This window comes from Streptomyces kronopolitis (genome assembly GCF_050953795.1).
Taxonomy (GTDB): domain Bacteria; phylum Actinomycetota; class Actinomycetes; order Streptomycetales; family Streptomycetaceae; genus Streptomyces; species Streptomyces kronopolitis_A.
On sequence record NZ_CP191850.1, the window covers coordinates 7,124,152 to 7,180,179 of the forward strand.

Consider the following 56,028-nt stretch of genomic DNA (forward strand, 5'->3'; position numbering starts at 1 on the left):
TGTTCCTGCCGGCGCCCTGCCGCCTGCCCGCAGTAGTGACGTCTTGCGCGGTGTGCACGGGAGGGGCAGTCGAAAGCTGGCGGGAGCATCGGACGCCACCCGAGCACTGCCATACAGCACGCTCATGCCACCAATAGCTCAGCAAATCGCCTCATGAGATGTCACCTGCGTACTTCCAGTGCCCACCTTGGGTGTCAATGGGCGGATTATTGGCGATTTGCCGAGATGTGACTATGCATGAATTTGAAACGCGAATGGGGCGATTCAAAGAGTGATGCGAGTCACTTGACACGTTTGCCGAACAGGTCTTCACTTTCCACGGCGGTAGAAATGGGTGCATGCGGGAATTCGTCCCGGACGCGACATCCCCTGCCGCCGAATAGGCATCTCGCAGGTATCACGTTCGCCGTACAGATGGGGGTACTCATGAAACTCGTTCGCTTCGTCAAGAGATTCCGCCCGGAAAAGAGCCTCAAGGCATACGCCTGGTACGGCTGGATTTAACCAGGTAGTTTCCCTGCCGGGTTCGCGCCGGCCAGGAAGCCTGGTCGGCGCGAACCTTCTATCCCACGGAGTTCACCCATGCCTGTGCACCGCGTCGGCGGGAGCGGACGGGTCATCGAGTTCGTGCCGAGAATCGACGAGCTGTTGAGTCGTTATCGCGGTGCGTCGCTGTTCCGGCTGGAGCCCGACACCATCGGAATCGCCGGAGCCGATCTGATGGACAGCTTGCTCCGCAGCAGGCCGGCCAATGCGGAGGAGAGGCCCACCTTCAAACCCGTCCAGGGGCGGCTCGTCAGCCGTTCCGACGCGTCCACCTTTATGCAGGCAGTGGGCTCGGACGTACGAAACGCGCTGCAACGCCCCCTTGGTGGCGCGGTCGATCTGACCGGCCGGTGGCCGCATGTGGCGCATGTGTATCTACGGAATCTCGTCTTCGGAAACGAACGTCTGCGATTCCGGGTTCTGGTCGACCGCCGGCTGGAACTGACACCGAAACTGACCTGGTCGGCCGTCGCCTCCGGTGCCGCCTTGTTGGGCAGGCCACGGCAGGGCGTGCCGCTGTCAAAACTCGCCGCTCTCGTTCTCGATGCCCAGACCTATGGTGACCGGCGCTACGCCATGTACCTGTACCGGCGGGTGGCGGCACCGGTGTGCTTCACCGTCTCCGCGCTGGTCACCAACGCCCTATGGCTCGGGGCGCCGTTCAGTGATGAGGTATCGAACCGGAACATCCTCCTCGAGGCACTCCGACTGCTTCCCCCTTCATGGAACATCTTGCGCATGGCCTCGCCGGAGTTCTCGGACGTGGACCCACGGATCGGCCCGACGGACGACGTCCTGCTGCTTCCCCTGTTGAGCCACCGCGACCCCCAGCTCTGGGACGAGCCCGACGCGTTTCACCCCGACCGCTGGGACGAGTTGGACGGAGACACCCACCCCGGATATCTCCCCTTCGGCCACGCCGGCGAGCGATGCTGGGGCCGGCACATGGTCCTGCCCCTGGCCGAACGGCTCCTGGACATCGTGCGCCGGGACGGCCTGGTGGTCAGTCCGGACCAGACCCGGGGAAAGGTCGAACTCGACGGTCTGCTGGAAGTGTCCGAAGTACAGATGACTCGACCCTGACGGCGGTCCGGGACCTGGCGGCACCGGAAGCGGCCGCGCACGGCATGCCGCAGTCAGGCCGCGCTGCCCGCCTGCCACTCGGACCAGGACATGTTCCAGCCGTTGAGGCCGTTGTCCGGCTTGATGGTCTTGTCGTTCGCGTTCTTCACGACCACGACATCGCCGACCAGGGACTCGCCGAAGAACCACTTGCCGGGGGTGTCGCCCCCGCCGCCCTTCTGGTCGCGCAGGGCGATGCAGCCGTGGCTGGTGCCGGCCTGGCCGAAGACGGACGAGGAGCTCCAGTAATTACCGTGGATGAAGGTGCCGGAGGTCGAGAGCCGCATGGCGTGCGGCACGTCAGGGATCTTGTACGTCTCCGCCTCGCTCGTGAAGCCGACCGTGGAGCCGTCCATCTTGGTCTGCTCGAACTTCTCCGAGATGACCATCTGGCCGTTGTAGGTCTGATGGTCGGGGCTGCCGCCGGAGATCGGGATGGTCTTGTAGGTCTTGCCGTCGCGCTTGACGGTCATCTGCTGGGTGTTCATGTCGACGGTGGAGACCTGGGAGCGGCCGATGGTGAAGGAGACCGTCTTGGACTGGACGCCGGAGATGCCCTGGCCGCCCTTGACCCCGTCCAGGTCGATCTTCATGGTGACCTTGGAGCCGGCCTTCCAGTAGTCCTCGGGCCGGAAGTCCAGGCGCTGGGAGCCGAACCAGTGGCCGACGACCTTCTGGCCGCTGCTGGAGGTCACCGTGATGTGGGACTGGACGTCCTTCTTGTTGGTGATCGCCTTGTCGAAGTTGAACGACACCGGCATGCCCACGCCGACGGTCTTGCCGTCGTCGGGCGTGTAGGAGCCGATGAAGCTGTTGGCGTTGGAGACCGTCGTGAACGAGGAGTTCTCGGTGGCCGTGCGCCCCTTGGAGTCCTTGGCCTTCGCCGCGATCCGGTACTTGGTGCCACGCTCCAGCTGCACCCCCGGCTTCCAGGAGGAGCCGTCGGACGATATGGCACCGGCGACCTCCTTTCCGGAGTTCGCTTCGGTGAGCTTCACGCCGGTCAGCTTGCCGCCGCTGACCGTCACGCCGGTGCCCGAGATGCTGGCATTGGTGGCACCGTCCTTCGCCGACACCTTGATCTTGGCGACCGAGGCCTTCGCGACGGCCGCCTTGGCCCCCGCGTCGGCGTCACCGTCGTCGCCACAGGCGGAAAGCGCCACGAGCGCCAGCGCGACCAGTGCCGTCACTGCCGGCACGCGGCGCACTCCCGGCCCGCGGCGGCACTTCGGCGTACCGCTATCCACCTGCGGGGCTTGAAGGAGCAGGTGAGGTGACTCCTGGGACCGAGCGGGCGCGGGCTTGTCCAACGTCGTCACGGGCTGCTCCATACGGGGTGTCGTGGTCCGTGCCCGCACGGGGCACGAGCAGGCGGCATGCGGTCAGGGCAGGGAGTCGGCCCCGCGCACCCGAAAGCCCCGCCGCCACCGGGCATCGGTCTCGCCTCAAGTCCACCGGGACGTTCTAAGAGCAGGATTTATGAAACGTGCCGGGTGGGGCTTCGGCCTCGGGGGACCGCGCCGGTCGCACTCGACTCCGCCGCCCCGGTCCCCGCCACCGGCATCAGAGTGCGAAGAGCAAGCCGTGAGAGCAGGTCCAGCTCCGGTTAGGGCGTGTGCGCGATCATGTCTGAGCGCCCGATCATCGTCCGCTCTCGAAACCCGACGGGAAGTGCTCTCGCCTGCAACCTACGCAGCCGCCGGCCTTCGCTCCGGTGGCAGAGCCCCGATACGGCAGCAGGGCCCGGACCGCGCGTTGCGGTCCGGGCCCTGCCCACTGCCATGCCGCCCAGCGGCGGCGGTGCGTCAGCTCTGCGCGGTGTCGTCGCCCGTCTGTCCGGCGGCCTCGGCTGCTTCTGCCTTCTCGCGCATCTTGCGCACCAGCTCCGCCTTCTGGTCGGCGGCACCCTTGCGGTCGAGGTTGCGGTGCGGACCGTTGTTCTGCCGTTCGGCGCGGGACAGCCTCTTGCGCTGGCCGCCACCCATGCCCACGGGATTGTTGATGTTCTTGCTCACGGGTTCTCCCGGAATGATGTGAAGTGATCTACGGATTCATCGGTGGGGGACGGGCGCGGCGACGTCGGAGGACGTCAGCAGGGGCCCATCACGCTCTCACTCGTAAATCGGCGTCTGGAAGAACATGACAACGACATTACCCGGTTCCGTCGGCCCCGCGCACCACGTTTTTCGCCGCCCCGGCGCGCCATGAGGCTGACCGGCGTCAGGACACTGCTGGCCCTCATCGGTGACTGCCACCTGAGCGGCCCCGCCTTCGAGCCGGTCATCGGTCCGTCGGTGGCCGCGCTCATCGAGCCCGCACCCCAGCCCGGCGTCGAAGACATCGAGGAAGCCCCGACCGGGTCGAAGGCACCGGGAAAACCCCGGCGACAGCGCCGGGGAAGCCCTGGAAGTACGAGGATCCGCCAACTCCCGTGCGCACCTGTGCACTTCACCCATCCGCCAGTAGCATCCGACCGGCCAGAGCTCGCCGCCCAAGCAGTCACCCTCGAAAGGGTCTCCTGCATGCGCCTGATCTCCCGCGTCGCCCCCACCGTCCTCGCCGTGGCCGCCCTCCTGCTCGGCGTCCTCCCCGCGCAGGCCCAGGCCCACCCCGACCGCACCCCCGACCGGGTCACGGTCGGTGGCCGCACCTACATCGCCGACGGCCAAGGCCGCGCGCTCCAGTGGCGCGGCTTCAACCTCGCCGACAAGAGCAGCCGAGGCGCCGACGCATTCGCCGACATCCACGAGAGTGACCTCAAGGACATGGCTGCCCGGGGCTTCAACCTGGCGCGCCTCGCATTCTTCTGGGACGACCTCGAACCCACCCGCGGGCACTACGACCGCGGCTACCTCACCAAGATGCGCCGCATTCTCGACTGGGCCAACCGCTACCACATCAAGGTCATCCTCGACGCCCACCAGGACGTATACGGCCCCCACTTCGGCTCCCGCGGCATCCCCGACTGGGCCACCCGCGACGAGGGCTTGCCGTTCTGGCCGATACCCGACGACTGGTTCTCCGAGTACTTCGAGCCCTCCGTACAGACCGCCTTCGACCACCTGTACAAGGACGCCGACCTCCGCGCCGCGCACGCCCGCATGTGGATGACGGTGGCCTCCGCCCTGGGCAGTCACCCGGCGCTGCTCGGCTACGACCTCATGAACGAGCCGTTCGCGAAGTTCCTCGAAGGCGAAGACCTCCCCGCTGCCGCGGCCCGCTTCGAGGCCACCGAACTCACCGAGCTGTGGAACCGCCTTGCCCGGGCGATCCGACTGGTCGACCACACGTCATGGGTATTCGTCGAACCCACCGTCATCGTCGGTGTCGGTGTCCCCACCCGGATGGGCCACATCGACGACCCGCACGCCGGCTACGCACCGCACTTCTACGAGACCGCGATGGAAACCGGCGCCGACTATGACCCCAACGGCACCTTCATCCCCGCCTACGAGGCCGCGATCAGCGACTACCCGACCCGTCACCGCATGCCGGTGATCGTGGGGGAGTGGGGCGGCAACCCCTACGTTCCGCACGCCCGCCAGTTCGTCACCGACATGACGGCCTCCTTGGACCGTTTCTCCAGTGGTTGGACATGGTGGCAGTGGTGCCGGGGCGGGGGCTACTGCTTCCTCGATCAGACGGGCGCCGCGAAGCCCAACGCCCAGCTGCTCGTCCAGCCGTACGCGCAGGCCGTCGCGGGCGACCCGCTCGCGTTCGGATACGACCCGGCCACCCGCACCTACACCCTCACCTTCCGCACCCGTGCCGACGCAGCGGGACCCACCCGGATCACCGTGCCCGGAGACACCTACCCGGGCGGCTTCCGTGTCGATGTCCAAGGCAGCAAGGCCAGTTGGGACGACTTCGGGCAGATCGTCACCGTGAGCACGCACGGCAGGGCCGGAGCCGCCTACAGGGTCACGATCAGCCCGAGGTAGCCCAGGCGGCGGTAGCCCCTTCCGGTGTAAGCGAGGGGCCACGGCGCTGGTGCGCAGGTCGTCTCCTGTGGTCGGGAGTGTCCGAGCGTCCCAGGACCCCCGGTACCGTTCCCTCGGTGCCTGAGGTGGGCAGGGCACCGGTAGTGGCTCAAATGTGAAGACGGACCCTAGTTCACCAGCGACCGCTCAGTGGGAAACCCCAAGGACCGGGCGAGAGCCGCGGCCTCCCCGCGGGAGTCGACCTCCAGCTTTTTCAGGATCTTGGCCACATGGAATTTGACGGTGTGTTCGCTGATCTGGAGCCGCGCTGCGATGGCTCGGTTACGGTGTCCATGCACCAATTGCTCGACGACGTCCAGCTCACGCGGGTTGAGCGTGCTCAACGGATCGTTGCGTGGACGGTCGGGTGCCGTCAACGGGAGTCTGGCGGTGACGATCGTGCCCCAGTCGGGCACCGCATCGACGTGCAGGGCTCCGTTGAGCGCGGCGACCCGGTCGGTGAGCCGGTGCAGGGCCAGCGCCTCCGCGGCGAGTGTCCCCGGGCCGTCGTCCCGGATGGTCATGCGCAGTTCGCTGTCCTCGACGTGCCAGCTGACCCGGATCCGGGTGACGCCTCCCTGCTCCAGCATGGTCAGCACCGTGCCCCGCGCCGTGGTCAGCGCTGCCCGCACAATGTCCGCGGGGATCAGCCGCTGGGTGTCGGGCGGGGAGAACTCAAGCGTCACGACGCTGTAGTGCGAGAGCAGTCCGAGCATGTCGCACAGCCTGCTGAAGGCGTCCTTGGCCGTCTCCTCCGGCGGCAGCTGGTCGTCCTCACCGTTGGCCCGCAGCTCGACCAGCGCGGACACCGCGAGGTCGGTGGCGGTCCGGCGGGCGGCGGCGTCGTCGAGGCTACGGGTGCGCAGCACCCCGAGGAGGGTCGTCAGTGTGGTGGCGTGCGCATCGGTCAGATCGGCGACCACCCGCGCCCGTTCGCTGTTGGCGATCCAGGGGCCTGCCATATTCACCGGCATGGCTGCGGGCATCAATTCGACGATGCGAATGGTCGCCAGGTCCCACAACTGCTGAATCAACGCGATGGCCCGGGGCTCGGGTCTGGTGTCCTCGTCCAGCAGTACGGCCAGCAGCGCGCCGGCAGAGCCGGGCGGTGCGGAGGCGACGGCCAGCACCCGCCGCGTCGCACCCCCCAGGCGTGCCTCGCCCCACCACGGCTGGCCGACGTCGGTATGCGTGGCGATGAGCGCGAGCTCCGTGGCGGTGATGTCCTGGGTCAGCTCGTGGTCACCGTGGTTCCACGTCGCTGATTTGGGGCAGTCGCCGGTGAGCATCACCAGGCCTTTGTGCCGTACGAGGGCGGTCATGTTCCCCGAAACCGTGGAAAGAATCTCTTTGAGGGGCGCCCGCATTAAGTCCTTCGCCACGGCGAGCGTGCGCTGCGGCTCCCCCAGGTCCACATTTCCCATGCATGCATAGTAGTGAATTGCTTGCCTTCGCCCCCTAGTCTTCCGGCCAGGTCGCACTGGCCGGAAGACTAGTGTCCTGGGCTGACGATCCGTAGCAGCGGTCCGCACCCGACGGCATTGCTCCACGCATACCCGCTGGTCCCCGTAGGGGCACGGGAAAGCCCGTAGGCGCCACCCGCAACAGCGAACCGGGCGACGAGCCGCCGCACCACGGGAGGCCGGACCGGCCCCACCGCTCAGACTGTCAGCACGACCTTGCCCGTGGTGGAACCCGACTCGATCAGCCTGTGTGCCTTCCCCGCCTCTGCGAGCGGCAGCGCATGCTGGATGTGGACCCGCAGTCGCCCGGAGTCGACAAGATCCGCCAGCGCCGTCAGTCCAGTCTGGTCCGGCTCCGCGGTGACACCGGCGAATCCGAGGCCGCGCTGGGCCGCACGGGTGGCGAGTTCGGCATTCGTCATCTCGACGATCGTCACCAGGACGCCCCCCGGCCGCAGCACGTCCAGCGAGCGTGTCGCGGTGTCGCCGCCTATGCCGTCAAGCACGACGTCCACGTCCTCGATCACCTCCGCGAAGTCCACCGCGCGGTAGTCGACTACCTCGTCGGCGCCCAGTTCACGTACGAAGGCGTGCTTGGCTGCGCTGGCCGTTGCCACCACCTCGGCACCACGCGCCTTGGCTATCTGGGCGGCCAAATGGCCGACGCCCCCGCCACCGCCGTGGATCAGCACTCGCTGGCCGCTGCCGACCTTTGCCACGTCCACGAGCGCCTGCCAGGCCGTCAGCCCGGCCATCGGCAGACCGGCCGCCTGACGGTGATCGAGGGTGGCCGGCTTACGGGCCAACTGGCGCGACGGCGCGGCGATGTACTCCGCGTAGGCGCCGAGGGCACGGGGGATGAGAGGCATGCCGTACACCTGGTCACCGACGGCGAACCGGTTGACCCCCGGGGACACCTCCGCGACGACACCGCAGACGTCCCAGCCGAGAACGAAAGGTGGCTGCCCCAGCAGCGGGAGGGAGCCGGAACGGACGAGGGAGTCGAGCGGGTTCACACCGGCCGCCTGCACCCGTACGAGCACCTCGTTGAGCAAGGGCCGCGGACGGGCCACTTCGGCTGTCTCCAGTACCTCCGGTCCGCCGAAGGTCCGTTGCGTGACCGCAAGCATCCTGGCAGTCATCGGTGGTCTGACATCATCTCGTCGGCCGTGCTGTCCTCGGGTACGGGCTGACCCACGTCCCACTTCTCGGCCAGCAGACCGTCCTGCACTCGCCAGATGTCCACGACGACGGCCCCGGTGGCCTCCGGATCAACCTTGGCCAGGCTGTGGGTCCAGACGTAGGCGCCCTCGGCAACCATCCGTCGGACCGTCAGTGAGAACTGGGGGAAGGGTGTGGCGGCCTGCTCCCGGAACGTGGTGATCGTTCGGTCGCGGCCCTTGCCGACGCCGGGGTGGTGGTTGGCGAAATCCTCCGTGAGTAGCGACTTCGCGCGCTCGAAGTCCTTCTCGTTGTAGAACGCCTGGATGAACTGGGAGACCAGCTCTTTGTGCGCCTTGAGGGGATCGTCTCCGGCCACGGGTGAAGCGTCGTGCATCGTTGTACTCCTCTTTCTTGACTGCTCACCAGGCCTTGTAGGCGGCCTGTGCAAGATCGACTCGTGGGTCCTGTGCACCTCACCGGGGAGATGCGGTCCGTCGTTCGGTGGAATCCGGACGACGGACCTGTACGGCTTCAGGGCCGTCCGGTCACTCCTTGATGCCTACCACGATCGAGTCGGGACCGGTCAGATGCTCGGTCCGGATGCCACTGAATCCGGCCTCCTTCATCCAGCTCATGCACTCGGCCGCCGTGTAGCCGGACCCGCCGTCGGTGACGGCCCTCATGCTCAGGCTCATCAGCAGGGCGAATGCGTTCTCCGAGCGGTCGTCGTCGATGAGTGAGTCATAGACGATCACCGCACCGCCCTGGGGCAGCGCCCGCCATGCCTTCTTGAGGAGCAGCTTCTTCTTCTCCAGATTCCAGTTGTGCAGGATGTGACCAAAAGTGAAGGCGTCGGCCTTGGGAAAGTCCTGGGTGAAGAAGTCGCCCCCGACGAAACGTAGCCGCTCCTCCAGGCCGTTCTCCGCCACGTACTCCTCGAAGACCGGCGCGCTCGACGGCAGGTCGAAGCCGATGCCCGTCAGGTGTGGATTCGCCAGCAGGATCTGCGTCACCAGGTCGCCCTGCGCGCTGCCCATGTCGGCCACCGACTTGTAGTTCTGCCAGGGCACCTGCTCGGCGATCTTGCAGTTGGCGGCGTGGCTGATGCCCGTCATCGACGCGAGGAACTGCTTGAGCCGTTGCGGGTCGGAGTAGAGGGCGTCGTACGTCCCCAGGTCGCTGGAGGAGGATTCGTCCTGCGACTGTCCGGTGCGCAGCACGTCGGTCAGGTTGTTCCATATGCCGAACAGCCGAGAGTTCGCCATCTCCAGCAGGGCTCCGGCGTGGCCGTAAGCCGGCTTGGCCCGGTCCAGGAACGCGTCCGTCTCGTCGGTGTTGTGGTACACGCCGTCGACCCGCCGGAGGAACCCCAGCGCCACCAGGGTGTCGAAGAAGTCCTGTGCTGCGCGCTCGTGCAGGCCGAGTGCCTCCCGCAGTGTCGCGGCGTCCGCCGGGCTCTTGGCCAGCTCGGTGAACACACCGGTCTCGACTGCGCTCAGCAGCGTCTTCGACGCCTCGAAGCCCAGTCCGGTCTGCAGAATGCGGTCCGGAGACGGTTGAGAATGGCTCACTCTGTGCTCCTTTGGATTTCCGGTTGTCTCGTGGTTGTCAGGGCCGGCCCGGCGCCGAACAGTGTCCTTGCGTAGTTCCGCGCGGTCGGCTCGAACTGCAGGGCCTGGTGCGTGGCCATGGAATTGATGTCGCGCCAGTGCTGCTGGAGGGAGCCGCCTGCCCCCTGGCCGCCGGTTCCCGCGGTACGGAACATGCGATTCATCGTGGTCACCAGCACGTCGATGGCGAAGGCGCTGTCGCGTGCGTTGCGGGCGATGTCCACCGGAGTGATCTCGCCATCGCTGTCGGCCAGATCGGCGATGCGCTCCAGCAGCAACTGAACGGAGTCGATCTCGGCGGACGAGCGCGCCAGCACGCTCTCGTAGGTCGCCAGGTTTCCCGCCGCGCCCGGCACCCCGGGCAGCGACGGAGCGTCGCGGACCTTCTTCCCCAGGTACGCGGACAGCAGCGCCAGGGCGCCGCGCGCCGCGCCGAGCGCAGGGGCCACGAACGTCAGCCCGTTGATGGCGGACAGCGGTGCCAGGCCGGCGACCGGCGGTTCGGAGAACGCATCGCCGGGGCGGCCGGCGAACACCGCGGTGCGCTCGCCGATCCTGTGCGCGGGGACCAGGACGTCCTCGATGACGACGGTATTACTGCCGGTCGCCTGCATGCCGACACTGAACCAGGTGTCCTCGACGCGAAACTGCGAGCGCGGGATGGCCGCCAGCTTCAACTCGTACTCGCCGTTACGGAACACCTTGGGGCAGACGATGACCCAGTCGGCGAACTCGATGCCGCTCATGTACGGCCACCGCCCGGAGACCACCAGGCCGTCCCCTTCGGCGACGGCCTCGCCGAAGGGGATGACGGAGGGCACGACGACGGCGTCCGGCCCTTCGGCCCAGATCTCCCGCTGCGCGGCCGGGGGGAAGAACGAGACGAACCGGGGAGAGCTCGCGAACAGCGAGGTACACCACGCCGATGCCGCGCACTCCTCGCCGATCACCGTGATCGCGCTCAGCAGCTCGCCGAAGGTGCCTGCATGTCCACCGAATGCGGTGGGGACGAAGTGGCGCATGAACCCGGCCTCGGCCACGGCCTTGACCACGTCAGGGCTGAGCCGGCGTTCGTGTTCCATATCGACACGCAGTTTGGAGGCAACCTCGGCGACACGCCGGGCGGCCATGGAGAGGGGTTCGATGACCTCTTGCATTCTGGTCCTCCTCGATTTGCTTGGGGGCCGGCATGGTTCGCGCTGCGGGGGGAGCGGTGCCCGCTTCAGCGGATCTCGTACTCGGTGGGGTCCATGGTTCTGGTGCGCTGCCAGTACTCCCCGGCTGTGTACGGCCAGTTGGTCGCCGATCGGCCGCCCTCGTTGTACCAACCGCCGACCCGCGTCCACCCCCAGGCCCGTTCGCGGTTTCCGCGGTCCACCCAGGCGTTGTAATCGGCGTGCACGCTCTCGCGGATCTCCAGCGCACGCTGTCCGCCGGCCAGTAAGAACCGCATCGCGTCCAGGATGTAGGTAACCGCGCACTCGGAGAAGTTGACGATGCTGCCCCCGTGGCCGACGAGGTTGGTGTTGGGGCCGTACAGGCAGAACAGGTTGGGGAAGTGCGGCACCGTGATTCCGAGGTAGGCCTGGGGGGCGCCGTTCCACGCCTGGTGCAGATCGACCCCGTCGCGGCCGGTCACCCTCATCGGGGCCAGGTAGCGGGAGGCGTGGAAACCGGTGGCGTAGATGATGACGTCGGCGTCGAACTCCTCGCCGCCTGCGGTCAGCCCGGTCGGGGTCATCCGCTCAATGGGGGCGGTGACCAGGCGCACGTCGTCCCGTTTCAGCGTGGCGATCCAGAGGCCGTTGTCCCGCAGTACGCGCTTCGCGCCGACCGGATAGGCCGGAACGATGCGTTCGCGCAGTTCCGGTGCGTCCGTCAGCTGGGCTTCCATCGCTGTGAGCAGCGAGGTGCGCAGCTGGTCGTTGAGCGCGGACACGGCGCGCTCGGTGGGCGGATGGTCCCGGTCGACGATCCACCCCTCCAGGGTGCCCCGCAGACCGGGGGCGAACAGCCAGAAGCGGTACCACTGGGCGTAGTAGGGAACGTGCTCGAAGAGCCACTGCGTGCTTTCCGGCACCGGTTCGTGGTAGTGCGGGGTGGGCCGTAGCCACGGCGGGTTGCGCTGGAAGACGACAACCTCGGACGCGGTCCCGGCGATCTCGGGGATGAACTGGTACGCGCTGGCACCGGTGCCGATCACTGCGACGCGTCTGCCGGTCAGGTCGGTCGAGTGGTCCCAGGCGGCCGAGTGGAAGGAGGCGCCTGTGAAGTCGTCCCGGCCGGGGATGTCCGGCAGCCGAGGCCGGCTCAGCTGTCCCACCGCGCTGATGACGGCGTGGTGGACGACCGTGCGCTCGCCCTCGGGCCCGCTGACCGACATCCGCCAGTGCAGCTGCTCCTCGTCCCAGCGCATCGCGGTGACCTCGGTCCCGAAGTGGATCCGGTCGGCGACGCCGGAGTCCTTGGCGAAGCTGCGCAGGTACGCGAGGACGACGTCGTGGCTGCAGAAGTGGTGGGGCCAGTCGTATTTCGGCGCGAAGGAGTAGTTGTACAGGTGGCTCGCCACGTCGGTTCGGCAACCCGGGTAGGTGTTCTCGAACCAGGTGCCGCCGACGTCGGGGTTCTTCTCGTAGAGCACAAAAGGGATGCCGGCCTGGGTGAGCCGGTAGCCGGCCAGCAGCCCGCTGAAGCCCGCGCCGATGATGGCGACTCGGAAGTCGACGTCGGGGCTCAGCTCCGCCCTGGACCAGGTGGGGGCTTTCGGATCGTCGCCGGGCAGCGCGATCTCCTCGGCGAGGAGCGGTAGGAGCTCCTCGGCATCCGAGCCCAGGGTCCAGTTGGCGATCGATCGCAGCAGTTCGCTGCTGGGGGGAGCCGGGGGAGTGTCGGCATCCCCGTCGCGCATCCGGGCGAGGACGCCGAGGGCGGTCTCACGGGCCGCGGCCTGTTGCTCAACGGTCAGGCCGCCCTGCGGGGCGAACAGCCAGCCCGGTGCCCGAAGATCCTCGCGCAGGATCGACGTGTCGCCGGTGAGATGGGCGAGCGTCATCAGCAATGCGGGAGTGTCGGCGCCGGCCAAGTGGCCTCGCAGAGTGTCGTCGTCAACCGCTATCGGGCGTATCGGCCTGCCGACCGCCATGGATCTTCACCTCCGGAATTCACTGGGCCGAGCTGAGCGCGGCAAACTGCCGTTGGAAGTAGACGGCGGGTGAGCCGGCGTCCGAGAGGAACTGGTCCACGACCTGACCCACGAGGATGATGTGGTCACCCGCGTCGTGCACCTGATCCACCCGGCATTCGATCGCGGCCAGCGGGTTGTCGACGACGACGCCGCCGCGCGCGGTCCGGACGAACTCGCCCCCGCCGAACTTCCTCGCTCCGCTGTTCGCGCACCGCAGGGCCAGCTCCGCATGGTTCTCCCGTAGAATGCTGACGGCGAACTCCTCGGTCTGCGCGAACACCGGGTAGGACGTGGCCGACTTGGCCACGCAGACCAGTACCAGCGGCGGATCCAGGGACACCGGGCAGAACGAGCTGACCGTCAGACCGTGTGGGCTTCCGCCCTCGTCACAGGTTGTTGCGATGGTCACCCCGGTCGGGAACCGGGCCATCACATCCTTGAAGTCGCACATTTGCGGCATCAACTTGCCTGTGTGGCAGTGTCGTTGACCATGTCCAACACATCGCGCGGGGTGCGCAGATCGGCGATCGCCTCGTCGGGAATCTGCACCCCGAAGTCGGCGGTGATGCGTGCGAAGGTCTCCAGCAGGGCCAGCGAGTCGTAGCCGAGCTGCTCGAATTCCCGGTCGAGGATGTTGCCGGAAAGGCTGTCGTTGTCCGCCTCGCCTGCGCAGTCGATCAGTATGCGCCGCAGGTCGTCGATGTTCATCTCTGTCATGGTCGGCTCCACGTTGATGGCGGGTTCGGTGTGGGTGAGGACATGGTCATGCGGACGGGACGGACTCGGCGGGCACCGCGCGCACCACGACCGCGGCGTTGAATCCCCACCGGCCCCGGGCGAGGACCAGTGCGGTGGACACGGGGCCCGGTCGCGGCGCTCCCTGCACCAGGTCGATCCGGTACTCCTCGGGTACCTCGCTGGTGCCGCCCGAGGGCGGGATCACCCCGTCTCGGATGGACAGCAGCGCGGTGGCGACATCCACCGGCCCGCCACCGGAGTACAGTCGGCCGGTGAGTGCCTTGGGTGCTGTAACGGGCACCGCGTGCGGCCCGAACAGCCCGCAGATCGCGGCCGCTTCGGTGCGGTCGAGCTCGGGCACACCGGAGGCATCGGCGAACACCACGTCGATCTCCTCGGGCTCCAGGCCGGCGTCGGTCAGGGCCAGTTCCGCCGCCCGGCGCAGGCCAGGTGGCCGCGTCGAGCCCGGCGGCGGGTCGAAGGTGGTCGCATAACCGGCGATCTCGCCGTAGAGCTGTGTGGCGGCACGGGATGTGGCCGCCGCGGCGGACTCCAGGACCAGCATCGCCCCGCCCTCGCCCGGAACGTATCCGCCGGCGTGGATGTCGAAAGGCCGATAGGCGAGGTGCGGGTTGGTCGCCGTGCTCAGCCGCCCGCCGGAAACCTGCGACAGCCAGCCCCAAGGGTCGAGGGCCGAGTCCACGCCGCCGGTGACCACCATCGGGGTGTCGCGCAGGATGGTCCGGCGTGCGTGACCGATGGCGTCGAGGCCGCCGGCCTGCTCGGCGACCAGAGCGCTGCTGGCCCCGCGAAGCTGGTTGCGAAGGGAGATCTGGCCCGTGTTGACCGCGTAGAACCAGGCGAAGGACTCGTAGACGCTGACCGAGGCCGGGCCCTGCGACCAGAGCTTGCGGAATTCACGGTGGGTGAAATCGAAGCCGCCGCAAGCGTTGGAGGTCACCACGCCCATCTCGTAGTCGCTGTAGGCGCCCGGCTCGATCTTGGCGTCGGCCAGCGCCCAGTCCGCGGCCACCAGTGCGAAGCGGGTGGAGACGTCGGTCTGCGGGAGAAGCCTGCTCGGTAGGTGCTCGGCCGCCTCGAAACCATCGATCTGGCCGGCCAGTCGGGCGGGATATCGCGAAACGTCAAAGCGGGACAGGGGGCTGATGCCGGTGCGGCCCTTGAGGGTCGCTTCCCAGTATCGTTCGAGACCGAAGCCGTTCGGAGTCAGCAGGCCTATTCCGGTGACGTATACCTTTGTCTTCATCCTGCCACACCCGAGACATTGCGCAGAACCATGGCACTTTGGAACCCGCCGAACCCGCTGCCCACCGTGAGTACATGGTTCAGCCGCTTTTCACGTGCGGTCAGCGGAACGTAATCCAGATCGCATTCAGGGTCGGCCTGGTGCAAATTTGCCGTCGGCGGGATCACACCGTTCTCGATCGCCAGCGCGCTCGCGGCGATCTCGATCGACCCGATCGCACCGAGCGAATGCCCGACCATCGACTTGATGGAGCTGATCGGCGTGCGGTAGGCGTGATCGCCCAGACTGCGCTTGTACGCGGCCGTTTCATGACGGTCGTTCTGCTTGGTACCCGAACCGTGGGCATTGATGTAGTCGATGTCGGTGGCATCTGCCCTGGCCTCATCCAGGGCAACCCGGATGGCTTCCGCCATTTCCCGGCCGTCACTCTTCAGGCCAGTCATATGGTAAGCATTACAGCGCGTGGCGTATCCCGTGATCTCCGCGTAGATGTGTGCGTTCCTTCTCTTTGCGTGCTCATACTCCTCCAGCACGAACATCGCGGCCCCTTCGGCGAGGGCAAAGCCGTTGCGTGACTTGTCGAACGGCCGGGAGGCGTGTTCCGGATCGTCGTTGCGCGACGTGGTCGCCTTGATGGCATCGAAGCAGGCGACGACGATCGGCGTGATCGGAGTGTCGGACGCACCCGCCAGCATCACGTCCGCGGAAGCCTCACGGATCAACTGGACGGCGTGGCCCACCGAGTCGATCCCCGAGGTGCAGCCGTTGGACACCATGGTCACAGGGCCCTCGGCGGCCACGGTCCACGCCACCTCGGCCGGCATCACGCTCGGAATCAGATAGTCGAACATGTGCGGGGACAAGCTGCCCTGGTCCATCAGCCAGTTGCGGCCGCTGTCGGACAACACCAGATATTCCTGTTCGAGGCTGGTGGCCGCAGCTACCGCACTGCCCAGGCTGACCCCGACGCGGCCGGGGTCGAACTCCTCGAACTCCAGCCCGCTGTCGGAAACAGCATCGCCTGCGCAAGCCACGGCGAATTGCGAAGCGCGGTCCATGCGCCGGATCTCCAGGGGAGACAATCCTTCGAGCACCGGGTCGAAATCTGCCTCGCCGGCCACCTGGGAACGGTAGGGGGAAGGATCGAAAAAACTGATGCGGCGGGTGGCGGTCCGGCCCGAAGTCAGCAGTTCCCAGAATTCCTTGATCCCGTTTCCTCCCGGGGTGCGCACACCGATTCCGGTGATTACCACTCGACGGGTCATCGCATGCCACCCGTCACTCTCGCAGCTGCTGAGTCGATCACCTTGTGACCCCTTTCGTCAGATGCGCATAACAAAAGCGCCCAACCGAAGCACGCAACCCGGTGCCGCGCGCCGCGACGAAGATGATGGACAGCGTCCGGACGGTGACTCGAACGCCGCTCGAAGGGCACTCGTAGGCTGCGCAACCGCCGACCACCGCACGGACCGGCGGGAAATCCGGCCGACCGCTGTCCAAGCGGCGATCGAGCGATCTTCGAGCAAGGAGGGCGAGCTTCCGGGGTGTCGGCCGGCCTTTCCGGCGGTGACCGGGTTTCCAAGGGCCGGTCCGCAGATGCTGATTTCTCAGAGTCGAGGAGCGAATCAGGATGGACCTGACGTCAACCACGCTGCTTTCGGCGGCACGAGAGGTCGCGTCGCTCGCGGCCCGGGCCGCGCCCACCGCGGAGGCCGGCCGTCGCCTCGACCCCGACGTGGTCAAGGCCTTCGTCGCCGCCGGCTTCCCCCGGCACTTCGTTCCAGCCGGTTGCGGCGGGAGCGAGGGGACGTTCCTCGAACTGAACCGGGCGGTGAGCGCGGTGGGCGAGGGCTGCACCGCGACCGCTTGGTGTGCGTCGCTGGCCGCTCATGTCTCCCGCATGGCCGCGCACCTGCCCGCCGAGGGCTGCCGAGAGATCTGGGCCGACGGCCCGGATGCCCTCCTGGTGGCCTCACTGACCCCGTTGGGCAAGGCCGAGCGGGTCCCCGGCGGCTACCGGCTCTCGGGCACTTACCCGTTCGTCAGCGCCATCGACCACGCGGACTGGGCCCTCCTCGCCGGCATGGTGGCAACGGATGGCGAGCCGGAGCCGAGGATCTTCGCCGTGCCGCAGACCGCCTGGCGGACCGCCGACACCTGGCGGAACGTAGGCATGGCTGCCACCGGCAGCAACACTGTGACCGTCGAGGACGTCACGGTACCGGCCGCTCGAACCGTCAGCCGGGACGCCTTGTTCACCGGTCGCGCGGTCGACTCGAAAGCGTTGTGCCACACGGTGCCGATGCAGGCCACGACCATGATGTTCGCGACCCCCGCACTGGGCGCCGCCAAAGGGGCCCTGGCCTCTTGGCTCGGGTACGTCACCCCCAAGATCCGGGCCGCTGTCGGCCAGGCCAAGCCCGCGCTGGCGGGAATGCCGACGTTCAACCGCACGTCCTACGACGTGGCGCTGGCCCGCAGCGCCACTGAGATCGACGCCGCCGAGTTGCTGCTCGAACGGTGCGCGACGACGGCGGACCGTGGGCCCGGGATCACCACCGAGCAGACCATGCGCATCTGGCGTGACTGCGCGATGGCCACCGACATTCTGGTAGGAGTCGTCAACCGGCTCTTCCGGAATATTGGCACCACCGGCCAGTCCTCGGACAACCCTGTGCAGCGGTTCTGGCGCGACGCAAACTCCGTGGCCGGTCACCAGGGCCTGCAGGTGGAATCCGCCGCCACCGCCTACTCCCACCAGGTCATCCAGCTCTGAGGCTGCAGGCCGGCCTTCCCACGGCGCCCTGGCAATTGCCTCGCCGCCCCCATATGCCACGTCCGCTCCCGGGCCGACGTGTTCACAGACCAGTCCGAGAGCTCTGGTAACCCACCACACTCGCCGGACAAGAAGGGACTTCGACAAGTGAGCATGAGTCGCCGTAGTGCACTGCTGGCCACGGTCGCCTGGTGCGCGACCGCCTCCACTCCCGCCATGGCCTCCACCGTGGCGCGGAGCAGGCCGGCGGCGGGCCGGCTCCGCACGGACATCTGGGAGGATGACTTCTCCAGCGGCTTCAGCACCGACGGACCGGGCGCCAAGTGGGCTTTCCTCCCGTTCGGCGCCGGCGTGGGCCAGGACGGCGTGGCCACGACCTCGTCGGATGGCCTGCGGATCGTCTCCAGTGGGACCCACTCCGGAACCGGCAAGCCGGCCTTCAAACTGACCGTCGGCCAGAACGACCCCGGCGGGCTGCCCGGTTCCCTCGATCACGTCAAATATCTGGTCTACGCCAACGTCAAGGGGGGCAGCGGACAACTTGGCTTCGACGTCGATCCGGGGGAGGAACTGATCTGTGAGTCCTGGATGTCGGGCGTCACTTACGGCACCGAGGGCCACCCGTTCGGCTCCGCCGTGCTCGACGCTGCTGCCGACCCCCGGCTGGCCTCGTCCTGTTTGGCGATGGAGGACCTCGACACCGCCGTCGCGTTCGAGTTCTCTCTCACGAACGAGTTCGTGTACGTCTACTACGAGCGCCTGCCCAACAACCGCGAGAAGTTGGGTAATTACGCCTCGTTCCTCTACAGCATCCCGGTCGCGCGGCGGGCGCCCGACGATCAGCACCACGTCAAGATCTCCTACGACCGCTCCCGAGGCCTGGTGCGGTGGTTCCTGGAGGGCAAGGAGGTCTTCCGGGTCGACAAAATTGGCCACCTCCTTCCCTCGCGTCGCTACCTGGTGTCCGATCACGGTGGTACGGAGGAGAAGGTGGAGCCGCGACAACTCGCCTGTGGAATGGGAATGTTCAACATCCTGGACGCCGCGCAGCCCGGCCGAGCCGGCTCTGGGCTGGTCCGGCTCAACACGGATTCCGACTTCTACTACGACCCGGTCGTCGGCCCGCCCCGGGCCGAGACATTCGTCGACGAGGTGAGCCTGGTGGGCAACCGCCTGTTCGGCCAGGGCGCCTCCCTGCACATGCGCAAGATCTCGGTGACGACCAAGCGCGCCGGTCTCGTCTGACCGCCCTCGTACCGGAGTCCCGCACGCGAACCCCGCCACCGCGGAGTAGCGCCCGCTCGTTGGACTGTGCGGTGCGCTACCGGGCCTCGCGAGCCCGCGAGCATCTGCCGAACAGGTGTCCTGGACGGACCCCGAACAGCGGCGCCCCGTCCGCCGGCACCCCCGAACCCTCCCAGGAAGAAGCCGACATGTTCGTAATCTGCCCTGCCGGAATCGGCACCGATGGTCCCGACGCCGAGTGGGTCTTCCTTCTGTCCCGGCCGCTGGTCGGCCACGGCCGCGTGGCCACCACGTCCGCACAAGCTGCCGGTCCGCGGCGGTCCGGAGGAGGAGGCGGAGCGTCGCCGACTCGTGTGCGGCATGGGAATGTCCCACGTCCCGATGGGAGGTGACGGTCATGGCGAACGACAGCATCTCCCCCGGGGAACTGGTCGGATCGTGGCGGCTGGAGTCCTATGTGGACGTCCACGAGGACGGCAGCACCAGCGAGGGCCCGCTGGGTCCGGCTCCCGCAGGACTGCTGATCTACAGTGCCGACGGTCACGTGTCGGTGAGCATGATGCGGACCACCGATGGGCCATCCCGAGGCCGCGCTCCGGCCATCTCCTTCATGGGGTACGCCGGCACCTGGCACCTGTCGGGCACACAGGTCGTCCACGAGGTGTCCGTCAGCTCGCACAGTTACCTGATCGGCAGCAAGCAGCTGCGCGACCTCACCATCGGCGGTGACCTGCTGACGCTGACCGGCACGGCGGGAGCGGCCGGCGGCCCGCCGCAGCGACGCGCCCTGAACTGGCGGCGAACGGAGAAGGGGCAGCCGTGAGGTATGACTTCGACCCGGAACTGGAGCCCTTCGTAGCACGGTTGCGGCCGCCGGACTACGCACAGCCACAGGCAGCGCGAGCCGCGCTACGGGCGATCATGGCCGCCCAGCCGGCCTACGAGCCGGAGTCGCGGGTCCTGGTGGAGGACCGGTCGATTCCGGTGCCCGGCGGCCCCGGGACGACCGTACGCCTGTACCGGCCGGTGGATCGGATCGGTCCACGGCCGGCGCTGGTGTTCCCGCACTGGGGTGGCTTCGTCACCGGTGACCTGGAAACTCCGCACACCGTGGCCACCCGGATCGCCGATCTGGTCGGCGCGGTGGTGGTGTCGCCGGATTACCGTTTGGCGCCGGAAGACCCTTTCCCGGCCGGCCTGGAGGACTGCTACGCGACCCTGGAGTGGACCGCCGACCACGCCACGGAATTGGGGATCGACACCGACCGGATCGGCGTCGGCGGTTTCAGTTGCGCAGGCGCACTGGCCACGGGGCTCGCCCTGCTCTCCCGCGACCGGCAGGGCCCTGCGGTGTGCTACGTCTACCTCCTGTTCCCGCAGCTGGACGACCGGCTCGAGACCGTCTCCGCCCAGATGTTCGTGGACACGCCGATGCTCGACCGCCCCAACCTGGTGGTGAGCTGGAAGCACTACCTGGGAGGCGCGAAGGCGTCGGCATACGCCGCTCCCGCGCGTGCCGAAAACCTGTCCAGCCTGCCGCCGACCTTCGTCGGGGTGTGCGAATACGACCCGTTGCGGGACGAGGGGATCACCTTCGCCCACCGGCTGATTCTGGCCGGGGTGAAGACCGAAGTGGCCCACTACCCGGGCACCTTCCATGCCTCCATAGGCATCGCCCACGCCGCCGTGTCGCGGCGGATGGTCACTGACCAGATCAGCGCGCTGCGCCGGGGCCTGCGGGCCTTGTGAACAACGGATGACGAGGGAACCCCGAGCGCATCAGGCGCCGGGGTTCCCTCGTCGTGACACGTCACCGCCCCTGCGTCACTCGGCCTGCCGGGCGCGCCGCAGCAACTGCGCGTGCTCGGCGACTCGCTGCCCGAGGTGGGCGGCGGTGAGCAGATCGGACTTGTTCATGGCCTCCGGGCCCTGGCCACCGGGGGACTGTGCCATCGCGCCGAGCCAGCCGCCCAGCTGATTGAGGTCGCTCTCCTGAGACCCGGGCAGCAGGTCCAGGTTGACCCAGTGCATGCCGTGCTGGGCGGCCAGCACGGTGAAGTACTGGAGCGTGTGCAGTTTGTCCCCGCTCTTGGCGCCGGACGTGGTGAAGCCGGCGGCGATCTTGTTCTTCCATGCCTGTGCGTACCAGCGCCCGCTGGTGTCGTGGGCGAAGGTGTGGAACGCCGGGCTCGCCGTGCCCATGTAGGTGGGCGACCCGAAGATGATCGCGTCAGCCGCGTCCAGCCGGGCCCAGTGGTCGTCGGTAAGGGTATCGACCGAGATCAACTCGCCGGCCGCACCCGTCACCGCTGCCACGCCGTCACGGGTGGCCTCGGCCACCCTGGTGGTGTGTCCACTCCCACTGTGGTAGGCGATGATGACGGACACCGAGCTGTCGAACATGTGCATCCCTTTCCTGCATTTCGGTAAGACGGTGCCCGCGGTGCGTGCACGCGTGACCCTGATGCCCCGTCCGCTCAGTGACAGGGCTTCTTCCTGCGATCAGCCTCGCAGCTCTTTCCGTAGCGGCGTACTGACCTTTGGAGCTGTTCGACCTGGCCGAAGGAGGGGGCGGGCGAGGCCTGAGCGGCCGCTGCTCCCTTGAGCGGAAGTACGCACGGGGCTCGCCGCGCCGGTGCTCCTGGAACGGGCTTCCGGACGCCCTCCCACCGGTTTCCGCAATCCGCCGGATGGGCGGTTCCTTTCCGGCCACCGCTGCCAGGGCATCCGAACCCTGGACGCAAGACGGACCGGTGGCCTGGGCTCATGGAAAAAACCTGCCGCATTGTTTGCGAAACCTTTGGGATAGCCGCTGACTGCCAATTCGAGCAGTGCGTACGAGGGTTGACCCACTCTTTTGAACAGTGTGATGCAGGACATAGTGGACCCTGTGGCGTGTCGAGTGACGCTCTTATAGCTTGCCAGGGTGTGAATAGTGCACCGTCGCCCTATGGGGTAATCGGGTACGGTGCAGAAGGTGTTGGCGGTTGATGGCGCCGGTGAAATCGTCCAGCTAATGCGGACTGTTGCATTCCGGGTGCTCGGTGAGAACTCTCGCCGGAAAGCGCTGACCAAACACGGGGGAGCATCATGAAGTTCAATCTGCTCGGTCAGTTCGAGATAGTGGCAACCGATGGCACATCGCTCTTCTTGAGCCGGTCCAAGGTCAGTCAGCTGATCGGCTTACTGCTCTTACAGAACGGCGAAACGGTGAGTGTCGACACGCTTATCGAAGAACTTTGGGGAGGGGATGTCCCGCGCAGTGCGCTCACCACCCTCCAGACGTACATCTATCATTCCCGCAAGATCTTCTCGAATATGTCCGACGGAGAGACCGTTCTCATCACCAGGCCGGCGGGGTACGCCATCCAGGTACCTGACGATGCGACTGACGTAGCGGTCTTCGAACGTCTCGTCCACCGGGCCAGGAGGCGGCTGGGTGAGGGGCAGCCGGAAGCCGCCGTCGAGTGCCTTGACCAGGCCCTCAAACTGTGGCGGGGGCCGGCCCTCGCCGGCATGATGATCGGTGCCGTCCTGGAAGCCCATCTCACCTACATCGATGAACTCCGTTTCGCCGCCGCTGATCTGCACATCGAAGCCAATCAGCGCCTCGGCCGACACCACGAGATCATTCCGCAGCTCCGGCGCCTGGTTGCCGGGCACCCGCTCAACGAAAGCCTTCACGCACAATTGATCAAGACGCTGAACAAGTGTGGTCGGCGGGCCGAGGCATTACAGGCCTACACGAACCTGTGGCGCATTCTCGACACCGAGCTGGGCGTCGAGCCCGCACCCGAACTCCAGCTCCTTCAGCGTCAGTTACTGGTCCGGGGCAGTGTTGCCCAGGGCTGGCGTTGAATCGTCACCTTCACGATCAGGTGAGGAGCGCGACGACCCGCGTCCATCCCGCGCCCGCGCCGGCCAGAGAGACCGGGAAGCAGGAGAGGGTGAATCCCGTCGCCGAGGGGAGAGCGGCCAAGTTGGCGAGTTTCTCGAGCTGAAGGTATTCCTTCGTACGGCCGTAGACATGAGCGGGCCACAGGTGGCCGTGGTCACCCGTGCGCCGGTAGTCCGCGATCATCGACTGCATCGGCCGGTCCAGCCCCCAGGCGTCGATGCCGATGACGCGGACCCCGCTTTCGACCAGGAATTGCGTGCCCTCGCCGGACAGCCCGGCGTAGTCCGTGAGGTACTTCGCCGATCCCCACAGGGCGTCGGCCCCCGTCCACAGCAGCACGATGTCGCCGGGGCGCAGCTCGTGGCGGGCCTTGGTCAGCGCTTGACGGAGGTGGTCGACGGTGATGCCCTCGCCGGCCGGTACATGGCGCAGGTCGAGCCGGACGCCGGGGCCGAAGCACCAGTCGAGCGGAACCTGGTCGATGCTTTTCGCGGGGGCGTTGCCGCTGACCGGACCGTAGTGCAAAGGCGCGTCCATATGCGTGCCGGTGTGCGTGGTGAGCGTGACGGTCTCGTTGGAAATGGCCATCCCGTCGGGGAAGTCCTCCGGGGCGAGCCCGAGCACGCCGGCTGCCGCTACGTGGTCGAGCAGGTCCACTGTGACGGGGGTGGCCTCACTGTCGGTGTCCCGGGTGGCCACGCTCAGGTCGATGAAGCGGCTCACGCCGCCCGTTGCCTCCTCGGCGGATGGCGAGTTCTCGGTGTGTGGCATGACGTGTGTTCCCTCCAGATCACGGCTCGGCCGCAGTTGTGTTTGTCCTTTCAGCCTGGGCCGGGGCAATCGAATACCACTCGGAAATGCCTGGATCCCGGAAAGCGGAATCGAGTTCTCCATAAACATGCGCTCTATCGAGAGCTGCTTGGCAAGCGCCTGGAGCTGTGCAAGGATGTGTGCAGTCCATTATGAATAGAAGGCGGTGGGCGCGGTAAGTGGACGGCCGTGCCCGGAGGGGGAAGTAACATGGAGGCTGAACGGGAAAGCCGGTCGACGGCGATTCCAGGATTTGGGCCCGTGACGGTCCGTCCGGAGGACCAGCGCTATTCGGAACTTGTTTCCGGATTTAATCGCAGGTGGCGCTCCGAGCCCGAATATGTGCGCCTGGCAGGGTCGACCGAACAGGTGTTACGGGCGGTTCAGGAAGCGGTTGACGCGGGAAAGCGGCTGTCCGTTCGCAGTGGTGGGCATTCTTATGCCAACTTGGTCTACCACAAGGATGTCGACGTCATCGTCGATCTGTCGATGATGAACAAAATCTACTTTGACCCGCATCGCACGGCATTTGCCATCGAGAGCGGCGCGAAGCTGGGACAGATCTACGTGGAGCTGTTCCGGGGCTGGGGTGTCACGCTGCCCGGCGGGGTGTGTCCCGACGTCGGGATCGGCGGCCACGCTCAGGGCGGCGGACACGGTCTGCTCTCACGGCAGTTCGGCAACGTGTGCGACCTGATCGAGGCCGTGGAGATCGTGGTCGTCGACCGGCACAGGAAGGCGCGGGTCGTGGTCGCCTCGCGGCAGGACTCCGGTGACCTCAGGGATCTGTGGTGGGCCTGTTCCGGGGCTGGTGGCGGGAACTTCGGAATCGTCACGAAGTTCTGGTTCCGCAAGCTCGGCGCGTCGGGCTGTCTGCCGTCCGCGCAACTGCCGCAGCCGCCCCAGGAGGTGCTCATCAGTACCGCCTTCGCGCCGTGGGAACAGCTGGATCAGGCCAGGTTCACCCGTCTGGTGCGCAACCAGGCTCAGTGGTACATGGAGAACCGTGAACCCGGCTCGCAGGGCGAGGCGCTGTGCGGCCTGCTGTTCGTCCAGCATGCCTCGGGCGGCGGCATCGGCATGCTGACCCAGGTTGATGCCTCGGTGCCGCACGCGGAGAAGGTGCTCAACGACTACCTCACCGCAGTCACCGCCAACACCGGCATCACGCCCTTGCCTTACCGGCGCCTGCCCTGGCTGGCCTCCACCGAGACGATCGACACCAGCAATCCCACGGTGATGACCAATGCCACCCTGCGCGGCGCGGTCAAGGAGGCCTATATGAAGCAGGCCTTCACCGAGGAGCAGTGCGCGGCCATCTATCGGCACATGACGCGCTCGGACTACGCCAACCCCGCCCCGGGTGCGTCGCTGCTCCAGCTGGGCGCCATGGCCGGCGGGCAGATGAACGCGCTCGCCTCCGGGGACCGGGCGCTGATGCAGCGCAACTCGTCCTATGTCGCCCTCTGGTCGACCTTCTGGGCCGACGCGGCCGAGGACGACAAGCACCTTGGCTGGACACGCGAGATCTACGGTGACACCTTCGCGTCGACCGGTGGCTACCCGGTGCCCGGCGACCGCTACGAGGGAAGCAACATCAACTCGCCCGACCCGGACATGCTCGATCCGGACATCAACCGGTCGGGTGTCCCCTGGCACACCTTCTACTTCGGCGAGAACTACCCGCGCCTGCAGCGGACGAAGGTGCGTTGGGACCCTGACAACGTCTTCCGCCACGCGCTGTCGGTCAATGCCGGCGCGGTCGTCAATGCCCGGTAGGAGGCGCTGACTGGCCGCCGGGCCGCTGCACCGGCCCGGCGGCCCCATACGACCTCAAGTGGTCTTCGAGCTCGTGGCACGACGTTGGGGGTGTCGCGACATCAGTGCGCGACCCGTCTACTTGAGGAGAGGCTCACCGCGCCGATGGAAACCACCCACGAGCATCACACCGAACACACCCGCATCGTCGCCGCGCCGCCCCACGTGCTGTACGGCCTGGTGGCGGACGTCACCGTATGGCCCGCCCTCTTCGGTCCCAGCGTGTACGTACGGCACCTGGAGCGCTCCGAGCACGAGGAGCGCTTCGAGCTGTGGGCGACCGTGAACGGCGAGGTCACCAGCTGGGTGTCCCGCCGTACGCTGGACCCGGACGCACTGCGGGTGACCTTCGTTCAGGAGGTCAGCGCCCCGCCGTTCAGGTCGGCAGGCGGCGAGTGGCTCTTCCGCGAGCTTCCCGATGGGCACACCGAAGTGGTGCTTCGCCACTCCTTCACCGTCACGGACGACAGCCCTGAAGCGGTGGCGCGGGTCAATGCGGCGCTGGACCGCAACAGCCCGGAGGAGCTGGCCGCGCTCGGCCGCCTCGCCGAATTCGGCCACGCGGTCGAGGACATCGTCTTCACCTTCTCGGACACCGTCGAGCTCGCCGGGGCCGCGGAGGACGCCTACGACTTCGTGGCGAGGGCGGACCTGTGGGCCGAGCGGCTTCCCCATGTGGGCCGGGTCCGGCTCGCCGAACCCGCTCCGGGCATACAGGACCTCGAGATGGACACGGTGACGGCGGACGGGTCCCGCCACACCACCCGGTCCGTCAGGGTGTGCCGGACGCCGCAGTGGATCGCGTACAAGCAACGCATCACGCCCAAGCTGCTGCTCGGCCATAGTGGGCTGTGGACCTTCGAGGAGGGCGCCGACGGTGCGAGTCTGACCTCCCGGCACACCGTGGTGATCAACCCCGAGGCGGTCGAGTCGGTGCTCGGACATGGCCGGAACCTGGCCGACGCGCGGAAGTTCATCCGCGAGGCGCTCGGCCGCAACAGCGCCACCACCATGTCCCACGCCGCGGACCACGCGGCCCGCAGCCGCGGCTGAGCGACGCCGGTGCGGGCCGGGGGCTCGGCCGTCACGAATCCAGGAGCAGCCGGTCCTGGCGGACCTGCCGGGACTTGTTCAGCAGCTCGCCGTCGACCCGCACCAGCACATCGGTGACCAGACAGACGGGCCCCATCTGCGGCTCGGCCCCGGGCCGGGTGTTGATCACATACGCATAGAACGTCGCAAGGAACGAGCCGTCCTCCTGCGGATCCACGACGATCATGTTGAACCAGTGCCGGCGCACCACGGGTCCGTTGTAGAGGCGTTTGTGGAAGTCTTCCAGCTCGGCCACGATGCCTGGCCGAGTGCACGCCAGCTGGCCGGGCGAGTGGCTGAATTCACCGTCCTCGGTGAACGTCTCCGCGAACGCCTCGAAGGCGCGTCGGTCCATCATCTGCATCTGCCGGGCGTAGAAGTGCTGGACCTCGGCGTACAGGCCGTTGGGTGCCTGGCTCGTCATCGATTTCCTCCAGAGCTGATCAGGGACAGCTGCCACGATGACCGGGAAGGCTCGTGGCCCGCTTGAGGTCCGGTCCAGGGCGTGCCCGATGGGGCGTGACGGACCGGGGCCGGCCCACAGGGCGTGCTCCAGGTGTGTTCGACCGAGCTTCGAGTGGTGGTGGTCAGGCTTCGCCCGTGAAGTCCTGTCCGGTCGGTCTTCGAGGGCCCACGACAGCCGGCAGGCACCCCCGCCTCACCCTGGGTGTGTACCCCCACGCTGCATTGCCGGAGTCAGCCGGGTTCGTCCGTACGCGCGCGGTCCTCCACCTGGGGCTCGCACGCGCCGGATTCCGCATGGCACGGCCTGTGGCCGGCGACGGCAGTGTTGACAACAGGACCCAGGAGAGGCAGCCCGATCGAGAGGAACAGAAATGGCACGAACCAGCAAGCCGGTTGCGATCGTGACCGGTGCCACGAGCGGCATGGGGCTGGCCATCACCGAGCGGCTGGCTGAGCAGGGCAATCGGGTTTATGTCTGTGCACGGCGCGAGGATGTGCTCGCCGAGACCATCAAGTCCTTGCAGGCCAAGGGCTTTGACGTGGACGGCAGCAGCTGTGATGTGGGCTCGCCCGAGCAGGTGCGGCAGTTCGTCGGGTCGGCCGTCGAGCGCTACGGCACCATCGACATCCTGGTCAACAACGCCGGGCGCAGTGGGGGCGGGGCCACCGCCGAGATCTCGGACGAACTGTGGATCGACGTCATCAACACCAACCTCACCAGCGTGTTCGTCATGACGAAGGCCGTGCTGACCCTCGGCGGCATGCAGAACAAGGGCTGGGGTCGCATCATCAACATCGCGTCCACCGGAGGGAAACAGGGCGTCATCCACGCCGCCCCTTACTCAGCCTCCAAGCATGGTGTGGTCGGCTTCAGCAAGGCGCTGGGGCTTGAGCTGGCGCCGACGGGCGTGACCGTGAACGCGGTCTGCCCCGGTTTTGTCGAGACCCCCATGGCTGAACGTGTGCGCGAACACTACTCGGAGATCTGGGGCGTCTCCACCAGCGAGACCTTCGACCGCATCACGGCTCGCGTGCCGATCCGTCGCTACGTGGAAACGGACGAGGTCGCTGCGATGGTGGAGTACCTCGTCAGCGACCGAGCCGGAGCGGTAACGGCTCAGGCACTCAACGTGTGCGGCGGGCTGGGGAATTACTAAGCTCTGTCGCGCACGCTCGCCGAGCGGCGTCGCGGCATCCGCTCCAGAAGTCACCGTGATCGAACCATCAGTGTGAAAGGCGTGACATGCCCAACGGACAGCACCAGGGGGAAGTGGCCCTGGTCACGGGAGCCAACAAGGGTCTCGGCAAGCAGATCGCCCGGCGGCTGGGAGCTGAGGGGATGACCGTCTACCTCGGTGCGCGGGATGCCCAACGCGGCCGTGAGACGGAGAGCGAACTGAGAGAGGCGGGCCTCGATGCTCGCTTCGTCCACCTTGATGTGACCGTGCAGACCCAGGTCGACGCCACGGCCAAGCGGATCGAGGCGGAGTCCGGCCGGCTCGATGTCCTGGTCAACAACGCGGGCATCGTGGTCGAATGGGGCATCCCCGTCGCCGACATCACCGCGGACCGTATGCGGGCGGCCTTCGACGTCAATGTGTTCGGCACGGTCGCCGTGACCCAGGCGTGCATTCCGCTGCTGCGCCGCTCAAGCGCCCCGCGTGTGGTGAACCTCTCCAGCCCACTGGGCTCGCTGGGCCTGCTCAGTGAGCCGGGCCATCCCGTCTCCACCCGGGGCCTGCTGCCCTACAGCTCGTCCAAGGCGGCGCTCAACGCCATGACACTCGTTTACGCGAACGCACTGCGGGAGGAGGGCATCCGGGTCAATGCGGCCAACCCCGGGCTCGTGGCCACCGACCTGAACGCCGACTCCCCCTTCAGCCGGGGAACCCGTTCGCCCGAGGAGGGCGCCGACGCCCCCGTGTGGCTCGCGCTCACGGGCGCGGACGGCCCGACCGGGAGCTTCCGCGGCGGCATGGACGGCACGGTGGACGAAGTCGTGCCGTGGTGAGCCGGGCCGGCCGGGTCCGCGTGCCCTGTCCGGCCCGTACGCATCCGGCGTGCGGACTGCCTGCCGGTTCGAACGTGCGCCAGGGCTCGACAAGGAACGTGGGACACCGGCGAGTTGCCCCGGAGGGGTGATGGGCCCATGCCCCGAGGCCGGCCCGGTCGCGATCGGGCCGGCCTTCGCGCATCAAAGCAACTGTCTCGGGCTTCCAGGAGAACCCCGGTTTCTTCCCAGGTAGCTCACCAGCAGGCTCTTCGGCAATGGGTGCTGCAGACTAGCTGATGCCCTATCAGGCTCGCCTGGAAAGCATCACTCTTTCAGCGAGGATCGATGGGCGTGAGATTCCGAGCTGTCTCAGTGGTCGATCGGGCCTGGACAAGCTTCCGGGGGCGCAGGTCCCACGCGCAAGACCTCGAATTTGCGATCTCCTGTCACGCGGCCTGTCCCCATCCCGTCCCAGTTCGTACGCATGCTCCGCGCGCACATCGAACGCTTTGGTGCGGAGCGGGACGGGCGGTTGTTTCGGAACCAGGCGGGCAATTATGTGGACTTCGCGGCGTACGGCATTCAAGTTGGCGCCTGACGGTCAAAAGCCCACGTCAGGCGCCCTTCTTATGCCCCTAGAAGAACCCCAGCTTCTTGGCCGAGTAGCTCACCAGCAGGTTCTTCGTCTGCTGGTAATGGTCCAGCATCATCTTGTGGGTTTCCCGGCCGATGCCGGATTGCTTGTAGCCGCCGAAGGCCGCGTGGGCCGGGTAGGCGTGGTAGCAGTTGGTCCATACGCGGCCGGCCTGGATGGCGCGGCCGGCGCGGTAGGCGGTGGAGCCGTCGCGGGTCCAGACGCCCGCGCCCAGGCCGTAGAGGGTGTCGTTGGCGATGCCGATGGCGTCGTCGAAGTCGGAGAAGGGGGCCACGGCGACCACCGGGCCGAAGATCTCCTCCTGGAAGACCCGCATGCCGTTGTTGCCCTCGAAGATGGTCGGGCGGACGTAGTAGCCGCCCTCCAACTCGCCGCCCAGTTCGGCGCGGGAGCCGCCGGTCAGGATGCGGGCGCCTTCTTTCTGGCCGATGTCCAGGTAGGAGAGGATCTTCTCCAGCTGGTCGTTGGAGGCCTGGGCGCCGATCATGGTGTCGGTGTCCAGGGGATGGCCCTGGACGATCTTCTCCGTGCGGGCCACGCCGGCCGCCAGGAAGTCGTCGTAGTGCCCGCGCTGGATCAGCGCCCGGGACGGACAGGTGCACACCTCGCCCTGGTTGAGGGCGAACATGGTGAAGCCCTCCAGCGCCTTGTCCTGGAAGTCGTCGGCCGCCGACGAGACGTCGTCGAAGAAGATGTTGGGGCTCTTGCCGCCCAGTTCGAGGGTCACCGGCCGCAGGTGCTCGGACGCGTACTGCATGATCAGCCGGCCGGTGGTGGTCTCGCCGGTGAACGCGACCTTGGCGACCCGGGGGCTGGAGGCGAGCGGCTTGCCGGCCTCCGCGCCGAAGCCGTTGACGATGTTGATCACGCCCGGCGGCAGCAGATCGGCGATCAGACTCATCCAGAAGTGCACCGACACCGGGGTCTGTTCGGCCGGCTTGAGGACCACGGCGTTGCCGGCGGCCAGCGCCGGGGCGAGCTTCCAGGTCGCCATCAGGATCGGGAAGTTCCAGGGGATGATCTGGGCGACCACCCCGAGGGGTTCGTGGAAGTGGTAGGCGACGGTGTCCTCGTCGATCTCCGACAGCGAGCCCTCCTGGGCGCGGATCGCGCCCGCGAAGTAGCGGAAGTGGTCGATGGCGAGCGGGATGTCGGCCGCCAGGGTCTCCCGTACGGGTTTGCCGTTCTCCCAGCTCTCCGCGACCGCCAGCTTCTCCAGGTTCTGCTCCATGCGGTCAGCGATCTTGTGGAGGATCCCGGCGCGTTCGGCGGCGGAGGTGCGGCCCCAGCCGGGCGCCGCCGCGTGGGCGGCGTCCAGGGCACGTTCGACGTCCTCGGCCGTGCCCCGCGCGACCTCGGTGAAGGGCTGTCCGTTGACCGGCGTCGGATTCTCGAAGTACCGGCCCTGCGCCGGCGCGACGAACTCGCCGCCGATCCAGTGGTCGTAGCGGGGCAGATAGCTCATGACGGCGTCGGCGGAACCCGGGCTGGCGTAACGGGCCATGGGGCGGCCTCCCAATCGCTCTCGGCGCGGTGCCCGCCACTCCCGTGCGACGGGCGATGCGCGCAGGCTAGGGCCGCGGAGGTTGCGGGAAGGTTGCGACGCGCGAGGGGCCGGGGGCGGGCGCCGCACCGGTCCGGGAAGCGCCCGTCAGGCCGTAGGCGGCGCGCAGCCGGTCGGCGGTGGCCATCGGTGCGGTGCGGGCGGGGGAGCGCTCCGGCAGGGCGTCCACCAGGGCCTCCCAGATCGCCAGGTCGTCCTCGCCCCAGGGCGTGCGCGACCATTCGCGGAGCAGACCGGGGTCGTGGGCGCCGAGCAGCGCACACCGTGTGCGGTCCTCCAGCGCCCCGCGCAGCCGCTGGACGCCCGGAGCCTCCGACAGCGGCAGCAGCGGACCGCGGTAGGCGGTCAGCGCCGCGTGCACCTCGCCGGCCGCCAAGGCCTCCTCGACCGTTCGCACATCGGTCTCCACGGGCCGGCTGAGCCGGTACGGACGCGAGTGGAGCAGGGTGCCGACGAGCTGCCGCAGCCGGGACAGCTCGGCCCGCAGCGTCACCGGGCGCCGCTCGCGCTCGCCGTACAGCAGCACCGCGAGCCGATCGCCCGTGAGCCCCTCGGGGTGTCCCGCCAGCAGCACCATGATCTCGCTGTGCCGTCGGCCGAGCCGGTATCGCTCGCCGTCGACGACCAGCAGCGCCTCGTCCCGGCCGAGCGCCGACAGACACACGCCCCACTCCGGTACGCCCGCGGCGAGATGGGCCTCCGCGGCGCGCGCGGTGGCCTGTACCAGGGCCAGGCTGTGCGGGCTCGCCAGGTGGTCGCCGCCGGTGATGTCCACGGCGCCCAGCAGCCGCCCGGTGCGCGGATCGTGCAGCGGGGCGGCGGCACAGGTCCAGCGCTGCACCCGACGGTTGTAGTGCTCGGCGGCGAAGATCTGTACGGCGTGATCGGCGGCGAGGGCGGTGCCCGGGGCGTTGGTGCCGGCGTGCCGCTCGTCCCAGCGGGCGCCGACGACGAAGTTCATCCGCTCGGCGCTGCGCCGCACCCCGCGGTGCCCCTCCACCCACAGCAGCCGTCCCTGCGGATCGCAGACGGCCAGTAGATGGGCGCCGTCCTGCGCGAAACTGCCCAGCAGCTCACGGAAGACGGGCATGGCGCGGGCGAGCGGGTGTCCCTCCCGGTAGGCGCCCAGCGCGGACTCGTCCAGCTCGATGGGTACGGTGCCGTCCGCCGCGGCGCGGGCGTCGGCGGAGCGGCGCCAGGAGTCGGCGACCACCTGGCGCACCGGCGGTGCCACGGTCCCGTCGGCCAGGAAGGCCGCATGGGCCCGGCGCACCGTGCGGGTGCGCTCCACCGGGTCGGCACCGGCCTCCATCGCCAGCCAGGGGTTGACCACGTGACACCTCTTCGTTCCCGCTCCTGCCCTTGGGGCGATGGTGCTCGTACCGGGCGGAGCCGTAAACCCCGCGGGGGCGCACGACGGGCTCCCGCGCCGCCCCATCGGGGGATTGCCAGGGAGCCGGAGTCGGTGCAACACGACGGACGGGCGGGAGGGTCCGCCTCCCGCCCGTGCGCCGCGTCCCGCGCTAGGTGATCGACTTGATCAGCTCGCCGTTCGCGGTGTCGCCGCTCAGCTCCCAGAAGAAGGTGCCGCCCAGCCCCTGGGCGTTCTTGAAGGCCATCTTGCCGCCGATGGTCTGCGGGGTGTCATAACTCCACCACTGGTCACCGCACTTGGCGTAGGCGGTGCCGCCCACCGTGCCGGTGGCCGGACAGCGGGTCTTGAGCGCCTTGTAGTCCTCGATGCCGGCCTCGTACTTCCCCGGCGCCGCGCCGGACGCCGTGCCGCCCGGCGCGTCCTGGGTGACGCCCGACCAGCCGCGGCCGTAGAAGCCGATGCCCAGCAGCAGCTTGCTCGCCGGCACACCGAGGCCCTTGAGCTTGGTGAGGGTGTCGGTGGTGTTGAACCCGGCCTTCGGGATGCCGCTGTACGCGGTGAGCGGGGAGTGCGGGGCGGTGGGTCCCTTGGCGTCCCAGGCACCGAAGTAGTCGTAGGTCATCGGGTTGTACCAGTCGACGTACTGGGCCGCGCCCGCGTAGTCGGCGGCGTCCATCTTCCCGCCGGCCGAGGCGTCCGCGGTGATCGCGGCGGTCACCAGAGCATTCGCGCCGAACGCCGACCGCAGTGCCCGCATGACCCCGGTGAAGGCGTCCCGGCCGCTGGTGTCGCAGGTCAGGCCGCAGGCGTTGGGGTACTCCCAGTCGATGTCGATGCCGTCGAAGACGTCGGCCCACCGCTTGTCCTCGACCAGGTCGCGGCAGGACCGGGCGAAGGCGTCGGGATTCCGGGCGGCCTCGGCGAAGCCGCCCGACCACGTCCAGCCGCCGAACGACCAGATCACCTTCAGGCCCGGGTGCAGCTTCTTGAGCTCGCGCAGCTGGTGGAAGTTGCCGCGCAGGGCGCCGTTGTCCCAGGTGTCGGCCGTGCCGTCGACGCTCTGGTCGGCGGGGTAGGCCTTGTCGTAGTCGGCGTAGGAGTCGCCGATGGCGCACTTGCCGCCCTGCACGTTGCCGAAGGCGTAGTTGATGTGGGTCAGCCGGGCCGCCGAGCCCGAGGTCTCGATGTTTTTGACGTGGTAATTGCGGTCGTAGACACCCCAGTTGGTGAAGTATCCGACGACCTTGTTGCCGGCTGCTTTGTTGCCGGCTGCTTCGGTGCCGGTGGCAGGTGCGGCGACGGCCGGCGCGGCGGTGACCGGGTGGTGCGCGGCGGGGGCGCCGGTGGGGGCGGCGGAGGCGGGTCCGGCGAGCAGGGTGCCGGCCAGTGCCGCGGTGCACAGTGCGGTGACGGCGGCGATCAGTCTGCGGGGTGTGCGTATCCGGTGCGGTCCGAGCATGTCGTGTCTCCTCGAGGGGGCGAGGGATGGTGCCTGACCTGACCTGCGTTCCGAATTGGCATGAACGCGTAGAACGTTTGCAGCAGAAGGTAGAAGGACTAGACCACTGCGTCAATGGTTCGGACCAATTCCCGGCCGATCGGGGCCGGGGCCTGATCTCCGCGGTCCGTGATGATCAACCCGTGACGCGGGGCCGCCGATCGGGCATACTCCTAGCGCCACCGTCGCAGGTCATCGCCTTCCGAGACCCGGAAAGCGATCATCGGACCGGCATTACGGAAACCGGCGCCGCCGCCCACCCCGTCCGCGCGGCGCCGCAGCGCCCGACAGGGAGGAGAGCGCCGCCATGACCGAGTACGGCCCCCAGCCGGTGGACCGCAGGTTGCCCACGGAGGAAGCCCGCGATCTGCTGACACTCGTACGCGAGCTCGCCGAGCGCGAGATCAGGCCCACGGCGGGCGAGGAGGAGGACGCCGGGCGCTTCCCGCGCGAGACCTTCACCCTGCTGTCCCGATCCGGTCTGCTCTCGCTGCCCTACGACGAGGAATTCGGCGGGGGCGGCCAGCCCTACGAGGTCTACCTCCAGGTCGTGGAGGAACTCGCCGCCGCCCGGCTCACCGTCGGCCTCGGCGTCAGCGTGCACACCCTCGCCTGCCACGCACTCGCCGGATTCGGCACCAAGGAGCAGCGGGCCGAACACCTTCCGGACATGCTCGGCGGCGGCCTCCTCGGCGCGTACTGCCTCTCCGAGCCCTCCTCGGGCTCCGATGCCGCGTCCCTGACCACCCGGGCCACCCGTGACGGCGACGCCTGGACGCTGGAGGGCACCAAGGCCTGGACCACCCACGGCGGCGTGGCCGACTTCTACACCGTCCTGGCCCGCACCGGCGGCAGCGGCGCCCACGGCATCACCGCCTTCCTGGTCCCCGGCGACGCGGAAGGCCTGAGCGCCGCCACCCCCGAGCGCAAGATGGGCATGAAGGGCTCCCCGACGGCCCAGCTGCACTTCGACGCCGTCCGCGTCCCCGATGCCCGCCGCCTCGGGGACGAGGGCCAGGGCTTCGCCATCGCGCTGTCCGCCCTGGACTCCGGGCGCCTGGGCATCGCGGCCTGCGCCATCGGCGTCGCCCAGGCGGCGCTGGACGAGGCGCTCACCTACACCGCCGAACGGCAGCAATTCGGCCGCCCGATCCTGGACTTCCAGGGCCTGCGGTTCATGCTCGCCGACATGGCCACCCAGATCGAGGCCGGCCGCGCGCTCTACCTCACCGCCGCCCGGCTGCGCGACGCCGGTCTGCCGTTCTCCAAGGAGGCGGCGATGGCCAAGCTGTTCTGCACGGACACCGCGATGCGGGTGACCACCGACGCCGTCCAGCTCCTCGGCGGCTACGGCTACACCCTCGACTTCCCGGCCGAACGCTATATGCGCGAGGCCAAGGTCCTGCAGATCGTCGAGGGCACCAACCAGATCCAGCGGATGGTCATCGCCCGCCATCTCGCGGGCCCCGAAACGCGCTGAGCGGCAGCGGCGGAGCGGGCCGGGGCGACTGCCTCCGGCCCGCTCCGCCGCGTTCTGCTTCCCGGCCCTCCCGCCGCCGGGCCGACGGCAGCGAGCCGTGCGAACGGTCCGCCGGCCCGCCCCTGGCCGTCCCGCGGAAGCTGACGTACCGTCAACTCCCGCCGGGGGGCAGCTCTTCCCGCGGCGCACCGCCGACCGCGCGCCCAGGAGGAGACCGTGCCCGACCGCCCGATCGCGCTCGACGAGTACCCGATCCACCAGGTCCCGCTGTCCATGCGGCATGTCGCCACCGGCGACCGCAACGCCTACGACCGCTGCATCTTCCACGTCATGGACCACTCCGGCCGCGCCCTGCTGATCGCCGGCCTCGGCGTCTACCCCAACACCGGCGTCATCGACGCCTATGCCACCCTCCGCCTCGGTGACCGGCTGCACGCCGTGAGGGCTTCCGACGCGCTCACCGACGACCGCATGGCCCTCACCGTCGGCCCGCTCACCATCACCGTCGAGGTGCCCCTCACCCGTCTGCGGCTGACCTGCGCCGCGGACCCCGGCGACCCGGACGGCCTGGCGTACGACCTGACCTGGCACGCGGCGTTCCCGGCCGGCTGGGAGCCGCACCACACCCAGTACCGCGGCGACCGGCTGATGCTCGAAGGCCGGCGGTTCGTCCAGGCCGGCACCTGCACCGGGCGTATCCGCGCCGCGGGGCAGGAGTTCACCGTCACGGCGGGGGAGTGGACCGGCACCCGCGACCGCAGCTGGGGCGTCCGCCCGATACCGGGCGAGGACGGCGGGCGGGCCGCCGAGGAGTCGCGGCCGGAAGGCTTCCACTGGCTCTGGTGCCCGGTGCGCTTCGACGACCGCTTCGTGATGGTCATCGTCCAGGAGGACGCCGACGGCCACCGCACCCTGAACGAGGCCGTCTCGGTCCGCGGCGACGGCGCCCGTGACGTCCAACTCGGCTGGCCGCACAGCGACATCACCTATCGCCCCGGCACCCGCCACCCCGAACGCGCCGTCCTCCACCTCACCGCCCCCGACCGCACCCCCCTCGACCTCACCGCCGAGATCCTCACCTCCTCGCCCCTGGCCGTGGGCGCCGGATACCCTCCCGCCGACGACTGGCAGCACGGCACCTGGCGCGGCCACGGCTGGACCGACCGCCGCAGCTACGACCTCTCCGACCCGGCGGCCCACCCGCTCGCCGCCTACGGCGTCACCGACCACGCCGCCCGCTTCACCCTGGACGGCCGGACCGGGTACGGCATCTTCGAGCACGGCAGCTTCGGCCGCCACGACCCGAGCGGATTCGCCGGTTATGACTCCGTCGCGGGGGAGGACGGCCGATGACGGACCACCCGCTGCCCGAGGACGGCTCCCCGGACGTCCGGCGCCCGCGCACCACCACCCGCGACCCCGAGCTGCTCACCCGGCGCCTCACCGCCTGGCTCGACACCCGGCTCCCCGGCGCCCGCGCCCGCGGCGCGAGCGTCCCGGACGCCAACGGGATGTCCAGCGAGACCCTGCTCTTCGACATCGACCACCCCGACCCGCCGGAGGCCGCCTGCGCGCTGCGGCTGGCCGCCGACCCCGCCGCGTACTGCGTCTTCCCCCGGTACGACATGGCGCGGCAGTACCGCACCATGCGCCTGGTCGCCGCCCGCACCGACGTCCCGGTGCCCCGCACCCTCTGGCTGGAGGAGGACCCGGCGCATCTCGGCGCCCCGTTCTTCGTCATGTCGCGCGCCGCCGGCCGCGTCCCACCGGACGTCATGCCCTATACGTACGAGGGCAATTGGCTGCACGACGCCACCGACGCCGAGCGCGAGCGGCTGGAGGCCGACAGCGTCGCGGTCCTCGCCCGGCTGCACGAGCAAGTCCCGCTCACCGAGGCCGAGTTCCTCGCCACGCCCGGTACGGGCAGTGCCCTGCACCGCCATGTCGGGGCCCAACGGGCCTACTACTGCTGGGTGGTGGACGGCCGTCCTCGCTCCCCGCTGATCGAGCGCGGCTTCGCATGGCTCGCCGACCACTGGCCGTCGGACCCCGGTGAGACCGTACTGAGCTGGGGAGATGCCAGGATCGGCAACATCGTCTACGACGGTTTCGCGCCGGCCGCCGTCCTCGACTGGGAAATGGCCGCTCTGGGCCCCCGCGAACTCGACCTGGGCTGGATGGTCTACCTCCACCGCTTCTTCCAGGACCTGGCCGAAGCCGGCGGCCGGCGGGGACTGCCCGGCCTGCTGTGTCGGGACCGCGTCGAGAGCCGCTACGCCCGGCTCACCGGGCGCCCGCCCCGGGACATGGAGTTCCACACCCTCTACGCGGCCCTGCGGCACGCCATCGTCATGCTGCGCGTGGCCTACCGCCGGGTCCACTTCGGCGAGGCGCCGGCCCCGGCCGACGCCGATGCGCTGATCCTCCACCGGGACACCCTGGAGGCGATGCTCGCGGGCCGCTACTGGTGAGACGGGCCGCTACCGGTGAGGCCGGAGCGCCCGTGTGTACGGGCGCGGAGCGGCACTCAGGCGCGCGGACGCATCCCCGGCACCCGGGCCGGCCGGGTGCCGGGCCCGCCGACGTGCGAGAACGGCTGGCGGCGCCAGTCCAGGCCGGCGGGCAGGGTCAGCAGCACGGCCGCGTCCTGCTCCTGGGTGTCCAGGGCGTCCTCGGTCTCCGGGGCCTCGGACACCGCCCGGCCGGAGCCCTGGCACACCGTCAGGCCGAACGGGTTCCACGGCGAGGGGCACCGGGCATGCTCCGGAAGGACGTCCTCGTCCGCCAGCAGCGCGATCGGCTGCCGGCAGTCGGGGCAGGTCACGCGGTAGATCTCATAGGTGTCGAACGGGTCGTCCCCGCCACCGGCGCCGGGACTGCCGTCCTCCTGGGCGCCGGTGTTCGCGGCAGCGGAGTCCTGCTGAAGACGTCGCATGATGTCCATCCCCCTCGGGTGGGCCGATCGGATCGCTGACTTCCTGTGACGGGCGGTCCTGGCCACCACCAGCAATTCCCTTCATGCCCCGCGCATAATCGCGGGCGTCCGGCGGACACCGGTTCACCCATGTGGCATTGGTCACACAACCGGGCGCACGGGTGCTCACGAGCCGGCGCGCAGTGCGCATTCGCGCCCGCGCACAGTAGGTTGAACGGGTGGAGGAGTTGGACCGACAAATCGTGGATCTGCTCGTCAAGGACGGGCGGATGAGCTACACCGACCTGGGCAAGGCCACCGGTCTGTCCACCTCGGCGGTGCACCAGCGGGTGCGCCGTCTGGAACAGCGCGGTGTCATCCGGGGCTATGCCGCCATCGTGGACCCCGAAGCCGTGGGCCTGCCGCTCACCGCCTTCATCTCGGTCAAGCCCTTCGACCCCAGCGCGCCGGACGACATCGCCGACCGCCTCGCCGAGGTGCCCGAGCTGGAGGCCTGCCACAGCGTCGCCGGCGACGAGAACTACATCCTCAAGGTCCGGGTGGCCACCCCACTGGAGCTGGAGCACCTGCTCACCCGCATCCGCACCCTGGCCGGCGTCTCCACCCGCACCACCGTCGTGCTCTCCACCCCCTACGAGGCCCGTCCGCCGCGTATCTGACCGTTGATCGCCCCCCGCGTGCGATCCGGTCCCGCACAGGGGCCAAACTGTCCGGTATGAGCGCGCACGTTCCCGAACCGGCCCGGCAGCACCCCTCCCGCACCGTCCTGCTGCGCGGTGGCGAGGTGCACAGCCCCGCGGACCCCTTCGCCACCGCCATGGTCGTGGAGGGTGACCGCATCGCCTGGGTCGGCGAGGAGGGCGCCGCCGACTCCTTCGCCGACGGCGTCGACGAGGTCGTGCAGCTCGACGGCGCGCTGGTCACCCCAGCGTTCACGGACGCACACGTGCACACCACCGCGACCGGGCTGGCGCTCACCGGGCTCGACCTGTCCGGCGCCGGCGACCTGCCCGAGGCGCTGGCCCGGATCCGCGCCTACGCCGCCGCCCGCCCGGCCGACCGGGTCCTGCTCGGCCACGGCTGGGACGCCGCGAGGTGGCCGGCGGGCCGGGCTCCCTCCCGCGCGGAGCTGGACGAGGCCGCCGGCGGCCGCCCGCTCTACCTCACCCGGGTCGACGTGCACTCCGCGGTCGTGACGACGGCGCTGCTGGACCTGGTCCCCGGCGTCCGCGCGCGCACCGGATTCCACGCCGACGCCCCGCTGACCGGCGACGCCCACCACGCGGTGCGCGAGGCCGCCTACGCCACCCTCACCCCCGCCCAGCGCACCGAGGCCCAGACCGCCGCCCTGGCACGGGCCGCCGCCCTCGGCATCGGCACCCTCCACGAGTGCGCCGGCCCGGACATCTCCGGCGAGGACGACTTCACCGGGCTGCTCGCCCTCGCCCGGCAGGGGACCGGCCCGCGCGTGGTCGGCTACTGGGCCGAGACGGTCGCATCCGCAAAGGACGCGCAGCGGATCCGCGAACTGGGCGCGATCGGCGCCGCGGGCGATCTGTTCGCCGACGGCTCGCTCGGGTCGCACACCGCCCACCTGCACGCCCCGTACGCGGACGCCGCCCACACCGGCGTCGCCCAGCTGGCCGCCGAGGACATCGCCGCCCACGTCGCCGCCTGCACCGAGGCCGGTCTCCAGGCCGGTTTCCACGCCATCGGCGACGCCGCGCTCACCCACGTCGTCGACGGCGTACGGGCCGCCGCCGAGCGCGTCGGCCTGGACCGGATCCGGGCCGCCCGGCACCGCGTCGAGCACGCCGAGATGCTCACCGAGCGCACCATCGCCGGCTTCGCCGAGCTGGCCCTGACCGCCTCCGTCCAGCCTGCCTTCGACGCGGCCTGGGGCGGCACGGAGGGCATGTACGCCGCCCGCCTGGGCGCCGAGCGGGCGCGCACCCTCAACCCGTACGCCGCGCTGCTCAAGGCCGGTGTCCCGCTCGCCCTGGGGTCCGACAGCCCGGTCACCCCGCTCGACCCCTGGGGCACCGTGCGCGCCGCCGTCTTCCACCGCACCCGCGCCCACGGCATCTCGGCCCGGGCCGCGTTCACCGCCCACACCCGCGGCGGCTGGCGCGCCGTCGGCCGGGACGACGCGGGCGTCCTGGTGCCCGGCGCACCCGCCGACTACGCGGTCTGGCGCACCGGCGAGCTGCTCGTCCAGGCGCCCGACGAGCGGGTGGAACGCTGGTCGACCGACCCCCGCTCCGGCACCCCCGGCCTGCCCGATCTCACCCCCGGCAACGACCTCCCGGTGTGCCTGACCACGGTCGTCGGCGGGCGAACGGTCTTCGGGCCGCCGAACGAGTGACTTCGCGCGGGCACGTGCCGTCGCGGACCGTGCTTGCCGCTCCTTGGCTCTCCTGGGGCCGCTCGGGGCTGACCTGGGGCGACGCGAAACGACGCAGGCGGGGCACCTGTTGACAGCAGGCGGTCGGCGGCCGGTAGGTTCGGCCGAGTCCACCACAGGACGTCCGACCGGCAGACCTCCGCGCAGTCGTCGAACGCAGCTGGGCCATGGGGCGGCGTGCCACTGGGCACACCATCACTGGGAGCCAGGTCCAGCACCAGCGGCACGGAGCGACGGAACGTCTCGCCCGATCGGCAGGTGCGACCCGGGTGGGGCCCGGACGCTCAGTAGACAACGGCTCTCGGTCGACCCGCAGCCAGCGGGTCCCAGGTCGGCCCGAAGGGCGCCGGGCCCCTATCCGCACCACTCCGCGGCCCGCCCGCGGCCTCCCGCGGCGTTCTTCACCTTTCGTGCACCCCGCATCCGCAACCCCCTCCTTCCGATGTACGGTCAGCTCACCACCGCACGACCTGCAGGAAGGCCCGCGACCGTGCCATCGGGTTCCGATACCACCGAAGAAGCCGTCAGCGGCACCACGCCCGACGGCCCGGTGCCCGCCGAGGGGCAGGGCGCCACCGCCCTGACCGCACGGCCCCGGCGCGCCCGTCGGCTGGCCGCCCTCGCCCGCCGTGAGGCGCCGCGCACCGGCCTCGCGGTGGTCTGCGGCCTGGCGCTCGGCCTCGCCTTCCCGCCCTACGACCTGTGGCCGTTGTCCCTGCCGGCCGTCGCCGCGCTGTCGCTGCTCACCCGCGGCCGCAGCGTGCGCCAGGGAGCCTGGACCGGCTTCGTCTTCGGGCTGCCGTTCTTCCTGCTCCTGCTGAAGTGGCTGCATGTCGTCGGCTGGGACGCGGTGGTGGGTCTCTCGGTCGCCGAGGCGCTCTTCATGACGGCGCTGGGGGCCGCGCTCGCCCTCACCTCCCGGCTGCCGCTCTGGCCGCTGTGGACCGCCTGCCTGTGGGTCGCCGAGGAGTGGGCCCGTGACCGGCTCCCGTTCGGCGGCTTCCCCTGGGGCCGGCTGGCGTTCGCGCACACCGGCTCGCCGTTCACCCCGCTCGCCGCGCTCGGCGGCGCCCCGCTGGTGACCTTCGCCGTCGCGCTGGCCGGCGCCCTGCTCGCCGCCTGCGCCGCCACCCTCTGGGGGCTGCGCGGCAACGGGGGCCTGCGCCGGGCCGTACCGGCCTTCGAGGCGTTCGGGCTGGCCGCCGCCGTCAGCCTGGCCGGTCTCGCCGTGCCCGTCCCCACGAAGGCCGACGACACCGCGAACATCGCGGTCGTCCAGGGCAACGTCCAGCAGGCCGGGATGGACTTCCTGGGCCGCCCGATGAAGATCCTCGACAACCACGCCGCGGCCACCGAGAAGCTCGCCGCGGACGTCCGGGCCGGCCGGGCCAAGAAGCCGGATCTGGTCATCTGGCCGGAGAACTCCTCCGACCTCGACCCCTTCCAGTACCCGCAGGCCTACGACCGGATCGACCGGGCCGTGAAGTCCATCGGGGTGCCCGTCCTGGTCGGCGCCCTGGTCGACCACCCCTCCAAGGCGGGCTACGTCTTCAACGAGGGCATCGTCTGGGACCCGAAGAAGGGCCCGGGCGCCTCCTACACCAAGCAGCACCCGGTGCCGTTCGGCGAGTACGTCCCGTTCCGGGAGCAGCTCAGCAAGATCATCACGCGCTTCCAGCGGGTGCCCCGCGACTTCTACCCGGGCAACCACACCGGGGTGCTCCAGCTCGGCCCCGCCCGGATCGGCGACGTCATCTGCTTCGAGGTCGCCTACGACGAGATCGTGCACGACACGGTCGACGCCGGCGCCCGCGCCCTGGTCATCCAGACCAACAACGCCACCTACGGCCGCACCGGTCAGCCCGAGCAGCAGCTGGCGATGTCCAAGCTGCGCGCCGTCGAACACGGCCGGGCCGTGGTCACCGCGGCCACCAGCGGCATCAGCGCCGTGGTCAGCCCGGACGGCACGGTCACCCACCAGATCCCCGAGTTCACCCGGGGCGTGGTCTCCGCGCGCATTCCGCTGCGTGACGAAACGACGCTCGCCGACCGCGTCGGTGCCGCTCCCGAGTGGCTGCTCGCTATCGTGGGCCTTCTGTCCTGTGCCGCCGCGGTGGTCAGCGGCAGGCGCGGGCGCATGAAGGACGAGAAGGGGCAGCAGTGACAGACGGTCAGCGGCAGTACGGTCCGCTCGGCACCACGTTGGTGATCATTCCGACCTACAACGAGGCGGAGAACATCAAGCCGATCGTGGCGCGGGTGCGCGCGGCCGTACCCGAGGCGCACGTCCTGGTCGCGGACGACAACAGCCCCGACGGCACCGGCAAGTTCGCCGACGAGCTGGCCGCCGACGACAAGCACGTCCACGTCCTGCACCGCAAGGGCAAGGACGGCCTCGGCGCCGCCTACCTCGCGGGCTTCCGGTGGGGCATCGAGCAGGGCTACGGCGTGCTGGTCGAGATGGACGCCGACGGCTCGCACCAGCCCGAGGAGCTGCCGCGGCTGCTGACCGCCCTCAAGGGCGCCGACCTCGTCCTCGGCTCGCGCTGGGTGCCCGGTGGCCGCACGGTGAACTGGCCCAAGTACCGCCGGCTGATCTCCCGCGGGGGCAGTACGTACTCCCGGCTGGTGCTGGACCTGCCGCTGCACGACATCACCGGCGGCTTCCGGGCCTTCCGCGCCGAGGCCCTGACCGGGCTGGGCCTGGACGACGTGGCCTCGCAGGGCTACTGCTTCCAGGTCGACCTCGCCCGCCGCGCCGTGCAGGCCGGCTACCACGTCGTCGAGGTGCCGATCACCTTCGTCGAGCGGGAGCTGGGCGACAGCAAGATGAGCCGGGACATCGTCGTCGAGGCGCTGTGGCGGGTCACGGCCTGGGGCATCGGCTCGCGGGTGGACAAGATCCGCGGCCGCTGACGGTCGTGCACCCCGCTCGGTTCTTGCGCCGCCGGGCGGGCCCTCACCGGGGGCCGCGCGGCGGGCCAGGCACACTTGAGGCATGACGTCCGGAGCCACGCCCCCGCCGAATGCCCGCCCCTTCCGGCCCTCTCGCGCCCGCCGGTACGTGCCCTTGGGCGTCGCCGCCTGGATGGTGCTGGAGATCTGGCTGCTGACGGTGGTCGCCGAGGCCACCAGCGGGCTGACGGTGGCGCTGCTGCTGATCGCCGGCGTGCTGGTCGGCGGCTATGTGATCAAGCGGGCCGGCCGCCGTGCCTGGCAGAAGCTCGCCGAGAGCATGCAGGGCGGCGGCGACCCGGCGGCCCCCGGCGGCCGTGCCCCGTCCGGCAACGGCACGTCGGGCAGCGGCAATACGCTCCCGATGGCGGGCGGGCTGCTGCTGATGGTCCCGGGGCTGGTGTCCGACGCGCTGGGGCTGCTCTGCCTCTTCCCGCCGACCGGCAAGCTGATCCAGCGGCGCACGGAGAAGCTGCTGTCCCGCAGGAAGCGGCCCGCCCCGGGCTCGTTCGGTGACGCCTTCCAGCAGGCCAGGATGCACCGGCCGGACGGGAAGGTCGTCCAGGGCGAGGTCATCCGCGAGGACGGGCCGACGCCGCCGCGCCGCCAGGACCCGCCGCTGACCGGCTGAGCACTCCCGGCACTTCTCCGGGCCCGGCCCGGGGGAGTCCCGGACAATGACAAGGGCCGGGGCACCGCGCAGTGCGGTGACCCGGCCCTTGGGTGTTGCTCGGTGCAATCCCGCCGTCAGGCGGACTTGCGGTTGGTGTCGCGCGGATGCACGGCAATGTTCATGGTGCCGGAGCGCAGGACGGCCAGCCGTTCGGCCAGCACCTCCTCGAGCTCCTCGCGGGTGCGTCGCTCCATGAGCATGTCCCAGTGCGTACGCGCGGGCTTACCCTTCTTTTCCTCAGGGCCATCGCCATCCACCAGAAGCGAGGGTGCACCGCATACCTTGCACTCCCACTCCGGCGGAATCTCGGCCTCAACCGAGAACGGCATCTCGAATCGATGTCCGTTCTGGCATGCGTACTCCACCGCCTGGCGCGGGGCCAGGTCGATGCCGCGGTCGGTCTCGTAGCTGGTCACCACGAGTCGCGTGCCGCGGAGAGCTCGCTCACTCATGAATCGTGCCTCCCGGGCTTGTCGCCCACAGGACAGGTGTCGCTGTCGTCGTCATCCGGTCAACGTCCGGTCGGCGGTGAAGATTCCCGCATTCGGGAGATGCGCCCACCCGTCGCCCACCACCGCCCATGATGGAGGCGCTGTGCGCCGCTGCCTTCCTTCGTGCCGCCCCTTGTTGTACCCACCATTGCCCGGTTTGTCACATGTGGCAGCAGATGTCACCCAGCGCTGCATAGGGTTGAGCGCGCAGTAACGGTCCGCCTGGTGAGCCAAAGGCGTACACTACCGCCCCGCAGCCTCTGGGCCTAAATCCGGTCAGGCACGGGATTTCCGGCCGCCGCGATCGCCCGGCCCACCGGCACCCTCGCCAGCAGGACAAAACCGATCAAAAAGAAGGCCACCAGGGACACGATGGCGTCCCGGTAGCTCCCGGTGAGCTGGTAGGTCACCCCGAACACCAACGGCCCCAGCCAGCTCACGCCCCGGTCGCTGATCTCGTACGCGGAGAAGTACTCCGCCTCCCTGCCGCGCGGCACCAGCTGCGAGAACAGCGAGCGCGACAGCGCCTGGCTGCCGCCCAGGACCAGGCCGATGCCGGCGGCCAGCGCGAAGAACCACACGGGTGCCCGGGCCGGAAGGACGTAGCCGGCCGCGACCGTCAGCGTCCAGGCGGCCAGGGAGCCCAGGATCGTCCGCTGCGCGCCGTACCGCCGGGCGAGCCGGCCCATCAGCAGGGCGCCCGCCGCGGCCAGCACCTGGACCAGCAGGATGGCGACGATCAGCGTGCTCTGGCCCAGCTTCAGTTCCTCCGAGCCGTACACCGACGCCTGGGTGATCACCGTCTGCACCCCGTCGTTGTAGACGAGATAGGCCAGCAGGAAGGAGAGGGTGAGGGGGTGGCGGCGCATCCCGCGCAGGGTCTCGGCCAGCTGCCGCCAGCCCTGGCCGAGCGGGGCCCCGCCGGCCGTCGCGCCGGGCGCCCCGGTGGCCGCCGTCCGGCGGTCGCGCAGCCGGCGCAGCGGGATCACGGAGAACACGCCCCACCACAGCCCCGCCGAGGCCAGGCAGATGCGTACCGCGGCGCCCGCGGAGAGGCCGAAGGAGTCGTGCGCGCCGTAGAGCGCCAGGTTGGCGAGCAGGACCAGCGCCCCGGCCGCGTAGCCGAAGGCCCAGCCCCGGGACGAGACCGCGTCCCGCTCGTCGGGGGTCGCGATCTGCGGCAGGAAGGAGTTGTAGAGCATCGTCGACACCACGAACGACACGTTCGCGAGGACCAGCAGCCCGCCGCCCAGCAGATAGCGGTCGCCGCCGAGGAAGAACATCCCCGTCGTCGCGGCCGCGCCCGTATAGGCGCAGCACCCCAGCAGCGGCTTCTTCCGGCCGGTCCGGTCGGCCACGGCCCCGGCGAGCGGCATCGCCAGTACGGACAGCAGCAGGGACAGGGACACCGTGTACGGGTAGAAGGAGCCGGCGCGCACCGGGATGCCCAGCGGGTGCACCAGGCCGTCCGCGTCCGCCGCGGCCCTCGTCACCGAGGTCAGATACGGCCCCAGGAAGACGGTCAGCACGGTCGTCGAATAGACGCTGTTGGCCCAGTCGTACCAGTACCAGCCGCGTTGCTCGCGGCGCCGGGCGGCCGGCTCGTCCACGGCCCCGCCCACCGCTCGTGTGTCCTCCACGCCCGCCCCCGTCATCCCGTCCCCGTTCACCGCGGCGGACCGCCGGCGGGGCGGCGGCGAGTGGATCCGACGGTTCCGCGCACGCCCGGCACCCCGTTCAGACCCAGCACCCCCGCTCGGTCAGCACCGTCCGCAGCGTCTCGACGCAGTCGGTCATGATGCCGTCCACGCCCAGGTCGAGAAGGGCGGTCATCCGATCCGCGTCATTGACCGTCCACACGTGGACCTGCATGCCCAGGGCGTGCGCGGCGCGCAGGAACAGCGGATCGACGACCGGGATGCCCCATTGGCGCTCGGGGACCTGGACGCAGACCGCGCTGCGTCGCACCGCCGCGCCCAGCAGCCGGTCCAGCGGCAGCCGGCCGCTGCCGTAAGAACGCAGCCGCAGACCGGCCACGCCGCGGGTGCCGAGCGAGCTGGCCAGCGGGCGGCCGGCCAGCCGCTGCGCCCGCGCCACCCGGGCCTCCGAGAACGAGCCGACGCACACCCGGTCCCAGGCGCCGGTGCGGCGCAGCAGGCCGAGCAGCGGCTCCAGCGCGGCCTCCGCCTTGAGGTCGACGTTCCAGCGCGCGTCGGGGAACTCCTCCAGCAGCTCCTCGAAGAGCGGCAGCGGCTCCCGGCCGGCCACCCGGGCCCGGCGCACCGCCTGCCAGGGGAGTGCCGCGATGGCGCCCCGGGAGTCGGTGACGCGGTCGAGTGTGGCGTCGTGGAAGGCGACGAGGCGTCCGTCCGATGTGGCGTGCACATCGGTCTCCAGGTAGCGGTAGCCGAGGGCGACCGCCCGGCGGAAGGCGGCGGCGGTGTTCTCCAGGCCGTCGGCCGCCCCGCCGCGGTGGGCGAAGGGCAGCGGCGCGGGGTGGTCGAGATAGGCGTGCCGGGGGCGTATCGCAGAGGTCACTCGGGCAGTATGGCGTGCTCCGGTGACGTCCTGGAGCGGGCCACCACCGGGGACGGTTCCCCGGGCAGGCCGCCGATCGCGAAGCGGCGGAGGAAGAACTGCGCCAGCGGGCCGATGGCCAGTGCGTAGACCACCGTGCCGACCCCGAGAGAGCCGCCGAGCACGAAGCCGACCGCGAGCACCGTGATCTCGATGCAGGTCCGTACCAGTCGTACCGGGCGGCCGGTGCGCTGGTGCAGCCCGGTCATCAGGCCGTCGCGCGGTCCCGGTCCGTATCGGGCCGAAATGTAGAGGCCGGTCGCGGCGCCGTTGAGGACGACGGCGAACGCCAGCAGCGGGATGCGCGCGCCCAGCGACGACAGCTCGGGTGTCACGGCCAGCGTCGCGTCCATCACCAGCCCGAGGATCACCACGTTGGACACCGTGCCCAGCCCGGGGCGCTGCCGCAGCGGGATCCACAGCAGCAGGATCAGCGCGCCGGACACGATCGTGACGGTGCCGATCGACAGCCCCGTATGCCGGGATATGCCCTGGTTGAGTACGCTCCAGGGCTCCAGGCCCAGGTTCGCGCGGACCATCAGCCCCATGCTCACGCCGTACAGCGGCAGCCCCGTGTACAGCTGGACGAGGCGACGCGTCACGGGCGCCCTCCCCGGACCGGACCCTCTGGGCGTGGACATGACTTTTCCCCCTCCTGGCAGGATTGGACCGACGCATGACACCATGTGGCGTGTCCGGGCTCGGGAAGTAGAGCCAATTCGGGGAAGGTGGACTGATCTTCATGGCTCAGTGGACTTCAGCGGTAGGCGCGCCCCAACTCGCCCGGCTGCTCCGGTCGCAGGACCCGTGCGATGCCCAACTCGCGGCCGGCGGGCGCCGGTTGCCCGCCTATCGCAGCCTCGCCGACCGGGTGCGCCTGCTCGTACTGGAAGGCCGGATACCGGTCGCCGCCCGCCTGCCCGCCGAGCGGGAACTCGCCGCGGCCTTCGGCGTCAGCCGCACCACCGTCGCCGCCGCCTACGAGGCGCTGCGGGCCGAGGGCTTCCTGGAGTCCCGGCGTGGCTCGGGCAGTTGGACGGCCGTCCCGGCGGGCAACCCGCTGCCCACCCGCGGCCTGGAACCGCTGCCCCCGGAGGCCGCCGGATCCATGATCGACCTCGGGTGCGCCGCCCTCCCGGCCCCCGAGCCCTGGCTCACCCGCGCCGTCCAGGGCGCGATGGCCGACCTCCCGCTCTACGCCCACACCCACGGCGACTACCCCGCCGGTCTGCCGGTCCTGCGCCAGGCCCTCGCCGACCGCTACACCGCCCGCGGCATCCCCACCATGCCCGAACAGATCATGGTGACCACGGGCGCGATGGGGGCGGTGGCCGCGATCTGCCGGCTGTGCACGAGCCCCGGCGAGCGGGTGGCCGTCGACTCCCCGTCGTACGCCAACATCCTCCAGCTGATGCGGGACGCCGGCGCCCGGCTCGTCCCGGTCGCCCTCGGGGAGCGGCTGGCCGGCTGGGACCTCCCCGTCTGGCGCCAGGTGATGCGCGATGCCGCGCCCCGGATGGCCTATGTCGTCGCCGACTTCCACAACCCCACCGGCACCCTCGCCACCGACGACCAGCGCCGCCGCCTGGTCGACGCCGCCAAGTCGGCCGGCACGCTGCTCGTCGTCGACGAGACCATGACCGAACTCCAGCTGGACGAGGACCCCGAGCCGCCGCGCCCGGTCTGCTCCTTCGACCCGGCGGGCAGCGCGGTGATCACCGTGGGCTCGGCGAGCAAGGCGTTCTGGGCCGGGATGCGGATCGGCTGGGTGCGCGCCGCTCCCGATGTCATCCGCAGCCTGGTCGCCGCCCGTGCCTACTCCGACCTGGGCTCACCGGTCCTCGAACAGCTCGCCATCGCCTCGCTCCTGAAGGGCGGCGGCTGGGAGCAGGCCGTCGAGATCCGTCGTGACCAGGCCCGCGAGAACCGCGACGCGATCGTGGGGGCGCTGCGGCGCCACCTCCCCGACTGGGAGTTCAGCGTGCCGCGCGGCGGCCTCACGCTCTGGGCGCGCACCGGCGGACTCTCCGGTTCCAGGATCGCCGAGGCGGGGGAGCGGCTCGGGGTGCGGGTGCCCTCCGGCCCGCGGTTCGGTGTCGACGGGGCCTTCGAGGGCTTCGTGCGGCTGCCGTTCACGGTCAGCGGCGCCGTCGCTGACGAGGCCGCGGTCCGGCTGGCCGGCGCCGCACGGCTGGTCGCGACGGGCGCGCCGGTGGAGACCGAGACGCGGCACGCCTTCGTGGCCTGACCGCCGGGCCCTCCGGGCCTGTCCGGCGGTGGGTCTCAGCCCTCCGCCCGGGACGCGTCCGCCGATCCGTTGACCACCCGGGGCTCGCCGCCCTTGCCGTGGGCCGTGCGCACGGCCGCGCCGACCGGTTCGCCGGCGCCCCCGCTCTCCCCGTCCCCCGGCGCCCCCTCGGCCCCGGCGGATCCGCCCGCCGGCTCCGCCCCGGCGCCGCCCGCGGACCTGCGGGCGTCCACCTTGCGGAAGTCCACCGGCTTGCGGCCCGCGCCCACCGTGCGGGCGTCCTCGGGCTTCTTGCCGCCCACCGGCTCGGCCGGGTCCGCCCCCTCGGCCGGAAGCGTCCGCTTCGGCAGCAGCGCCAGAACGGCCTCGCGGTGCGCCTGGCCGGTGGCGTCGTCGAGCGGATCGGGGGTGGCCGGCACCTGGAGCCGCAGCACGGCGCCGGTGCCCAGCCGCGCATAGCCGCGTCCCGGCGGCACCTGCGCGACCGGAGTGGTGTGCGGCGGCGCCCCGAGCACCGCCCGTACCTCCTCCGCCGTGGCCGGGCCGAGCACCACCCGGGCCTTGGTGTGCGCCCGCACCGGCTCGCTCAGCAGCTCGGCGCTCTCGAAGTGCTCGGCCACGACCACCGTGACCTGGGCGGCCCGGCCGTGCCGCAGCGGCGCCCGGAGCCACTGCTGCGGATCGTCCCGGCCCTCCGCGGCCGCGATATGCGTCAGCGCGGTGGGACGGTCCGCGATGATCCACAGCGGCCGGCGGGTGTCCTCCGGCGCGGGCCGGCCGGCCTGCCGGGCCCGGTTCGCCGCGATCAGCCGCCGCTCGGTCTCGTGGGCGGCCCACTCCAGCGTCGCCAGCGCCCCCGCCAGCCCGCTCTCCACGCCCAGTACGCCGCGGCGCCCGGTCAGACACCCGTACTCGCCGGTGCCGCCGCCGTCGATGACCAGCACATCGCCGTGCGCCAGCGCCTGGAGCGCGAGCGAGCGCAGCAGTGTCGTACCGCCTGTCCCCGGCTGCCCCAGGACGAGCAGATGCGGTTCGGTCGAACGCGGCCCGGTACGCCAGACGACCGGCGGCGCGTCCCGGGTCTCCGCCCCGGCGGTGACCGGCAGGGTCCGCTGGACGAAGTCCGGGTCGGTGAACCCGAGCACCAGCTCGCCGGGCGAGGTGACGAAGCGCTGGGCGGCGATGTCGGTGGGCAGCGGGCCCATGGCGGTCAGGGTGAGCTGATTGGCCAGCTCGTCCCAGGCGAAGTGGTACTCCCGGCCGCGGCCGGCTTTGGCGTACAGCACCTGCTCGATGCGGGTCCGGGCCCCGTCCTCGCCGTCGGTGAAGTACGCCGGGTACTTCAGCTGGAGCCGTTCGAGCCGCCCGCCGTCGTCGAAGGCGTACTCGGGGAAGGCCCGCTCCCAGTCGCCGTCGGGCGCGTAAAGGGGAGCGGGGTCGCCGTCCACGCAGAGGTACGGCACCAGGGCCTCGTACAGGGCCCGCAGCCGCTCGGTCGCGGCCTCACCGGGGCCGGTCTCCACGGGCGTGCGCTCCCGTCCGGCCCAGGCCCCCGCCCCCATCAGCGTGATCACGGCGAGCAGCGGCCCGTAGGGCACCAGGCACACGACCAGTACGCACGCCCCGAGGAAGAACGCCGTCGGGCCGCGGTGCTCCCGGGGCGTGGCGATCCAGCGCCCGCGCCCGGCCGCGCCCAGCCGGCGCAGCCCCCGGCCGATGACGATCAGCGGGTGGAACACGTCGGAGGCGCTCTCGGCGGCGGTGCGCGCCAGTTCGCGGCTGCGGGCGAGCGAGGCGCTGTTGGCCATGCGGGTCAGGGGCTGGCCGCTGGTCAGGATGCGGGGCAGGGGGCGCCGGGCCACGTCTTCTCCTGTTGCTCGTGCGGTGGTCGTCGGGGGCTCGGCGTGGGCGGCGAGCCGGGGAACGTGCGGCACGCGGAGCCGCCCGGACGGGAGCGGGCGCGGCCCGTCCGGGCGGGGGACCGGTGGGTGGCGCCGGACGGGGGACCGGGCGGGAATTCCGGGCGGGAGCGCCGGACGGGCCGCTAGATCTTGATCCCGCCGAGGAGGTTGGCCAGGCTCGCGCCGCCCGCCTTGATGCTGGGCGCGATGGCGGAGCTGGCGAGGTAGAACCCGAAGAGCGCGGAGACCAGTGCGTGGGACAACTTCAGGCCGTCTTTGCGGAAGAAGAGGAAGACGATGACACCGAGCAGGACGACGCCGGAAATGGACAGAATCATGGGGGTTCTCTCCTGGGTGGTGGGGACGGTCACCATGAGTTCTTCCAGCCTCACAGGACGTATCAAGCCACGAAAAGCTGCAAATGGGTGATTTATCGTTGAAATTCCCTAAATGGGCGCAGCTTTCGCGTAGCTCACTTCGGCGCATTCCCGGCGTGTCGCGAACCGCCCCCGCCGACCCGGCACAATCGTGGAGTGCCGAAACCGAAGAACACGCCCCGCCGCCCGGCTCCCGTCACCCCCTCCACAGCCTGCCCCTGCGGACGCGCCGCGACCTACGGCGACTGCTGCGCCGCCTTCCACCAGGGCCACGCCACCGCCCCGACCCCCGAGCGCCTGATGCGCTCCCGGTACAGCGCCTTCGCCGTCGGGGACACCGGATACCTGCTGCGCACCTGGCACCCGACGACCCGCCCGGCCGGTCTGGACCTGGACCCCGCACAGCGGTGGACCGGACTGGAGATCCTCGGTACCGGCGGCGGCAGCGCCTTCCACACCGAAGGCACCGTCGAATTCCGCGCGCACTACACCCTGCACGGCCACGCCGACAGCCAGTACGAGCACAGCCGCTTCGTCCGCGAGGACGGCCGGTGGCTCTATCTGGACGCCATGACCCCCTAGGAACGATGCCGGACCCGGCGCGCCCTCAGCGGCCGCGCAGCTCGTCGATCTCGCGGCGTTCGCGCTTGGTGGGGCGCCCGGTGCCGCGGTCGCGGTGTGCGATCACCGCGACCTCCGCACGCGGCGGCTCCGGCGGCGAGTTGTCGACGTAGCACTCCGCGGCGATGGCCGCGCCCACCCTCTTGCGCACCTGCCGCGCGACCACCACGATCCGCTCCCGGCCCGCGTGCCGCAGCCTCACCTCGTCGCCGTTGTGGACACCGTGCGCCGGCTTCACCCGCTCCCCGTTGACCCGGACGTGCCCGGCGCGGCAGGCCGCCGCGGCCAGCGAGCGCGTCTTGGTGAGTCGCACGGACCAGATCCAGCTGTCGATGCGGGTGGTCCCCTCGTCTGAAGCCATACCCAGACTCTAGAACGCGGGTCGGCGGGGGAGGGGCCCGACGCCTGCCGCGCGCACGGATGCGGCCTCAGACGGGGTCGACGACCTCGTGGACCCCACTGTCGGTGTGCGCGTTGCGCGACGCCTTCTCGCTGCGCGGGAGCAGCAACGGGGTGGCCAGGAGGAGGACTCCGGCGGCGGCGATCGCGGCGCGGGGGCCGCTGGCGGCGGCCAGCAGACCCCACAGGGCGGTCACCGTGGCGATGGCGGCGCTGCTGCTGATCGACCACGCGGCCAGGGTGCGCGCGACCCGGTCGGGGGCGGTGTGGTCGAGCCGGGACGTCGCCAGCAGAGGGTTGAACACGCCGCAACTGGTCACCACGCCGAGCTGGACGACGATGATCACGACGAGCCCGGGGACGCCGGGCCGGACGAACGCCAGGCCGAGCGGCCAGCACGCGCGCAGCACCCCGGAGGCGCGCAGCACCCGGTCCCGGCCGAACCGCGCCGAGAGCGGGTGCGCCAGGCGGGAGCCGAGCAGTCCGCCGACGCAGGGCGCCGCGAACGCGAGACCGTACTGCCAGGGCGCGAACCCCAGGCGGGACAGCAGCAGCACGGCGAGCAGCGGCTGGGACGCCATGATCAGGCCGTTGACCACGATCGAGTTGAGGAACAGCGGGCGCAGCGTGGCATGGCCGAGGATGTGGCGCCAGCCCGTCAGCAGGTCGCCCGCGCGCAGCCGGGCGGCACCGGTGCGCTCGGGGAGCGGCTCCGTGCCGCCGATGGCGCGGAGGCCCAGCGCCGAGAGCAGATAGCTGACCGCGTCGGCCACCACGGTCGTCACCGGGCCGAACAGTGCGATCGCGGCCCCGCCGAGCGGCGGTCCGATCGTGGTGGAGGTCCAGGTCGTGGACTCGAACCGGCTGTTCGCGACGAGCAGGTCCGCCGGCGGCACGAGCGCCTTGAGGTACGCGCCGCTCGCCGCCTTGAACGCGATGTCGGCGGTGGCCGTGACCACCGAGACCAGGAGGAGCTGGGCGAAGCCGAGCCGGCCGAGCGCGAACGCGGCGGCGACGCTCAGCAGGGCCACGAAGCGGATCAGGTCCATCGCCACCATGACCGGCCGCTTGCGGCGGAACTCCACCCAGGGGCCGAGCGGCAGCGCGACCAGCGCTCCCACCGCCCGCCCCGTGGCGGCCAGGGCCGCCACCTGGGCCGGGCCGCAGTGCAGCACCAGCACCGCGAGCAGCGGCAACGCCCCGAAGCCGAGTCCCGTGCCGTACGAGCTGACCGCGTACGCCGCCCACAGCCACCCGAATCGACGCCCCAGCGCCCGCCTGCCCGCCATACCCACCGTCCCCCTCGCCGCACCGGACCGTCGGCGTCGACCACCGGCATCTAAGCGAGGAAGGGAGGGCGAGGGCAAACGGGATCCGCCGGACCGCCCCCGAGCGGGCGAGCCGCTAAGCGGACGAGCGCCGGCCCGTCTTCTTGGCGGTGGTCTTCCGGGCCGCGGTCTTCTGCGCGGTGGCCGTCTTGGCGGTGGACTTCTCCGCCGTGGATTTCGCGGTGGGCTTCTTCGCGGTGCTCTTCGACGCGGTCGAGGACTTCGCCGCCGCGGTCTTCTTCGCCGCGGTCTTCTTCGCGGGGGTTTTCTTCGCGGGGGCGCCGGAGGCGTGGGCCGTGGGCTGCTTCGTCGTCCCGCTCTTCTTGGCGGTGCCCGAGCCCGCCGTGCTCTTCTTCGTGGCCTTCCGCCCCCGCAGGGGTGTCACGGAGGCCGGCTTCGCCGTCGGGCCGCCGTCCCCGCCCCGGGCCGCCTGCACGCTCTTCTCCAGGGCCGCCGTCAGATCGATGACCTGGGCACCGGACGGGGCGGACGCGGGCGCGGCGGGCTCCTCGCCCTCCAGCTTGGCGGCGACCAGCTCCTCGACGGCCTCGCGGTAGTCGTCATGGAGTTCGGCGGGATCCAGCTCGCCCAGGGAGTCCATGAGGGTTTCGGCCAGCGTCATCTCGTTCTCGCGGATCTCGACGTCGTCGGGCACCACATCGGTGGCGGGCCGGACCTGGTCCGGCCACAGCAGCTGATGCATCACCAGCGCCCCGGCGTGCGCCCGCAGCATCGCCAGCGACTCCCGCCCGCGCATCGCCACCTTGCCGATCGCGACCTTCCGGTGGTGTTCCAGCGCCTGGCGCAGCAGCGTGTACGGCTTGGCGGCGGCTGCCCCGTTGGGCGCCAGGTAGTAGGACTTGTCCATCTGGAGCGGGTCGATCCCGGTGGGGTCGACGAACGACAGGATCGACAGCGTCTTGGCGGTCGGCATCGGCAGCCGGGACAGGTCGTCGTCGGTGATCGGCACGATGGTGTCGTCGCCGGGCGGCTGATAGCCCTTGCCGACCTCCTCGTTCGGGACCTCCTCGCCGTCCAGCTCACAGATCTTGCGGTACTGGACCGGCGCACCGTCCTTCTCGTGAATGCGCACGAAGGAGACCGACGAGGTGCGGTCGGTGGCGCTGTAGGTCTTCACCGGGATGGTGACCAGGCCAAACGATATCGACCCATTCCAGATAGAGCGCATCTTTCATCCCTTGTGTGGGATTCTCATGGTATGTCGCCGATCACGGTCGTGGAGGGGCGGCGCCTCTCGCTGACCAACCTGGACAAGGTCCTCTATCCGGGGACCGGCACCACCAAGGGTGAGGTGCTGCACTACTGCACCACCACCGCAGAGCCGCTGCTCAGCCACCTCCGCGACCGGCCGCTGT

General features: G+C 70.1%; 51 protein-coding genes (1 of these 51 only partly in view). 23 read left to right on the plus strand and 28 right to left on the minus strand.

Features of this window, described 5'->3' with window-relative positions:
* The first annotated feature begins 426 nt into the window (after positions 1-426).
* Entirely contained in the window at positions 427-504 is a 78-nt protein-coding gene (locus tag ACQP17_RS31435) for a tryptorubin family RiPP precursor (protein WP_433860057.1), read from the plus strand.
* A gap of 78 nt (positions 505-582) precedes the next feature.
* The gene (locus tag ACQP17_RS31440) at positions 583-1,629 is read left to right on the plus strand and encodes a cytochrome P450 (RefSeq protein ID WP_433859330.1); all 1,047 of its coding nucleotides are present in this window, start codon (positions 583-585) and stop codon (positions 1,627-1,629) included.
* A gap of 53 nt (positions 1,630-1,682) precedes the next feature.
* Here ACQP17_RS31440 and ACQP17_RS31445 read toward each other — a convergent pair whose 3' ends face one another.
* Positions 1,683-2,999 carry a L,D-transpeptidase gene (locus tag ACQP17_RS31445; RefSeq protein WP_433859331.1) on the minus strand — a complete coding sequence of 439 codons (1,317 nt, stop codon included), beginning with the start codon at positions 2,997-2,999 and terminating at the stop codon, positions 1,683-1,685.
* 474 nt (positions 3,000-3,473) lie between these two features.
* On the minus strand, positions 3,474-3,683 hold the full coding sequence (locus ACQP17_RS31450) for a DUF6243 family protein (protein WP_433859332.1): 210 nt from the start codon (positions 3,681-3,683) through the stop codon (positions 3,474-3,476).
* A 507-nt stretch (positions 3,684-4,190) separates the two neighbouring features.
* On the opposite strand from ACQP17_RS31450, the gene ACQP17_RS31455 reads away from it, so the two are divergent.
* The gene (locus ACQP17_RS31455) at positions 4,191-5,609 is read left to right on the plus strand and encodes a cellulase family glycosylhydrolase (protein WP_433859333.1); all 1,419 of its coding nucleotides are present in this window, start codon (positions 4,191-4,193) and stop codon (positions 5,607-5,609) included.
* A gap of 167 nt (positions 5,610-5,776) precedes the next feature.
* On the opposite strand, the gene ACQP17_RS31460 is transcribed toward ACQP17_RS31455, so the two are convergent.
* From ACQP17_RS31460 to ACQP17_RS31505, 10 genes are all read right to left on the minus strand, one after another.
* Positions 5,777-7,072 carry a LuxR C-terminal-related transcriptional regulator gene (locus ACQP17_RS31460; RefSeq protein ID WP_433859334.1) on the minus strand — a complete coding sequence of 432 codons (1,296 nt, stop codon included), beginning with the start codon at positions 7,070-7,072 and terminating at the stop codon, positions 5,777-5,779.
* A 236-nt stretch (positions 7,073-7,308) separates the two neighbouring features.
* Positions 7,309-8,241 (minus strand): NADP-dependent oxidoreductase, encoded by a 933-nt coding sequence (locus ACQP17_RS31465; RefSeq protein ID WP_433860058.1) that lies wholly within the window; start codon positions 8,239-8,241, stop codon positions 7,309-7,311.
* An 8-nt stretch (positions 8,242-8,249) separates the two neighbouring features.
* Entirely contained in the window at positions 8,250-8,669 is a 420-nt protein-coding gene (locus ACQP17_RS31470) for a nuclear transport factor 2 family protein (protein ID WP_433859335.1), read from the minus strand.
* Positions 8,670-8,820: 151 nt separating this feature from the next.
* Positions 8,821-9,846 (minus strand): methyltransferase, encoded by a 1,026-nt coding sequence (locus tag ACQP17_RS31475; protein ID WP_433859336.1) that lies wholly within the window; start codon positions 9,844-9,846, stop codon positions 8,821-8,823.
* The gene (locus tag ACQP17_RS31480) at positions 9,843-11,042 is read right to left on the minus strand and encodes a hydrolase (RefSeq protein WP_433859337.1); all 1,200 of its coding nucleotides are present in this window, start codon (positions 11,040-11,042) and stop codon (positions 9,843-9,845) included. Before ACQP17_RS31480 ends, ACQP17_RS31475 begins: the two co-directional genes overlap by 4 nt.
* A 65-nt stretch (positions 11,043-11,107) precedes the next feature.
* On the minus strand, positions 11,108-12,937 hold the full coding sequence (locus tag ACQP17_RS31485; protein ID WP_433860059.1) for a flavin-containing monooxygenase: 1,830 nt from the start codon (positions 12,935-12,937) through the stop codon (positions 11,108-11,110).
* A gap of 109 nt (positions 12,938-13,046) precedes the next feature.
* Complete coding sequence (locus tag ACQP17_RS31490) at positions 13,047-13,520, minus strand: flavin reductase family protein (RefSeq protein ID WP_433859338.1); 474 nt, start codon at positions 13,518-13,520, stop codon at positions 13,047-13,049.
* A gap of 8 nt (positions 13,521-13,528) precedes the next feature.
* Positions 13,529-13,786, minus strand: coding sequence for an acyl carrier protein (locus tag ACQP17_RS31495; RefSeq protein WP_433859339.1), 258 nt, complete (start codon positions 13,784-13,786; stop codon positions 13,529-13,531).
* 46 nt (positions 13,787-13,832) lie between these two features.
* On the minus strand, positions 13,833-15,074 hold the full coding sequence (locus ACQP17_RS31500) for a ketosynthase chain-length factor (protein ID WP_433859340.1): 1,242 nt from the start codon (positions 15,072-15,074) through the stop codon (positions 13,833-13,835).
* On the minus strand, positions 15,071-16,339 hold the full coding sequence (locus tag ACQP17_RS31505; RefSeq protein WP_433859341.1) for a beta-ketoacyl-[acyl-carrier-protein] synthase family protein: 1,269 nt from the start codon (positions 16,337-16,339) through the stop codon (positions 15,071-15,073). Before ACQP17_RS31505 ends, ACQP17_RS31500 begins: the two co-directional genes overlap by 4 nt.
* A 365-nt stretch (positions 16,340-16,704) precedes the next feature.
* On the opposite strand from ACQP17_RS31505, the gene ACQP17_RS31510 reads away from it, so the two are divergent.
* The 4 genes from ACQP17_RS31510 to ACQP17_RS31525 all read left to right on the plus strand — a co-directional run bounded on the left by ACQP17_RS31510 (position 16,705) and on the right by ACQP17_RS31525 (position 20,844).
* A complete protein-coding gene (locus tag ACQP17_RS31510) occupies positions 16,705-17,850 on the plus strand; it encodes an acyl-CoA dehydrogenase family protein (protein ID WP_433859342.1) in 1,146 nt (381 codons plus the stop codon).
* A gap of 153 nt (positions 17,851-18,003) precedes the next feature.
* Positions 18,004-19,095, plus strand: a complete 1,092-nt coding sequence (locus ACQP17_RS31515; RefSeq protein ID WP_433859343.1) for a DUF6081 family protein — start codon at positions 18,004-18,006, stop codon at positions 19,093-19,095.
* 397 nt (positions 19,096-19,492) lie between these two features.
* A complete protein-coding gene (locus ACQP17_RS31520) occupies positions 19,493-19,918 on the plus strand; it encodes a lipocalin-like domain-containing protein (protein ID WP_433859344.1) in 426 nt (141 codons plus the stop codon).
* Positions 19,915-20,844: an alpha/beta hydrolase gene (locus tag ACQP17_RS31525; RefSeq protein ID WP_433859345.1), complete on the plus strand. Its 930-nt coding sequence runs from the start codon at positions 19,915-19,917 to the stop codon at positions 20,842-20,844. Before ACQP17_RS31520 ends, ACQP17_RS31525 begins: the two co-directional genes overlap by 4 nt.
* 75 nt (positions 20,845-20,919) lie before the next feature.
* Here the strand turns inward: ACQP17_RS31525 and ACQP17_RS31530 are convergent, their stop codons facing one another.
* Positions 20,920-21,498, minus strand: coding sequence for a flavodoxin family protein (locus tag ACQP17_RS31530; protein WP_433859346.1), 579 nt, complete (start codon positions 21,496-21,498; stop codon positions 20,920-20,922).
* Positions 21,499-22,185: 687 nt separating this feature from the next.
* On the opposite strand from ACQP17_RS31530, the gene ACQP17_RS31535 reads away from it, so the two are divergent.
* The gene (locus tag ACQP17_RS31535) at positions 22,186-22,953 is read left to right on the plus strand and encodes an AfsR/SARP family transcriptional regulator (protein ID WP_433859347.1); all 768 of its coding nucleotides are present in this window, start codon (positions 22,186-22,188) and stop codon (positions 22,951-22,953) included.
* Between the two features lie 16 nt (positions 22,954-22,969).
* Here ACQP17_RS31535 and ACQP17_RS31540 read toward each other — a convergent pair whose 3' ends face one another.
* The gene (locus ACQP17_RS31540) at positions 22,970-23,764 is read right to left on the minus strand and encodes a cyclase family protein (protein WP_433859348.1); all 795 of its coding nucleotides are present in this window, start codon (positions 23,762-23,764) and stop codon (positions 22,970-22,972) included.
* A 300-nt stretch (positions 23,765-24,064) separates the two neighbouring features.
* Between ACQP17_RS31540 and ACQP17_RS31545 the strand changes: the two genes are divergently transcribed.
* Entirely contained in the window at positions 24,065-25,582 is a 1,518-nt protein-coding gene (locus ACQP17_RS31545) for an FAD-dependent oxidoreductase (RefSeq protein WP_433859349.1), read from the plus strand.
* Between the two features lie 144 nt (positions 25,583-25,726).
* Positions 25,727-26,674 (plus strand): aromatase/cyclase, encoded by a 948-nt coding sequence (locus ACQP17_RS31550; RefSeq protein WP_433859350.1) that lies wholly within the window; start codon positions 25,727-25,729, stop codon positions 26,672-26,674.
* A gap of 31 nt (positions 26,675-26,705) precedes the next feature.
* Here ACQP17_RS31550 and ACQP17_RS31555 read toward each other — a convergent pair whose 3' ends face one another.
* On the minus strand, positions 26,706-27,137 hold the full coding sequence (locus ACQP17_RS31555; protein ID WP_433859351.1) for a nuclear transport factor 2 family protein: 432 nt from the start codon (positions 27,135-27,137) through the stop codon (positions 26,706-26,708).
* A gap of 412 nt (positions 27,138-27,549) precedes the next feature.
* Here ACQP17_RS31555 and ACQP17_RS31560 point away from each other — a divergent pair, with 412 nt between their 5' ends.
* Positions 27,550-28,335 carry an SDR family NAD(P)-dependent oxidoreductase gene (locus ACQP17_RS31560; protein ID WP_433859352.1) on the plus strand — a complete coding sequence of 262 codons (786 nt, stop codon included), beginning with the start codon at positions 27,550-27,552 and terminating at the stop codon, positions 28,333-28,335.
* An 86-nt stretch (positions 28,336-28,421) separates the two neighbouring features.
* Entirely contained in the window at positions 28,422-29,189 is a 768-nt protein-coding gene (locus tag ACQP17_RS31565) for an SDR family oxidoreductase (protein ID WP_433859353.1), read from the plus strand.
* 617 nt (positions 29,190-29,806) lie between these two features.
* On the opposite strand, the gene adh is transcribed toward ACQP17_RS31565, so the two are convergent.
* The 3 genes from adh to ACQP17_RS31580 all read right to left on the minus strand — a co-directional run bounded on the left by adh (position 29,807) and on the right by ACQP17_RS31580 (position 34,224).
* Entirely contained in the window at positions 29,807-31,330 is a 1,524-nt protein-coding gene (gene adh, locus ACQP17_RS31570; RefSeq protein ID WP_433859354.1) for an aldehyde dehydrogenase, read from the minus strand.
* A 67-nt stretch (positions 31,331-31,397) separates the two neighbouring features.
* Positions 31,398-32,723: a GAF domain-containing protein gene (locus ACQP17_RS31575; RefSeq protein ID WP_433859355.1), complete on the minus strand. Its 1,326-nt coding sequence runs from the start codon at positions 32,721-32,723 to the stop codon at positions 31,398-31,400.
* A gap of 190 nt (positions 32,724-32,913) precedes the next feature.
* Positions 32,914-34,224, minus strand: a complete 1,311-nt coding sequence (locus tag ACQP17_RS31580) for a glycoside hydrolase family 18 protein (RefSeq protein ID WP_433859356.1) — start codon at positions 34,222-34,224, stop codon at positions 32,914-32,916.
* Between the two features lie 346 nt (positions 34,225-34,570).
* Here ACQP17_RS31580 and ACQP17_RS31585 point away from each other — a divergent pair, with 346 nt between their 5' ends.
* The 3 genes from ACQP17_RS31585 (at position 34,571) to ACQP17_RS31595 (ending at position 38,214) form a co-directional block, all read left to right on the plus strand.
* Complete coding sequence (locus ACQP17_RS31585) at positions 34,571-35,743, plus strand: acyl-CoA dehydrogenase family protein (protein WP_433859357.1); 1,173 nt, start codon at positions 34,571-34,573, stop codon at positions 35,741-35,743.
* 216 nt (positions 35,744-35,959) lie between these two features.
* Positions 35,960-37,096 carry a hypothetical protein gene (locus ACQP17_RS31590; protein ID WP_433859358.1) on the plus strand — a complete coding sequence of 379 codons (1,137 nt, stop codon included), beginning with the start codon at positions 35,960-35,962 and terminating at the stop codon, positions 37,094-37,096.
* Positions 37,093-38,214 carry a phosphotransferase family protein gene (locus tag ACQP17_RS31595; RefSeq protein WP_433859359.1) on the plus strand — a complete coding sequence of 374 codons (1,122 nt, stop codon included), beginning with the start codon at positions 37,093-37,095 and terminating at the stop codon, positions 38,212-38,214. The genes ACQP17_RS31590 and ACQP17_RS31595 overlap by 4 nt, the downstream gene beginning before the upstream one ends.
* Before the next feature lie 56 nt (positions 38,215-38,270).
* Here ACQP17_RS31595 and ACQP17_RS31600 read toward each other — a convergent pair whose 3' ends face one another.
* The gene (locus ACQP17_RS31600) at positions 38,271-38,687 is read right to left on the minus strand and encodes a hypothetical protein (protein WP_433859360.1); all 417 of its coding nucleotides are present in this window, start codon (positions 38,685-38,687) and stop codon (positions 38,271-38,273) included.
* 209 nt (positions 38,688-38,896) lie between these two features.
* Here ACQP17_RS31600 and ACQP17_RS31605 point away from each other — a divergent pair, with 209 nt between their 5' ends.
* From ACQP17_RS31605 to fxsA, 5 genes are all read left to right on the plus strand, one after another.
* A complete protein-coding gene (locus ACQP17_RS31605) occupies positions 38,897-39,337 on the plus strand; it encodes an Lrp/AsnC family transcriptional regulator (protein ID WP_026170119.1) in 441 nt (146 codons plus the stop codon).
* 56 nt (positions 39,338-39,393) lie between these two features.
* The gene (locus ACQP17_RS31610) at positions 39,394-41,043 is read left to right on the plus strand and encodes an amidohydrolase (RefSeq protein WP_433859361.1); all 1,650 of its coding nucleotides are present in this window, start codon (positions 39,394-39,396) and stop codon (positions 41,041-41,043) included.
* A 529-nt stretch (positions 41,044-41,572) separates the two neighbouring features.
* Positions 41,573-43,246 (plus strand): apolipoprotein N-acyltransferase, encoded by a 1,674-nt coding sequence (gene lnt / locus ACQP17_RS31615; RefSeq protein ID WP_433859362.1) that lies wholly within the window; start codon positions 41,573-41,575, stop codon positions 43,244-43,246.
* Positions 43,243-43,998, plus strand: coding sequence for a polyprenol monophosphomannose synthase (locus ACQP17_RS31620; RefSeq protein WP_364874482.1), 756 nt, complete (start codon positions 43,243-43,245; stop codon positions 43,996-43,998). The genes lnt and ACQP17_RS31620 overlap by 4 nt, the downstream gene beginning before the upstream one ends.
* Positions 43,999-44,080: 82 nt before the next feature.
* Positions 44,081-44,668 (plus strand): FxsA family membrane protein, encoded by a 588-nt coding sequence (gene fxsA / locus ACQP17_RS31625; RefSeq protein WP_433859363.1) that lies wholly within the window; start codon positions 44,081-44,083, stop codon positions 44,666-44,668.
* A gap of 116 nt (positions 44,669-44,784) precedes the next feature.
* Here the strand turns inward: fxsA and ACQP17_RS31630 are convergent, their stop codons facing one another.
* The 4 genes from ACQP17_RS31630 to ACQP17_RS31645 all read right to left on the minus strand — a co-directional run bounded on the left by ACQP17_RS31630 (position 44,785) and on the right by ACQP17_RS31645 (position 48,326).
* Positions 44,785-45,162, minus strand: a complete 378-nt coding sequence (locus ACQP17_RS31630) for an RNA polymerase-binding protein RbpA (protein ID WP_006601711.1) — start codon at positions 45,160-45,162, stop codon at positions 44,785-44,787.
* A 305-nt stretch (positions 45,163-45,467) separates the two neighbouring features.
* Positions 45,468-46,856 (minus strand): MFS transporter, encoded by a 1,389-nt coding sequence (locus tag ACQP17_RS31635; protein WP_433859364.1) that lies wholly within the window; start codon positions 46,854-46,856, stop codon positions 45,468-45,470.
* Positions 46,857-46,938: 82 nt separating this feature from the next.
* Entirely contained in the window at positions 46,939-47,739 is an 801-nt protein-coding gene (locus ACQP17_RS31640; protein WP_433859365.1) for a glycerophosphodiester phosphodiesterase, read from the minus strand.
* On the minus strand, positions 47,736-48,326 hold the full coding sequence (locus ACQP17_RS31645; RefSeq protein ID WP_433860060.1) for a YczE/YyaS/YitT family protein: 591 nt from the start codon (positions 48,324-48,326) through the stop codon (positions 47,736-47,738). The genes ACQP17_RS31640 and ACQP17_RS31645 overlap by 4 nt, the downstream gene beginning before the upstream one ends.
* Positions 48,327-48,520: 194 nt before the next feature.
* Here ACQP17_RS31645 and ACQP17_RS31650 point away from each other — a divergent pair, with 194 nt between their 5' ends.
* Positions 48,521-50,026, plus strand: coding sequence for a PLP-dependent aminotransferase family protein (locus ACQP17_RS31650; protein ID WP_433859366.1), 1,506 nt, complete (start codon positions 48,521-48,523; stop codon positions 50,024-50,026).
* Positions 50,027-50,061: 35 nt separating this feature from the next.
* Here ACQP17_RS31650 and ACQP17_RS31655 read toward each other — a convergent pair whose 3' ends face one another.
* Together ACQP17_RS31655 and ACQP17_RS31660 are read right to left on the minus strand one after the other, a co-directional pair.
* Positions 50,062-51,888, minus strand: coding sequence for a hypothetical protein (locus ACQP17_RS31655; RefSeq protein ID WP_433859367.1), 1,827 nt, complete (start codon positions 51,886-51,888; stop codon positions 50,062-50,064).
* Between the two features lie 182 nt (positions 51,889-52,070).
* Positions 52,071-52,265, minus strand: coding sequence for a hypothetical protein (locus ACQP17_RS31660; RefSeq protein ID WP_006601706.1), 195 nt, complete (start codon positions 52,263-52,265; stop codon positions 52,071-52,073).
* A 195-nt stretch (positions 52,266-52,460) separates the two neighbouring features.
* Between ACQP17_RS31660 and ACQP17_RS31665 the strand changes: the two genes are divergently transcribed.
* Positions 52,461-52,886, plus strand: coding sequence for a YchJ family protein (locus tag ACQP17_RS31665; RefSeq protein ID WP_433859368.1), 426 nt, complete (start codon positions 52,461-52,463; stop codon positions 52,884-52,886).
* A gap of 25 nt (positions 52,887-52,911) precedes the next feature.
* Here the strand turns inward: ACQP17_RS31665 and ACQP17_RS31670 are convergent, their stop codons facing one another.
* The 3 genes from ACQP17_RS31670 to ACQP17_RS31680 form a co-directional block, all read right to left on the minus strand.
* Positions 52,912-53,286, minus strand: coding sequence for an RNA-binding S4 domain-containing protein (locus ACQP17_RS31670; RefSeq protein WP_433859369.1), 375 nt, complete (start codon positions 53,284-53,286; stop codon positions 52,912-52,914).
* 67 nt (positions 53,287-53,353) lie between these two features.
* Entirely contained in the window at positions 53,354-54,613 is a 1,260-nt protein-coding gene (locus tag ACQP17_RS31675; RefSeq protein WP_433859370.1) for an MFS transporter, read from the minus strand.
* Positions 54,614-54,728: 115 nt separating this feature from the next.
* Complete coding sequence (locus tag ACQP17_RS31680; protein WP_433859371.1) at positions 54,729-55,841, minus strand: Ku protein; 1,113 nt, start codon at positions 55,839-55,841, stop codon at positions 54,729-54,731.
* 30 nt (positions 55,842-55,871) lie between these two features.
* Here ACQP17_RS31680 and ligD point away from each other — a divergent pair, with 30 nt between their 5' ends.
* Positions 55,872-56,028 carry the 5' portion of a non-homologous end-joining DNA ligase gene (gene ligD, locus ACQP17_RS31685; RefSeq protein WP_433859372.1) on the plus strand. The gene runs 791 nt beyond the window's last position, so only the first 157 of its 948 coding nucleotides appear in the window; its start codon is at positions 55,872-55,874; its stop codon lies beyond the right edge, outside the window.

What these genes read in the sequence shown, in the direction of transcription:
- ACQP17_RS31465 (WP_433860058.1), bottom strand. Translation starts at nt 8,241, where the DNA reads ATGCTTGCGGTCACGCAACGGACCTTCGGCGGACCGGAGGTACTGGAG.
- ACQP17_RS31645 (WP_433860060.1), bottom strand. Translation starts at nt 48,326, where the DNA reads ATGGGGCTGATGGTCCGCGCGAACCTGGGCCTGGAGCCCTGGAGCGTA.
- ACQP17_RS31440 (WP_433859330.1), top strand. Translation starts at nt 583, where the DNA reads ATGCCTGTGCACCGCGTCGGCGGGAGCGGACGGGTCATCGAGTTCGTG.
- ACQP17_RS31445 (WP_433859331.1), bottom strand. Translation starts at nt 2,999, where the DNA reads ATGGAGCAGCCCGTGACGACGTTGGACAAGCCCGCGCCCGCTCGGTCC.
- ACQP17_RS31500 (WP_433859340.1), bottom strand. Translation starts at nt 15,074, where the DNA reads ATGAAGACAAAGGTATACGTCACCGGAATAGGCCTGCTGACTCCGAAC.
- ACQP17_RS31460 (WP_433859334.1), bottom strand. Translation starts at nt 7,072, where the DNA reads ATGGGAAATGTGGACCTGGGGGAGCCGCAGCGCACGCTCGCCGTGGCG.
- ACQP17_RS31485 (WP_433860059.1), bottom strand. Translation starts at nt 12,937, where the DNA reads ATGACGCTCGCCCATCTCACCGGCGACACGTCGATCCTGCGCGAGGAT.
- ACQP17_RS31435 (WP_433860057.1), top strand. Translation starts at nt 427, where the DNA reads ATGAAACTCGTTCGCTTCGTCAAGAGATTCCGCCCGGAAAAGAGCCTC.
- ACQP17_RS31530 (WP_433859346.1), bottom strand. Translation starts at nt 21,498, where the DNA reads ATGTTCGACAGCTCGGTGTCCGTCATCATCGCCTACCACAGTGGGAGT.
- ACQP17_RS31680 (WP_433859371.1), bottom strand. Translation starts at nt 55,841, where the DNA reads ATGCGCTCTATCTGGAATGGGTCGATATCGTTTGGCCTGGTCACCATC.
- ACQP17_RS31580 (WP_433859356.1), bottom strand. Translation starts at nt 34,224, where the DNA reads ATGCTCGGACCGCACCGGATACGCACACCCCGCAGACTGATCGCCGCC.
- ACQP17_RS31610 (WP_433859361.1), top strand. Translation starts at nt 39,394, where the DNA reads ATGAGCGCGCACGTTCCCGAACCGGCCCGGCAGCACCCCTCCCGCACC.
- ACQP17_RS31520 (WP_433859344.1), top strand. Translation starts at nt 19,493, where the DNA reads ATGGCGAACGACAGCATCTCCCCCGGGGAACTGGTCGGATCGTGGCGG.
- ACQP17_RS31495 (WP_433859339.1), bottom strand. Translation starts at nt 13,786, where the DNA reads ATGACAGAGATGAACATCGACGACCTGCGGCGCATACTGATCGACTGC.
- ACQP17_RS31555 (WP_433859351.1), bottom strand. Translation starts at nt 27,137, where the DNA reads ATGACGAGCCAGGCACCCAACGGCCTGTACGCCGAGGTCCAGCACTTC.
- ACQP17_RS31585 (WP_433859357.1), top strand. Translation starts at nt 34,571, where the DNA reads ATGACCGAGTACGGCCCCCAGCCGGTGGACCGCAGGTTGCCCACGGAG.
- ACQP17_RS31550 (WP_433859350.1), top strand. Translation starts at nt 25,727, where the DNA reads ATGGAAACCACCCACGAGCATCACACCGAACACACCCGCATCGTCGCC.
- adh (WP_433859354.1), bottom strand. Translation starts at nt 31,330, where the DNA reads ATGGCCCGTTACGCCAGCCCGGGTTCCGCCGACGCCGTCATGAGCTAT.
- ACQP17_RS31635 (WP_433859364.1), bottom strand. Translation starts at nt 46,856, where the DNA reads ATGACGGGGGCGGGCGTGGAGGACACACGAGCGGTGGGCGGGGCCGTG.
- ACQP17_RS31480 (WP_433859337.1), bottom strand. Translation starts at nt 11,042, where the DNA reads ATGCAAGAGGTCATCGAACCCCTCTCCATGGCCGCCCGGCGTGTCGCC.
- ACQP17_RS31565 (WP_433859353.1), top strand. Translation starts at nt 28,422, where the DNA reads ATGCCCAACGGACAGCACCAGGGGGAAGTGGCCCTGGTCACGGGAGCC.
- ACQP17_RS31595 (WP_433859359.1), top strand. Translation starts at nt 37,093, where the DNA reads ATGACGGACCACCCGCTGCCCGAGGACGGCTCCCCGGACGTCCGGCGC.
- ACQP17_RS31455 (WP_433859333.1), top strand. Translation starts at nt 4,191, where the DNA reads ATGCGCCTGATCTCCCGCGTCGCCCCCACCGTCCTCGCCGTGGCCGCC.
- ACQP17_RS31660 (WP_006601706.1), bottom strand. Translation starts at nt 52,265, where the DNA reads ATGATTCTGTCCATTTCCGGCGTCGTCCTGCTCGGTGTCATCGTCTTC.
- ACQP17_RS31560 (WP_433859352.1), top strand. Translation starts at nt 27,550, where the DNA reads ATGGCACGAACCAGCAAGCCGGTTGCGATCGTGACCGGTGCCACGAGC.
- ACQP17_RS31650 (WP_433859366.1), top strand. Translation starts at nt 48,521, where the DNA reads ATGGCTCAGTGGACTTCAGCGGTAGGCGCGCCCCAACTCGCCCGGCTG.
- fxsA (WP_433859363.1), top strand. Translation starts at nt 44,081, where the DNA reads ATGACGTCCGGAGCCACGCCCCCGCCGAATGCCCGCCCCTTCCGGCCC.
- ACQP17_RS31505 (WP_433859341.1), bottom strand. Translation starts at nt 16,339, where the DNA reads ATGACCCGTCGAGTGGTAATCACCGGAATCGGTGTGCGCACCCCGGGA.
- ACQP17_RS31535 (WP_433859347.1), top strand. Translation starts at nt 22,186, where the DNA reads ATGAAGTTCAATCTGCTCGGTCAGTTCGAGATAGTGGCAACCGATGGC.
- ACQP17_RS31510 (WP_433859342.1), top strand. Translation starts at nt 16,705, where the DNA reads ATGGACCTGACGTCAACCACGCTGCTTTCGGCGGCACGAGAGGTCGCG.
- ACQP17_RS31670 (WP_433859369.1), bottom strand. Translation starts at nt 53,286, where the DNA reads ATGGCTTCAGACGAGGGGACCACCCGCATCGACAGCTGGATCTGGTCC.
- ACQP17_RS31600 (WP_433859360.1), bottom strand. Translation starts at nt 38,687, where the DNA reads ATGGACATCATGCGACGTCTTCAGCAGGACTCCGCTGCCGCGAACACC.
- ACQP17_RS31540 (WP_433859348.1), bottom strand. Translation starts at nt 23,764, where the DNA reads ATGCCACACACCGAGAACTCGCCATCCGCCGAGGAGGCAACGGGCGGC.
- ACQP17_RS31470 (WP_433859335.1), bottom strand. Translation starts at nt 8,669, where the DNA reads ATGCACGACGCTTCACCCGTGGCCGGAGACGATCCCCTCAAGGCGCAC.
- ACQP17_RS31675 (WP_433859370.1), bottom strand. Translation starts at nt 54,613, where the DNA reads ATGGCGGGCAGGCGGGCGCTGGGGCGTCGATTCGGGTGGCTGTGGGCG.
- ACQP17_RS31515 (WP_433859343.1), top strand. Translation starts at nt 18,004, where the DNA reads ATGAGTCGCCGTAGTGCACTGCTGGCCACGGTCGCCTGGTGCGCGACC.
- ACQP17_RS31630 (WP_006601711.1), bottom strand. Translation starts at nt 45,162, where the DNA reads ATGAGTGAGCGAGCTCTCCGCGGCACGCGACTCGTGGTGACCAGCTAC.
- ACQP17_RS31490 (WP_433859338.1), bottom strand. Translation starts at nt 13,520, where the DNA reads ATGTGCGACTTCAAGGATGTGATGGCCCGGTTCCCGACCGGGGTGACC.